At 66.7% G+C, this 55344-nt stretch carries 55 protein-coding genes (2 of these 55 cut by a window edge); 39 read left to right on the top strand and 16 right to left on the bottom strand.

The features are described 5' to 3' along the window. Window positions 1–327, bottom strand: partial view of an MFS transporter gene (locus AAG895_RS18830; RefSeq protein ID WP_345793495.1) — the 5' portion only. The gene continues 1212 nt to the left of window position 1, outside the view; 327 of the gene's 1539 nt are visible here — the first part of the coding sequence; the start codon lies at window positions 325–327; its stop codon lies off the left edge, out of view. A gap of 202 nt (window positions 328–529) precedes the next feature. On the opposite strand from AAG895_RS18830, the gene AAG895_RS18825 reads away from it, so the two are divergent. Continuing rightward, window positions 530–847, top strand: coding sequence for a hypothetical protein (locus AAG895_RS18825; RefSeq protein WP_345793494.1), 318 nt, complete (start codon window positions 530–532; stop codon window positions 845–847). Window positions 848–851: 4 nt separating this feature from the next. Here AAG895_RS18825 and AAG895_RS18820 read toward each other — a convergent pair whose 3' ends face one another. From AAG895_RS18820 to AAG895_RS18810, 3 genes are all read right to left on the bottom strand, one after another. Next, window positions 852–2576, bottom strand: coding sequence for a hypothetical protein (locus AAG895_RS18820; RefSeq protein WP_345793493.1), 1725 nt, complete (start codon window positions 2574–2576; stop codon window positions 852–854). Window positions 2577–2678: 102 nt separating this feature from the next. Then, complete coding sequence (gene metW / locus AAG895_RS18815; RefSeq protein ID WP_345793492.1) at window positions 2679–3269, bottom strand: methionine biosynthesis protein MetW; 591 nt, start codon at window positions 3267–3269, stop codon at window positions 2679–2681. A gap of 83 nt (window positions 3270–3352) precedes the next feature. Beyond that, window positions 3353–4480: a homoserine O-acetyltransferase gene (locus AAG895_RS18810; RefSeq protein ID WP_345793491.1), complete on the bottom strand. Its 1128-nt coding sequence runs from the start codon at window positions 4478–4480 to the stop codon at window positions 3353–3355. Between the two features lie 196 nt (window positions 4481–4676). Between AAG895_RS18810 and thiS the strand changes: the two genes are divergently transcribed. The 9 genes from thiS to AAG895_RS18765 all read left to right on the top strand — a co-directional run bounded on the left by thiS (window position 4677) and on the right by AAG895_RS18765 (window position 13233). Continuing rightward, complete coding sequence (thiS, locus tag AAG895_RS18805; protein ID WP_345793490.1) at window positions 4677–4880, top strand: sulfur carrier protein ThiS; 204 nt, start codon at window positions 4677–4679, stop codon at window positions 4878–4880. Between the two features lie 209 nt (window positions 4881–5089). Further along, a complete protein-coding gene (locus AAG895_RS18800) occupies window positions 5090–5875 on the top strand; it encodes a thiazole synthase (protein ID WP_345793489.1) in 786 nt (261 codons plus the stop codon). Continuing rightward, window positions 5872–6606: a tRNA (guanosine(46)-N7)-methyltransferase TrmB gene (gene trmB, locus AAG895_RS18795; RefSeq protein WP_345793488.1), complete on the top strand. Its 735-nt coding sequence runs from the start codon at window positions 5872–5874 to the stop codon at window positions 6604–6606. Before AAG895_RS18800 ends, trmB begins: the two co-directional genes overlap by 4 nt. Before the next feature lie 29 nt (window positions 6607–6635). Next, window positions 6636–8477 (top strand): signal peptide peptidase SppA, encoded by a 1842-nt coding sequence (gene sppA, locus AAG895_RS18790; RefSeq protein ID WP_345793487.1) that lies wholly within the window; start codon window positions 6636–6638, stop codon window positions 8475–8477. Window positions 8478–8553: 76 nt separating this feature from the next. Then, window positions 8554–9186, top strand: coding sequence for a YbhB/YbcL family Raf kinase inhibitor-like protein (locus AAG895_RS18785; RefSeq protein WP_345793486.1), 633 nt, complete (start codon window positions 8554–8556; stop codon window positions 9184–9186). Window positions 9187–9397: 211 nt separating this feature from the next. Further along, a complete protein-coding gene (locus AAG895_RS18780; protein WP_345793485.1) occupies window positions 9398–10333 on the top strand; it encodes a cobyrinic acid a,c-diamide synthase in 936 nt (311 codons plus the stop codon). Between the two features lie 16 nt (window positions 10334–10349). Next, window positions 10350–11585 carry a toxic anion resistance protein gene (locus tag AAG895_RS18775; RefSeq protein ID WP_345793484.1) on the top strand — a complete coding sequence of 412 codons (1236 nt, stop codon included), beginning with the start codon at window positions 10350–10352 and terminating at the stop codon, window positions 11583–11585. A gap of 21 nt (window positions 11586–11606) precedes the next feature. Next, window positions 11607–12410, top strand: coding sequence for an alpha/beta hydrolase (locus tag AAG895_RS18770; RefSeq protein ID WP_345793483.1), 804 nt, complete (start codon window positions 11607–11609; stop codon window positions 12408–12410). Between the two features lie 142 nt (window positions 12411–12552). Then, window positions 12553–13233 (top strand): SDR family oxidoreductase, encoded by a 681-nt coding sequence (locus AAG895_RS18765; RefSeq protein WP_345793482.1) that lies wholly within the window; start codon window positions 12553–12555, stop codon window positions 13231–13233. 21 nt (window positions 13234–13254) lie between these two features. Here the strand turns inward: AAG895_RS18765 and AAG895_RS18760 are convergent, their stop codons facing one another. After that, a complete protein-coding gene (locus AAG895_RS18760; RefSeq protein WP_345793481.1) occupies window positions 13255–13905 on the bottom strand; it encodes a hypothetical protein in 651 nt (216 codons plus the stop codon). Window positions 13906–14300: 395 nt separating this feature from the next. Here AAG895_RS18760 and AAG895_RS18755 point away from each other — a divergent pair, with 395 nt between their 5' ends. The 6 genes from AAG895_RS18755 to AAG895_RS18730 all read left to right on the top strand — a co-directional run bounded on the left by AAG895_RS18755 (window position 14301) and on the right by AAG895_RS18730 (window position 17781). Continuing rightward, window positions 14301–14633 (top strand): hypothetical protein, encoded by a 333-nt coding sequence (locus AAG895_RS18755; RefSeq protein WP_004355814.1) that lies wholly within the window; start codon window positions 14301–14303, stop codon window positions 14631–14633. Further along, on the top strand, window positions 14623–14904 hold the full coding sequence (locus AAG895_RS18750) for a helix-turn-helix domain-containing protein (protein WP_004355815.1): 282 nt from the start codon (window positions 14623–14625) through the stop codon (window positions 14902–14904). Before AAG895_RS18755 ends, AAG895_RS18750 begins: the two co-directional genes overlap by 11 nt. Before the next feature lie 127 nt (window positions 14905–15031). After that, window positions 15032–15574: an META domain-containing protein gene (locus AAG895_RS18745; protein WP_345793480.1), complete on the top strand. Its 543-nt coding sequence runs from the start codon at window positions 15032–15034 to the stop codon at window positions 15572–15574. Continuing rightward, a complete protein-coding gene (locus tag AAG895_RS18740; protein WP_345793479.1) occupies window positions 15571–16314 on the top strand; it encodes a hypothetical protein in 744 nt (247 codons plus the stop codon). Before AAG895_RS18745 ends, AAG895_RS18740 begins: the two co-directional genes overlap by 4 nt. A gap of 292 nt (window positions 16315–16606) precedes the next feature. Then, on the top strand, window positions 16607–16927 hold the full coding sequence (locus AAG895_RS18735; protein ID WP_345793478.1) for a hypothetical protein: 321 nt from the start codon (window positions 16607–16609) through the stop codon (window positions 16925–16927). 20 nt (window positions 16928–16947) lie between these two features. Then, window positions 16948–17781, top strand: coding sequence for an SDR family oxidoreductase (locus AAG895_RS18730; protein WP_345793477.1), 834 nt, complete (start codon window positions 16948–16950; stop codon window positions 17779–17781). A 149-nt stretch (window positions 17782–17930) separates the two neighbouring features. On the opposite strand, the gene AAG895_RS18725 is transcribed toward AAG895_RS18730, so the two are convergent. From AAG895_RS18725 to AAG895_RS18685, 9 genes are all read right to left on the bottom strand, one after another. Then, window positions 17931–18680, bottom strand: a complete 750-nt coding sequence (locus tag AAG895_RS18725) for a dimethylsulfonioproprionate lyase family protein (RefSeq protein ID WP_345793476.1) — start codon at window positions 18678–18680, stop codon at window positions 17931–17933. Window positions 18681–18878: 198 nt separating this feature from the next. Then, a complete protein-coding gene (locus AAG895_RS18720; protein WP_345793475.1) occupies window positions 18879–19862 on the bottom strand; it encodes an MDR family oxidoreductase in 984 nt (327 codons plus the stop codon). 49 nt (window positions 19863–19911) lie between these two features. After that, entirely contained in the window at window positions 19912–20550 is a 639-nt protein-coding gene (locus AAG895_RS18715; RefSeq protein WP_345793474.1) for a TetR/AcrR family transcriptional regulator, read from the bottom strand. Between the two features lie 105 nt (window positions 20551–20655). After that, the gene (locus tag AAG895_RS18710; protein ID WP_345793473.1) at window positions 20656–21150 is read right to left on the bottom strand and encodes an OmpA family protein; all 495 of its coding nucleotides are present in this window, start codon (window positions 21148–21150) and stop codon (window positions 20656–20658) included. 176 nt (window positions 21151–21326) lie between these two features. Continuing rightward, window positions 21327–22550: a radical SAM family heme chaperone HemW gene (gene hemW, locus AAG895_RS18705; RefSeq protein WP_345793472.1), complete on the bottom strand. Its 1224-nt coding sequence runs from the start codon at window positions 22548–22550 to the stop codon at window positions 21327–21329. A gap of 135 nt (window positions 22551–22685) precedes the next feature. Then, entirely contained in the window at window positions 22686–23291 is a 606-nt protein-coding gene (gene rdgB, locus AAG895_RS18700; protein ID WP_345793471.1) for an RdgB/HAM1 family non-canonical purine NTP pyrophosphatase, read from the bottom strand. 25 nt (window positions 23292–23316) lie between these two features. Continuing rightward, window positions 23317–24048: a ribonuclease PH gene (gene rph / locus AAG895_RS18695; RefSeq protein WP_345793470.1), complete on the bottom strand. Its 732-nt coding sequence runs from the start codon at window positions 24046–24048 to the stop codon at window positions 23317–23319. A gap of 9 nt (window positions 24049–24057) precedes the next feature. Further along, window positions 24058–24981: a PP2C family serine/threonine-protein phosphatase gene (locus tag AAG895_RS18690; protein ID WP_345793469.1), complete on the bottom strand. Its 924-nt coding sequence runs from the start codon at window positions 24979–24981 to the stop codon at window positions 24058–24060. Window positions 24982–24992: 11 nt separating this feature from the next. Further along, window positions 24993–25940 carry a serine/threonine-protein kinase gene (locus AAG895_RS18685; protein ID WP_345793468.1) on the bottom strand — a complete coding sequence of 316 codons (948 nt, stop codon included), beginning with the start codon at window positions 25938–25940 and terminating at the stop codon, window positions 24993–24995. Between the two features lie 94 nt (window positions 25941–26034). Between AAG895_RS18685 and AAG895_RS18680 the strand changes: the two genes are divergently transcribed. The 8 genes from AAG895_RS18680 to AAG895_RS18645 all read left to right on the top strand — a co-directional run bounded on the left by AAG895_RS18680 (window position 26035) and on the right by AAG895_RS18645 (window position 33535). Further along, window positions 26035–26901, top strand: coding sequence for a YicC/YloC family endoribonuclease (locus AAG895_RS18680; protein ID WP_345793467.1), 867 nt, complete (start codon window positions 26035–26037; stop codon window positions 26899–26901). 174 nt (window positions 26902–27075) lie between these two features. Next, complete coding sequence (locus tag AAG895_RS18675) at window positions 27076–28335, top strand: integrase arm-type DNA-binding domain-containing protein (protein WP_345793466.1); 1260 nt, start codon at window positions 27076–27078, stop codon at window positions 28333–28335. Between the two features lie 555 nt (window positions 28336–28890). Then, entirely contained in the window at window positions 28891–29118 is a 228-nt protein-coding gene (locus tag AAG895_RS18670) for an AlpA family phage regulatory protein (protein WP_345793465.1), read from the top strand. Between the two features lie 9 nt (window positions 29119–29127). Continuing rightward, window positions 29128–29481, top strand: a complete 354-nt coding sequence (locus AAG895_RS18665; RefSeq protein ID WP_345793464.1) for a hypothetical protein — start codon at window positions 29128–29130, stop codon at window positions 29479–29481. Further along, window positions 29481–29669: a hypothetical protein gene (locus AAG895_RS18660; RefSeq protein ID WP_345793463.1), complete on the top strand. Its 189-nt coding sequence runs from the start codon at window positions 29481–29483 to the stop codon at window positions 29667–29669. The genes AAG895_RS18665 and AAG895_RS18660 overlap by 1 nt, the downstream gene beginning before the upstream one ends. After that, a complete protein-coding gene (locus AAG895_RS18655) occupies window positions 29669–32248 on the top strand; it encodes a DUF3987 domain-containing protein (protein WP_345793462.1) in 2580 nt (859 codons plus the stop codon). Before AAG895_RS18660 ends, AAG895_RS18655 begins: the two co-directional genes overlap by 1 nt. 385 nt (window positions 32249–32633) lie before the next feature. After that, entirely contained in the window at window positions 32634–32810 is a 177-nt protein-coding gene (locus tag AAG895_RS18650; RefSeq protein WP_345793461.1) for a hypothetical protein, read from the top strand. A 167-nt stretch (window positions 32811–32977) separates the two neighbouring features. Next, window positions 32978–33535 carry a hypothetical protein gene (locus AAG895_RS18645; protein ID WP_345793460.1) on the top strand — a complete coding sequence of 186 codons (558 nt, stop codon included), beginning with the start codon at window positions 32978–32980 and terminating at the stop codon, window positions 33533–33535. A gap of 127 nt (window positions 33536–33662) precedes the next feature. On the opposite strand, the gene AAG895_RS18640 is transcribed toward AAG895_RS18645, so the two are convergent. After that, the gene (locus AAG895_RS18640) at window positions 33663–34445 is read right to left on the bottom strand and encodes a hypothetical protein (RefSeq protein WP_324523861.1); all 783 of its coding nucleotides are present in this window, start codon (window positions 34443–34445) and stop codon (window positions 33663–33665) included. Window positions 34446–34863: 418 nt separating this feature from the next. Between AAG895_RS18640 and AAG895_RS18635 the strand changes: the two genes are divergently transcribed. From AAG895_RS18635 to AAG895_RS18600, 8 genes are all read left to right on the top strand, one after another. Continuing rightward, window positions 34864–38238 carry a site-specific DNA-methyltransferase gene (locus tag AAG895_RS18635; protein ID WP_345793459.1) on the top strand — a complete coding sequence of 1125 codons (3375 nt, stop codon included), beginning with the start codon at window positions 34864–34866 and terminating at the stop codon, window positions 38236–38238. Between the two features lie 11 nt (window positions 38239–38249). Continuing rightward, entirely contained in the window at window positions 38250–41123 is a 2874-nt protein-coding gene (locus tag AAG895_RS18630; RefSeq protein ID WP_345793458.1) for a DEAD/DEAH box helicase family protein, read from the top strand. 65 nt (window positions 41124–41188) lie between these two features. After that, window positions 41189–41404 carry a hypothetical protein gene (locus AAG895_RS18625; RefSeq protein ID WP_159688288.1) on the top strand — a complete coding sequence of 72 codons (216 nt, stop codon included), beginning with the start codon at window positions 41189–41191 and terminating at the stop codon, window positions 41402–41404. 463 nt (window positions 41405–41867) lie between these two features. Further along, window positions 41868–42482: a guanylate kinase gene (gene gmk / locus AAG895_RS18620; protein ID WP_345793457.1), complete on the top strand. Its 615-nt coding sequence runs from the start codon at window positions 41868–41870 to the stop codon at window positions 42480–42482. 2 nt (window positions 42483–42484) lie between these two features. Beyond that, window positions 42485–42700: a DNA-directed RNA polymerase subunit omega gene (gene rpoZ / locus AAG895_RS18615; RefSeq protein ID WP_297362858.1), complete on the top strand. Its 216-nt coding sequence runs from the start codon at window positions 42485–42487 to the stop codon at window positions 42698–42700. 17 nt (window positions 42701–42717) lie between these two features. Next, a complete protein-coding gene (locus tag AAG895_RS18610) occupies window positions 42718–44925 on the top strand; it encodes a bifunctional (p)ppGpp synthetase/guanosine-3',5'-bis(diphosphate) 3'-pyrophosphohydrolase (protein WP_345793456.1) in 2208 nt (735 codons plus the stop codon). Window positions 44926–44999: 74 nt separating this feature from the next. Next, complete coding sequence (locus AAG895_RS18605; RefSeq protein ID WP_345795340.1) at window positions 45000–45188, top strand: DUF3460 family protein; 189 nt, start codon at window positions 45000–45002, stop codon at window positions 45186–45188. Between the two features lie 56 nt (window positions 45189–45244). Next, window positions 45245–46681: an exonuclease domain-containing protein gene (locus AAG895_RS18600; protein ID WP_345793455.1), complete on the top strand. Its 1437-nt coding sequence runs from the start codon at window positions 45245–45247 to the stop codon at window positions 46679–46681. A gap of 43 nt (window positions 46682–46724) precedes the next feature. On the opposite strand, the gene AAG895_RS18595 is transcribed toward AAG895_RS18600, so the two are convergent. Beyond that, window positions 46725–47423 (bottom strand): Crp/Fnr family transcriptional regulator, encoded by a 699-nt coding sequence (locus AAG895_RS18595; protein WP_345793454.1) that lies wholly within the window; start codon window positions 47421–47423, stop codon window positions 46725–46727. A 255-nt stretch (window positions 47424–47678) separates the two neighbouring features. Between AAG895_RS18595 and AAG895_RS18590 the strand changes: the two genes are divergently transcribed. The 7 genes from AAG895_RS18590 to napH all read left to right on the top strand — a co-directional run. Then, the gene (locus AAG895_RS18590) at window positions 47679–49589 is read left to right on the top strand and encodes a HAMP domain-containing protein (RefSeq protein WP_345793453.1); all 1911 of its coding nucleotides are present in this window, start codon (window positions 47679–47681) and stop codon (window positions 49587–49589) included. Then, window positions 49586–50230 carry a two-component system response regulator NarL gene (narL, locus tag AAG895_RS18585; RefSeq protein ID WP_345793452.1) on the top strand — a complete coding sequence of 215 codons (645 nt, stop codon included), beginning with the start codon at window positions 49586–49588 and terminating at the stop codon, window positions 50228–50230. Before AAG895_RS18590 ends, narL begins: the two co-directional genes overlap by 4 nt. Window positions 50231–50376: 146 nt before the next feature. Further along, the gene (napF, locus tag AAG895_RS18580) at window positions 50377–50913 is read left to right on the top strand and encodes a ferredoxin-type protein NapF (RefSeq protein ID WP_345793451.1); all 537 of its coding nucleotides are present in this window, start codon (window positions 50377–50379) and stop codon (window positions 50911–50913) included. Next, complete coding sequence (locus AAG895_RS18575) at window positions 50910–51164, top strand: chaperone NapD (protein WP_345793450.1); 255 nt, start codon at window positions 50910–50912, stop codon at window positions 51162–51164. The genes napF and AAG895_RS18575 overlap by 4 nt, the downstream gene beginning before the upstream one ends. A gap of 1 nt (window position 51165) precedes the next feature. Continuing rightward, entirely contained in the window at window positions 51166–53712 is a 2547-nt protein-coding gene (gene napA / locus AAG895_RS18570; RefSeq protein ID WP_345793449.1) for a nitrate reductase catalytic subunit NapA, read from the top strand. 74 nt (window positions 53713–53786) lie between these two features. After that, window positions 53787–54662 carry a ferredoxin-type protein NapG gene (gene napG / locus AAG895_RS18565; protein WP_345793448.1) on the top strand — a complete coding sequence of 292 codons (876 nt, stop codon included), beginning with the start codon at window positions 53787–53789 and terminating at the stop codon, window positions 54660–54662. Then, a protein-coding gene (gene napH / locus AAG895_RS18560; protein WP_345793447.1) for a quinol dehydrogenase ferredoxin subunit NapH crosses the window boundary here: on the top strand, window positions 54659–55344 show its 5' portion. It continues 259 nt past the right edge of the window; 686 of the gene's 945 nt are visible here — the first part of the coding sequence; its start codon is at window positions 54659–54661; its stop codon lies off the right edge, out of view. The genes napG and napH overlap by 4 nt, the downstream gene beginning before the upstream one ends.

Genomic DNA, 55344 nt, shown 5'->3' with positions numbered 1-55344 from the left:
CGCGGTGGGCGACAGGCTCGCCATCCACCACAGCAGCGCCGCCAGTGCGAGCTGGGTGAGCGCCAGCCAGCCGCGGCGGCGGCCCAGCCAGGGCGGCTCGAAGCGGTCCATCAGCGGCGCCCACAGGAACTTGAAGGTGTAGGGCACGCCCACCAGGCCGAAGAAGCCGATGGTCGCCAGATCCACGCCGTCGACCGTCAGCCACGCCTGCATCGCCTGGCCGGTCAGCGCCAGCGGCAGACCCGAGGCGAAGCCGAGCACCAGGATGGCCGACAGGCGCCAGGCGCGTGCGGCGGAGGTCGGGGCGGACGAAGTGGTGGGGGACAAAGGTGCGGACAACGGACGGGCAGCGGGGTGGGTGGGGCGACGGGCGTGGCGATCGAAGGCGGGGCGTTGCGGGGCCGCGCATTATCGCAGATCATCCGCGGCCCTCTGGTTTACACAATTCGATACTTTGCTTGCGTCCGGCCGTCTCTGCGCCAACAATGCCGGCAAAGCCAAAATCCCCGATTCGAGGAGGTAGTTTTCCATGTCCTACACCGTGACCGTGGTATTCGGCGGTGAGCGCGAGTATGAGTTCTCTCTGCACGACGCCGAGGTGGTGTCGACCACCAAGGATCAGGCGCGCAGCTGGTTCGCCAAGGAGTTCGAGGATCTCGAATGCACGCCTTCCAACCCGATGGGCAAGGTGCTCGTGCTCGACATGGTGCTCAACGTCGCCAAGTACGGCGGCGAGGGGCGTTTCGAGCAGGGCGGTGAATGGGCGAAGAAGTTCGCGCTCATGACCGCCGCCGCGCTCGACCGCCCGGCCGTGCGCGTGGATGTCGCGTCTTTCGTCGTCGGCTAGGACTTCAGCCCTGCACCGGCCGTGACGGGCCGAGCGCGCCGGCGAGGGCCGCTGTCAACCGTGCCACCGTCGCCTCGCCCTGGTCTTCCAGCAGCCGCAGGCGCGGCTCCGACGCATGGCGGTTGGGCGAGTCGGGCCGGGCTGCCTGCCACAGCGACGCGACGGTCTCCTCGATGAAGCCGCGGGGCGCATCGGCATCGACCAGCACCAGCACGCGCTCGAGCGGGACATGGTCGAGCAGCTGCTGCAGCTCGTAGCGGCAGCCCTGGTTGTGCGGCGCGAACCCGCGCAAGTCCATCAGCACCACGTCGGCAGCCTGCGCCAGGCGCAGCATGGTCGGACGCCAGGTGTCGTCGTGGCAGAAGAACTCGTTCACCCGATGGCGTCCGTCAGGGTCGGGTCCGAGCGCGCGCGCCGCGAATCGCCGCGCCAGGTCGGGCTCGTCGCGCACGAACTGACGCGATAGCCGGCCGCCGACGAAGTCGAGGAATTCATGCGGCTCGACCGCGGTGGTGACGAGGTCGGGGCCGGCGATCATGTCGATGCTGCCGATGCGCAGCCAGCGCTTGCCGAGCCCGTCGAACAGGCGTTCGCTGCGCGCCCCGAGGGCGAACACGCGCAGCAGCAGCAGGCTGGGCGCGGCACCCTGCGCGCGGCCGAGCCCCGCGAGGCGGAAACCCACCGTGGTGACCAGCTTCCAGGCCGCGAAAGCGATGGCTCCGCTCGTGAGCCAGGCGAGACCCTCGAAGGCGAAGCTCAGCGTCTGCACCACGGCGAACAGCAGCCACAGGGCGTCCAGCGTCAGCATCTGGTCGCTGCTGCGCCGGGTGACATGGCGTCGGCCCAGCCACTTCAGCGCCTGCCAGCCGATCACCGCGGCGAGCAGCGCACCGGCCAGCATCAGCCCCCAGAAGATCTGCGCCCCACCAAGGCCGAGCAGGCTGCCGAGTTCGACGATCCGGCGCAGCGTCGCCTCGCTCTGTCCGGCCAGCCCGACCGCCAGTTGCGAGCCGGCGACCGCCACCACCATGAAGGCAAGCACCAGCGGCCCGACCGCGCGGATGCGGCGATGCAGGAAGGCGAGCAGCAGCAGGGTGGCGGGCAGGTTGGTGATCGCCCAGAACTGCGCGAGTTCGAGCGCGGACAGGGTCGGGTTGCGCGCCAGGCCCCAGCCCGAGAAGGCGAACAGCATCGCCAGGTAGGCCAGGCCGACCGCCAGGCGCTGACGCGTCGTCGTCGCCGCCAGCAAGCCCACGGCGAGCGCGGTGGGCCAGGCGTAGCAGGACAGCAGCCACAGGAAGCGCGCGAGCACGAAGCCGCCGTCGGCCCAGCTGAAGTGCATCCACGCGCCGCTGAGCACCACGGCATAGGCGAGGCCGGCGGCCACCTGGATCAGGACCGCCGCGCGCAGCGAGCGCGCCATCGTGCCAAGCAGTGGGGCTGGACCGGCGGCGATGTCGCTCGGTGACAGTCGCTCGAGGCGCAGCGGCGCGGGCTGGGGCATCGGCGCGCCACGAAGGGGCGCAGGTGGGGCAGGGGGCGTGCGCTCGGCTGCCCGCCCTTCGCCCGGCCCGGATGCTGCGGCCGTGCGCGCCATCGAGCGCAGCACCGCGCGCCGGTAAAGGGCGAGCAGGGCCAGGCACACCGGCAGGGTCAGGACCGCCGCGACCAGGATCAGGCCGGGCAGTGCGCCGGTGGCGATCAGCACCGCTTCGTTGCCAGCGGCCATCGCCGCGTCCTCCGCGAGCCGGCGAACGCCCGCTGCGTCCGCCCCTCTCACAATATAGGCGCAGGTCCGAGGCGCGGTCGATCCCGGCGCCCGGTCGCGTCCTCAGCCGTTGCGGCCGAGCCGGTACACCGCCACGCTGGCGAGGAAGTTGGGCTCGTCGAGCATCAGCTTGCCTTCGTCGAAGGCAAGCCGCTCGCGCACCGCGATGCCGTTCATCTCGCACAGCGCGTCGAAGTCGGCAATGGTGAAGAAGCGCACGTTGGGCGTGTTGTACCACTGGTGCGGCAGGCTCTCCGACACCGGCATGCGGCCGTTGAGGATGCTCTGGCGGTGGCGCCAGTAGCCGAAGTTGGGGAAGCTCACCACGGCCTCGCGGCCCACGCGCAGCATCTCGGCGAGGATGCCCTGGGTGTTGTGCATGGCCTGCAGCGACAGGCTCATGATGACGTGGTCGAAGAAGCCGTCCTCCAGGCCGACCAGGCCCTTCTCCAGGTCCATCTGGATCACGTTGATGCCGTTCTCCACGCTGGCCTGCAGCTTGTCGGGGTCGTTCTCGACGCCGTAGCCCTGCACCTGGCGCACGTCCATCAGGTGGCGCAGCAGGGCGCCGTCGCCGCAGCCGAGGTCGAGCACCTTCTCGCCGGGCTCGATCCACTGGGTGATCACTTCATAGTCGTAGCGGTAGGAGGTCATATCAGTATGCGCCGAGCCGTCTCAAGCGTACTGACGCCCCCTCGGGGGGCAGCGAACGCAGTGAGCGTGGGGGTTGTGTCATTTCATACCTCGATGCGGTCGAACCAGGCCGACAGCAGCTTGTGGTAGCGCGGCTCGTCGAGCAGGAAGGAGTCGTGGCCAGCCGGGCAGTCGATCTCCGCGTAGCTGACGTTGCGGCGGTTGTGCAGCAGGGCGTAGACGATCTCGCGCGAGCGCTCGGGCGAGAAGCGCCAGTCGGTGGTGAAGGACACCACCAGGAAGTCGGCCGTGGCGCGCGCCAGCGCGGCCGGCAGGTTGCCGCCGTACTCGAAGGCGGGGTCGAAGTAGTCGAGCGCCTTGGTGGTCAGCAGGTAGGTGTTGGCGTCGAAGTAGCCGGCGAACTTGTCGCCCTGGTAGCGCAGGTAGGACTCGATCTCGAACTCGACGTCGTAGCTGTAGGTGTTGCGGCCGTGGCGCAGGCTGCGGCCGAATTTCTCCGCCATCGAGTCGTCGGACAGGTAGGTGATGTGGCCGACCATGCGCGCCAGCTTGAGGCCGCGCGCCGGCACCACACCGTGTTCGTAGTAGTGGCCGCCGTGGAACTCGGGGTCGGTGAGGATGGCCTGGCGGGCGACCTCGTTGAAGGCGATGTTCTGCGCGGTGAGCTTGGGTGCGGCGGCGATCACCGCGACCTGGCCGACGCGCTCCGGATACTGCAGCGCCCACGACATCGCCTGCATGCCGCCGAGCGAACCGCCGACGATCGCGGCGAAGCGCCGGATGCCGAGGCGGTCGGCCAGGCGCGCCTGCGATTCGACCCAGTCCTCGACGGTGACGAAGGGGAAGTCGGCGCCCCACAGCTTGCCGGTGGCGGGGTTGATCTGGTTGGGGCCAGAGGAGCCGTAGCAGCCGCCGAGGTTGTTCACCCCGATGACGAAGAACCTGCGGGTATCGAGCGGCTTGCCCGGGCCCACCAGGTTGTCCCACCAGCCGACGTTGTGCGGGGCGTCGGCGTAGGTGCCGGCGACGTGGTGCGAGCCCGACAGCGCGTGGCACACCAGCACTGCGTTGCTGCGATCGGCGTTGAGCGTGCCGTAGGTTTCGAAGACGAGGTGGTAGGCGTCCAGCGTGCCGCCACTGCGCAACGGCAGCGGTTCGGTGAACTCGGCCCGCTGCGGCGCGACCACGCCGACCGATTGGGGTGCGATCATTTTCGTCATGTGCAAAACAAAAAACCCAGCCGGCTGCAAACGCGGACTGGGTGCCCTCGCTTTAGCCGTATTTGTTGAGCGCCCGCAAGCTGTTGATCAAATCGGCGCTAGGTGGCTGGAAGTTAGCGCCGGGCCGGCGAAAAGTCAAACCCGCCGGCGTGATACCATTTTTCGCTTCCCGACACCCCCGAACGCCATGATCCAGGTCATTCTCAATGGCCAGCCCGAGACGCTGGCATCCGATCTCACCGTGCATGCGCTGCTCGAGGCGCGCGGCCTCGCCGGCAAGCGCCTGGCGGTCGAACGCAACGGCGAGATCGTGCCCAAGGCCCGCCACGCCGAGGTGAAACTCGCCGACGGCGACACGCTCGAAATCGTCGTCGCAGTCGGAGGCGGTTGATACTTCTGCTTGGAGGCAGGTCCCGTGCGCGCGGTTTCTGTGGGAGCAGTTTCTGTGGGAGCGGGCTTGCCCGCGAATGCAGCGCCTCAGCCTGCGATGTTCGCGGGCAAGCCCGCTCCCACAGGGCGTCGCTCCCAAAGCGCGCTGTCTCCCATTGATCTGCGCCCGGCCATATTCACTCTTCAGACAAACCCTCACAGGTCCCCAACATGAACGACCCCCTGGTCATCGCCGGCAAGGCCTATCACTCCCGACTGCTCGTCGGCACCGGCAAGTACAAGGACTTCGCCGAGACCCGCGAAGCCATCGACGCCAGCGGCGCCGAGATCGTCACCGTCGCCATCCGCCGCACCAACATCGGCCAGAACCCGGGCGAACCCAACCTGCTCGACGTGCTGCCGCCGGAAAGATTCACCATCCTGCCCAATACCGCCGGCTGCTACACCGCCGACGACGCGGTGCGCACGCTGCGCCTGGCGCGCGAGCTGCTCGATGGGCACGCGCTGGTCAAGCTCGAGGTGCTCGGCGACCCGAAGAACCTGTTCCCCAACATGCCCGAGACGCTCAAGGCCGCCGAGACGCTGGTGAAGGACGGCTTCGACGTCATGGTCTACTGCGCCGACGACCCCATCCAGGCGAAGATGCTCGAAGACATCGGCTGCTGCGCGATCATGCCGCTGGCCTCGCTGATCGGCTCCGGCATGGGCATCCTCAACCCGTGGAATCTGCGCCTGATCATCGACAACGCCAAGGTGCCGGTGGTGGTCGATGCGGGCGTCGGGACGGCCTCCGACGCCGCCATCGCCATGGAGCTCGGCTGCGCTGCGGTGCTCATGAACACCGCGATCGCCGGCGCCGCCAGGCCGGTGCTGATGGCGAGCGCGATGAAGAAGGCGGTCGAGGCCGGGCGCGAGGCCTTCCTCGCCGGGCGTATGCCGCGCAAGTTCTACTCGGCCGACCCGAGCTCGCCGACGCAGGGGCTGATCGGTTCATGAGCGAGACGCAGAACGCGCAGGTCGAGATCATCGGCCGCGACAGCCCGGAACACCGCTTCTCCAGCCGCAGCATCCGCAGCTTCGTGCTGCGCCAGGGCCGCATGTCCGAGGCCCAGCAGCGCTACCTCGACGACATGCTGCCGAAGATCGGCATCGACTACCGCGTTGCGCCGCTCGACCTCGACGCCGCCTTCGGCCGTAAGGCGCCGAAGATCCTCGAGATCGGTTTCGGCATGGGCGAGACCACGGCGAAGATCGCCACGGCGATGCCCGACCACGACTTCCTCGGCATCGAGGTGCACACGCCGGGCGTCGGCGCGCTGTGCAAGCTGATCGCCGAGGGCAATCTGACCAACCTGCGGATCATGCAGCACGACGCCGTCGAGGTCATGCGCGACATGATCGCCGACGGCGCGCTCGCCGGCGTGCATCTGTTCTTCCCCGACCCGTGGCGCAAGAAGCGCCACTTCAAGCGGCGCATCGTGCAGGCGGATTTCGTCGCCCTGGTGGCGCAGAAGCTCGCCCCCGGCGGCTACCTTCACTGCGCCACCGACTGGGAAGACTACGCGCACTGGATGCTGGAAATCCTGTCCGCCGAGCCGGCGCTGCAGAACACTGCCGACGGTTTCGCGCCGCGTCCCGACTATCGGCCGCTGACGAAATTCGAAAACCGTGGTCTGAAGCTGGGTCATGGCGTGTGGGACCTGGTGTTCCGCCGCCGTCCCGCATGAAAACGCTCTTCTGACGAGGAAACCGCGGCGTGATACGAGGCCTGTTCCGCTTCATCTACAACGTGCTGCGCATGTTCGTGCGCCTGCTCGACCTGGTCGTGCGCGGTGCCTTCTATGCGCTGCTGATCTTCGGGCTGGGCGTGCTGGTGGCGTTCTTCTTCCACCCCGAGCCCGAGGTGCCGCAGGGCTCCGCGCTGGTGCTGCGGCCGGTGGGGACGATCGTCGAGCAGGCCGAGCTCGAGCCGCCGCTTGCCCTGCTGCGCGCGGGCGGTGCGCCTGCGGGGCAGATGCGACTGGCCGACCTGGTCGAAGCGGTGCGCAGCGCGCGCGACGACGCGCGCATCAGCGCGCTGGTGATCGAGACCGATGAGCTGGTCGGCGGCGGCCTGTCCAAGCTCGCCGAGCTGCGTGCCGCGATCGCCGACTTCAAGGCCTCGGGCAAGCCCGTGCTCGCACGCGGCGAACGCTTCACCCAGTCGCAGTACTACCTCGCCTCGGTCGCCGACGAGCTGCATGTGTCGCCGGACGGCTTCGTGCTGCTGCGCGGCCTGGCGCGCTACGGCAGCTACTTCAAGGACGCGCTCGACAAGCTCGGGGTCAAGGTCCATGTGTTCCGCGTCGGCGAGTACAAGTCGTTCTCCGAGCCCTTCACCCGCACCGACATGTCGGACGAGGACCGCGAATCCACGCGCGATCTCCTCGACGGCCTGTGGCGGATCATGCGCGACGACATCGCCGTAAGCCGCAAGCTCACGCCGGAAGCGGTCGACGCCCATGTGAACGACATTGCCGGTGCGCTGGCCCGCGCGGGCGGAGACGCGGCCAAGGCCGCGCTCGATGCCGGGCTGGTGGACCGCTTCAGCACCCGCGACGAATGGCGCCAGCGCCTGCTCGAGGCGGTCGGCCAGAGCGCCGAGGGCGAGGAGCCGCGCCGCATCGAGGTCGGGCAGTACCTTGCCGTGGTCGAGGCGCAGAAGAGCGCCGCGCCCGCCAGCGTGGCGGTGATCGTCGCCCAGGGCACCATCGTCGATGGCGCGGAGCCCGCTGGCGTGGTCGCCGGCGACACCTTCGCACGCCTGATCCGCGAGGCGCGCGAGAACGACAGCATCAAGGCGGTGGTGCTGCGCATCGACAGCCCCGGCGGCAGCGCCTGGGCCTCCGAGCTGATCCGCCGCGAGCTCGAGCTCACCCGGCAGGCAGGCAAGCCGGTGGTCGCCTCGATGAGCTCGGTTGCGGCCTCGGGGGGATACTGGATCGCCTCCGGTGCCGACGAGATCTGGGCCGCGCCGGCGACGCTCACCGGCTCGATCGGCATCTTCGGCCTGTTCCCGGAGTTCTCCGAACCGCTGCGCCGGCTGGGCATCGGCGTCGATGGCGTGACCACGGCACCGCTTGCCGGCGCGCTCGATCCGCGCCGCCCGCTCGATCCCGCCGCGGCCGAGGCCATGCAGCTCAGCATCGAACACGGCTACCGGCGCTTCCTCGAGGTCGTCGCCAAGGCGCGCAACATGAGCACGGCCGAGGTCGATGCCGTGGCCCGCGGTCGCGTGTGGACAGGCGAGGCGGCCAGCGGGCTGGGCCTGGTCGACAAGCTCGGCGGCCTGCAGGAGGCGGTCGCGGCCGCGGCAGCACGCGCCGGGCTCACCGACTACCAGCTGATATGGCCGGCGGCGGTGGAGTCCTTCGAGCAGCGCCTGCTGCGCCGGCTGCTGCGTGCGGGCGAGGATTTCGGGCTCGATCTGGCCGGGACCGGTGTGGCGAGGGGGCCGCTGGCCGGCCTGGTGGGCGAGGTGCAGCGTTCCACCGCCGACCTGTTGCGCTGGAACGATCCGCGCCACCTGTATCTGCACTGCCTGTGCGAGACGCCCTGAGCGCGCGCAGGCCGTGGCCAACCGAGCACCGCAGCACGACGACCCAGTGTTCACTTCAACTTGCGAGGAGAATGCCTTGAAACTCACCAGCCAGAGCTTCGCCGACGGCGCCCGCATCCCGGGCGAATTCGCCTTCTGCATACCGGCCGCCGAAGGCCACGTCTGCCTCGGCGCCAACCGCAACCCGCAGCTGGCGTGGTCCGACGCGCCCGCCGGCACGAAGTCCTTCGCGCTCATCTGCCATGACCCGGACGTGCCGAGCCGGGGCGACGATGTGAACCAGGAAGGCCGCACGGTGCCGGCCAGCCTGCCGCGGGTGGATTTCTTCCACTGGGTGGTGGTGGACCTGCCCGCCGAGCTGCGCGCGATCGACGCCGGCCACTTCTCCGGCGAGGTCACCCCCGGCGGCAAGCCCGGCCCGGAGACCGCGCTCGGTGCCCGCCACGGCGTCAATGACTACACCGCCTGGTTCGCCGGCGACGATGCGATGAAGGGTGACTACCACGGCTACGACGGCCCCTGCCCGCCGTGGAACGACGAGATCATCCACCACTACGTGTTCACGCTGTATGCGCTGGATGTGCCGCGCTGCGCCGTGGAAGGCCGCTTCACCGGGCAGGACGTGCGGGCCGCGATCGCCGGCCACGTGCTCGCCGAGGCCCGGCTCACCGGCACCTACACGCTCAACCCGGCGCTCGGCGCCACCTAAGCGGCATGCGGGAATGGGACTGCGGGTGTGAAGGGATTGACGCAGCGCCTGCTTGAGCAGCCCCCGTGGGAGCGGGCTTGCCCGCGAATGGCGGATGCCTCTTGTGGCGCGGCTGCATTCGCGGGCAAGCCCGCTCCCACGGGGACCTGCGGCGCGGGGAATCGGGGACTGTCCCCTATTTCCCGCGCCGACAACGCACGCTGAGGCCTCGATGTTCGACTTCCTGCAAGGGCTCGCTTTCGGACTGCTGGTGTCGTTCATGCCCTGGTTCATGGCCGGGCTGTACGACCCGCGGCTGGTCGTGCCCGAGGAGGTGGCCTCGCGCTGGCAGGTGATCCTGCGCTATGCGGTGGCGATGCCCGCGGTGGCGATGCTGCTCTTCCTCACCTCGCTGTGGGGCGGCTTCGGCGCCAGCCTCGGCGGCTGGCTGGCCGGGCTGGCCGCGGTGCCGGTGGAGCTCTTCATCGAAAGACGCTGGCGGCGCTGGCGGGCCGCGCGCGCCGGACGCGATCGCGCCGCCGCCCGCGAACGCCAGCGCCACGACGTCGCCAACGCGCGCCGCGAGCGTGACCTCCTGACCCTGGACCCGGACTTCGCCCCCACCGGCGCCGACACCGTGGTCATGCAGCTGTGGGAGGTCAAGCGCGAGTTGGTCGAACTGCGTCGGCCCGACCTTGCCGTGCAGGCCGACCGCCTGTTCACCCGCTACCACCGCGCGCTCGACGTGCTCGACGACAAGTTCGACGTGCGCGAAGTCACCTACGAGCGCGCCCGCGGCCTGGTCGGCGAGGTCGGCCGCGAGGCCACCGCCGGGCTGGGGGCGATGGTCGAGCTGGTGCACGGCAGCGCTGGCCTGGACGCCGACTTCGTGCGCGAACGGCTCGAGCGCGAGGCCGCGCGCCTCAACCCCACCGAGCGCGAGGCGCTGCGCCGCCGCCTGGCGATCGCCGACGAGACCGAGCGCCGGCTGGCCGAGATCGCCGCCGGCAACGAGGCCGCGCTCACCGCGCTCGACGACGTCGCGGTCGCCGTCGCCCGCATCGACACCGGCCGCGGCCAGGGTGCCGCCGCCGGCAACATGGAGCAGGCGCTGCAGGAACTGCGCCGTTTCGCCGAGCGCGCCGGTCTGTACGGCCGCCAGCCGTGATCCGAGGAGTTTCGCGATGAGTCTGCCGCTGCTGTCCCTTCTTCATCCGCTGTTGCAGGCACCCGTGGGCGAGCAGGGCGGCGGTGGCCAGCCCCCGGGCGGGGGAGCGCGCACGGGCCTTTCATTGCCCCCGATCGAGGACATCGCGCGCGAGGCGGTTCCGCCCCAGCCCGCGGAGGCGCCCGAAGATCCCGAGCTCGCCGCCACCGCCGACGCCTTCGTGCGCGACGCGCTCGCCGCCGGCGAAGCCGAGCTCCACCGCCAGCGCGAGGCGGTCGACACCATGGGCATCGAGCTGCAGCGCCAGGCCGCCTGGCGCAGCGAGATGCTGCAGGCGCCGATCCGCAAGCTCGCCCATCAGGGCGACGAGGGCGGTCCGGTGGCGCAGGCGCTGATCGCGCTGCGCGACAAGATGCAGGACCTCGACCCCGCGCGCCAGAAGCTGAGCGGCGAGGGCCTGTCGCGCGCGCTGTCCTTCATCCCCGGCGTCGGCAAGCCGATGCAGCGCTACTTCCAGAAGTACGAGAAGGCGCAGGACGCGCTCGACGCCATCATCGGCGACCTGCAGGGCGGCGCCGACATGCTGCGCCGCGACAACCTCACCCTCGCCGACGACCAGCAGTCGCTGCGCGCCATCCTCGCCCAGCTCGAACGCCAGGTCGAACTCGGGCGCATGATCGACCGGCGGCTGGCCCGCGAGGCCGCCTCCGCCAGCCTGCCCGCGCCGCGGCGCGCCTTCGTCGAGGAGGAGCTCCTCTTCCCGCTGCGCCAGCGCATCGTCGACCTGCAGCAACAGGTGGCGGTGAGCCAGCAGGGCGTGCTCGCGCTCGAGGTCGTCATCCGCAACAACCGCGAGCTGATCCGCGGCGTGGACCGCGCCATCAACGTCACGGTGTCGGCGCTCAACGTCGCGGTCACCGTGGCGCTCGGTCTGGCCAACCAGCGCCTGGTGCTCGACCGCGTCGCCGCGCTCAACGACACGACCTCGGCACTCATCGCCGGCACCGCCCAGGCGCTGCGCACGCAGGGCGTGGACATCCAGAAGCGTGCCGCCTCGACCATGCTCGACATGGGCCAGCTGGAGCAGGCCTTCGCCGACGTGATCGGCGCCATTGACGACCTGTCGCGCTACCGCCGCGAGGCCCTGCCCAGGCTCGACGCCCAGATCGACCGCCTCGCCGCGCTCGCGCAGCAGGGCGGCGAGGCGATCCGCCGCATGGACGAAGGCAATCGCGCCGAGCCTCCGCCCTGACTACCCTCCGAATCTCCTGAAATGAGCACGAGACACCAACACACCACGAGCCAGGACACCGCGGTCGATGGCCAGCACGGCCGTCTGTTCGTCCGCACCTGGTCGCCCGAGGTGCCCTCGCACCTGGCACCCATCGTGCTGCTGCACGACTCGCTCGGCAGCGTCGAGCTGTGGCGCGGGTTTCCCGCGGCGCTGTGCAAGGCCACCGGCCGCCAGGTGGTCGCCTACGACCGCCTCGGCTTCGGCAAGTCCGACGCGCATCCGGGCACGCTGGCCCTGGACTTCATCGCCCGCGAGGCCGAAGGCGACTTCGCCGCCGTGCTCCGCCAGCTCGGCATCGCGCGCTTCATCGTCTTCGGCCACAGCGTGGGCGGTGGCATGGCGGTGAATTGCGCCGCGCACCACGGCGCGGCCTGCGTCGCCCTGATCACCGAATCCGCCCAGGCCTTCGTCGAGGACCGCACCGTCGAGGGGCTCGAGGATGCACGCGAACTGTTCAAGGACCCCGGCCAGGTCGATCGGCTCAAGCGCTACCACGGCGACAAGGCGCGCTGGGTGCTCGACGCCTGGATCGAATCCTGGCTGGCCCCGGCGTTTGCGAGCTGGTCCCTGCGCTCCGTGCTGCCGCAGGTCGCGTGTCCGACGCTGGTCATTCACGGCATCGACGACGAATACGGCTCGTCCGCGCATCCCAGGCTGATCGCCGAACTCGGCGGCGGCACGGCGCGGCTGGCGCTCATGCCCGATACGCGGCATGTGCCGCATCGCGAGCGTGAGGCCGAAGTCATCGCCATGGTCAGAGCCTTCGTCAGCACGCTGCCCTGAGCCGGAAGCCCGACCCGCCAGCGTGTCCGCCGCTTCGCCACCGCGCGCGCCGCGATCGCCAGCCGAGGGCGCGCCCGCTTGCTATAAGTAAGGGAACGCAGCCTGCATTCGCGCGCGCTGCAAACATGCGAGGGAACGGATCATGGAAAACGCACTGGCCGGCAAGCGCGTCCTCATCACCCAGGCGACCGCCTTCATGGGCCCCGTGCTGTGCGAGGTCTTCGCGGAGCAGGGCGCAGAGGTGATCGCCAGCGCCGATGAGCTCGTCGAGGCCGATGCCGCCGAGCGCATCGTCCACGCGGCCGGGCGCATCGACGTCCTCGTCGCCAACCTCGCCATCACGGCCCCATCGACCGCGGCGCTCGAGGTCGCCGAGGCCGAATGGCGCGACGTCTTCGCCGCGCTGGTCGACCCGCTGCCGCGCCTGGTCCGCGCCGTCGCGCCCGCCATGGTCGAGCGCCGCGCCGGCAAGATCCTGGTGATGGGCAGCGCGTCGGCCCTGCGCGGCATGAAGCGCGCCTCCACCTACAGCGCCGCGCGCGGCGCGCAACTGGCCTATGTGCAGGCCATCGGCGTGGAGCTGGCGGCGCACAACGTGCAGGTCAATGCGGTCGCGCAGAACTTCGTCGACAACCCGACCTACTTCCCGCCCGAGGTGCAGGCCAACCCGCGCTTCCAGGAGCGGCTGGCGCGCGAAGTGCCGCTGGGCCGGCTGGTGTCGGCGCGCGAGGATGCGCTGTTTGCCGCCTACCTGTGCAGCAGCGCGGCGGACTGCTTCGTTGGCCAGGTGTTTCCGGTCTGTGGCGGCTGGGTGGGGCGGTAGGCGAGGCCTCGCGCCGCTGCGCTAAACCGCTGCGCCGCCGGGCGGCCAGTCGGGCAAGGCGGTGGGCAGCAGCCCGCGCAGGCCCTGGGTGAGCGTGCCCGCGCGCTCGAGTTCGTGCGCCACGCGCTCGACCACGGCCCATACATCCGGCCGCCGCAAGGTGAGCACCGTCAGCGCGGCCGCGTGGTCGAACGCATCGCGCGCCGGCAGCAGCCAGGACAGATCCTCGGCCTGCCGCACTTCATCGAACTCGCCCGCCGGGCACAGGCGCACCGCCTCGCCCGTGAAGATCTGCTCGGCCGCCGGCCCGGCCATCAGGCCCACCATCTGCGCGCGGATCTCGCGCTGCAGCCGCGCGCTGAAGCCTTCCACCTGCGCCCGCCCCTCGGGGCGCTGCAACAACTGCGGGTGGCCCCGGCCGTCCGGGTGCAGGCAGCCCTCGTTCATCAGCCAGCGCAGGAATTGCCGCGGCAGCACCAGGTCCGCCTTCTCGCACAGTCCCCACAGGCCGGTGCACATGCGTCCGTTGCGGATGTCGGTGCGCCAGGCCTCGGCGCCTTCGTCCGCCACTTCCAGCCGATAGACCGACACGCCGCCCAGCGCGAACGCCACCGCGTGGCCGGCTTCGTGGATGCAGGTGGCGCGGCGCTGGGCGGGGGTCAGTGTGGTCATGCTTGCGGTCCGTGCGGGATGCCTGGGCGCCGCCATGGAATCGCGGCGGCGGGGCGAAGCTTTGCACATTGCACCGGTGCCCGGAATCAGGGGCGCGCCGAGTGGGACAAGTTAAGTGCGCTATGTTCGGGCGTTCAACCAACGGTAGTGGGTGGGGGCGTTCAACGCGAACTCACACATTCGGCAATCAGGAGACATAGCGGCTGAGAAATTTCCTCCAACGCGAACGGCGGGTAACCGATCTGGGACTGGTCATCGGCCTTCGACAAGTACTCGGTCTGCGCTGATCGCCATTTTGCACGGCCCACTGTCTTCACTCTGGGCATCCGGATTCCAGTTGTGGCCGGCACTTCCTCTCGACAAATCCGCCTTCACCGCTTGCGCAATATACGTCATTGACGTACATTGCGCGGGTGAGAACAGTTGCTGAAACCGCTATCTTCCAACGCTATGCCAGCGAAGTCTGGTCGGAAGTCGAGCGCGTTGAGTTCATCAACTGGATCGCGGCCAATCCAGAAGCCGGTGACGTCATCCGGGGAAGTGGCGGCTGCCGTAAGGTGCGTTGGACATCTGCGGGACAAGGAAAACGCGGCGGTGCCAGGGTCATCTACTTCAACGCGAACACCGAGACCATTTGGTTGTTGATCGTCTACAAGAAAGCCAAGTTCGACAATCTCCCCACGTCCTTCTTGGCGGAGTTGAAGCAAGGAGTCGAAGATGCCCTCTGAGATCGAAAAGTTCCAGCAGGATTTGCTTGAGTCCGTCAAGCAAATGAGACGTGGCGAGGCCGTGCGCACCACGCGTGTCGAGTTGCCCGAAGCAGCTCAGGCTCGCGCAAAGACGGGTTTGTCTCAGCAAGCCTTTGCGGAGCTCCTTGGCGTGTCCTCCAGAACGCTCCAGGAGTGGGAGCAGGGTCGTCGCTCGCCCACGGGTGCCGCCAAGACGCTGCTCCGTGTTGCCGTTGCTCACCCCGAAGTCTTGCAAGAATTGCGTATTTGAATCAATGCAGATCGGGTAGTTTCAAAAGTCCACATGGGCGGCAGCTTGACGACCTGCATGCTGCCGTCGCGCTTGAGAATGTCATCAGGCGGCTCCGGGTCGGATACAGACGGCTAGGAGTGAGTCAATGAAAGACCGGGCCCCTGACGCCCGCAGATGCCGCTCTGCGCCGGAATTGAAAAGTCGGCGCTGGGGTTACGGCCGCCATATGCGCATCGGACGGTCAGCCCTCGCGATACTCCTCCTTGCCGGCTGCGCCTCATCGGGGCCACAGCCGCTCGGCCTCGGCCTGGGCGGAACTGCATGGCAACTGGTGGCGATCCAGTCGATGGACGACACCCAAGGCACGACGAAGATCAACGCGCCCGAGCGGTTCACCTTGCAGTTTGGCTCCGATGGGCAAGCCAACCTGCGACTGGATTGCAACCGCGGCATGGGGCGTTACGATGCTACGGCGGCAAGCGACGGTCGTTCCGGGTCAATCCAGTTCGGCCCCATCGCCGCCACCCGCGCGCGCTGCCCGCCACCGCACCTGGACGAGCGCGTTGCGCGCGACTTGCCCCATGTGCGTGGCTACTTGCTCAAGGACGGCAAGCTGTTTCTGTCATTGATGGCCGATGGCGGCATCTACGAGTGGGCGCCCATTACAAGTAAGGAAACGATCCGATGATCCGCTTTCTTCTGCTGTTGCTGATGGCGTTTGCCTCCGCGACGGCCGTAGCCACCGATGCCGACCGCACCGTCAGCGCCGTGCAGTTTCCCAAGGGCAAGAGCAGTATCGTGATTACCGGCAGCATCGAGGGGCGCCGTTACATCGACTATCGGTTACGTGCCGGCGCCGGGCAGACCTTGAACGTGAGCCTGACGGGCAGCAACGGTGCCAATTATTTCAACCTTCTGCCGCCGGGATCCAATGACGCGGCGATGGCCATCGGCGAGTTGAACGGCAACCGTTTCTCGGGCCTGCTGCCGGATGACGGGCTCTACACGATCCGCGTGTTCCTGATGCGCTCGGCGGCCCGGCGCAACGAGACCAGCAATTTCAAGCTCTCGGTCGCCATTACGGGCAAGCCGCTGAAGCCTGTTTCGGCCAAGGTGGATGCGGTCATTCCCGGCACGCCCTTCCATGCACGCACGACGGCGCCCTGCGAACCCGCCTACTCAGCTGCGCGCGAATGCGAGGTATGGGTGATCAGGCGCGGGTATGACGGCACGGCCACCGTGGAGTTGCGCTGGACCAACGACAGCAAGCAGCCCGCGAAACTCCGCATCCTGTTCATCAAGGGCGAACCGGTGGCGGCGGATGTGTCACCACCAATGACCTTTACCCGCAATGAGCGCGGCTGGCAGGTGATCTTCAACGGCGATGTGCGCTTTGAGGTCCCGGAACCGTTGGTGTTTGGGGGATAGCCCCTGCGAGTTTCACATCAATAACTGCGAGAAGCCAACCTTCCACCAGATTGCTGACCGATGTTGTCTAGATCTGGGCCGGTCACCCAGTTCGAGAACTTTCACTTGATCGTGACGTGGAGCTACTGCTTGATACCGATCACGGCCTGGCCTCTAGGTGCCGATCACGCGTTGGCTCCATTGTGTCGATCATCAACTGGCTCCAATGTGCCGGTCGGTGACACCGCGTCCCTGAGCCGTGTCAGCGACGCAGCGGCCGCGCCGGGTGGGCGCAAACCGGGGTGCTGTGGCGATGCCTGATCAGCAGACGACCGACAAGCGACGGCCCGATCCGCTCGCGCGCTTTCTCTTTGCCCTCATCAGCCTGACGGTCGTGGCCCTGGGGGTGCTGGCGGTCGTCACGGCGTACGCGCCGGCGCGTTCGACGCGCTTCGGCATGGCCGGGCCGCTGTTCGACGGCGATGCGGTGCACTTTGGCGTGACGATGATCTTCGTCGGGCTCGCGCCGCTCGGGTTCTTCGCCAGGACCGCGCGGGGCGCGGGCTGGTGGGCGGGGGGCTGCATGGCGCTGGCCCTGCTCACCCTGTTCGTCGGCCTGAGGCTGGTGCCCTGAGCCTGCGGCGCCGGACCGTCTTGATCAGCGTCAACGAGAATTGCTTTCGTTTCAAACACGCTTCCACGACCCCGGGCTCGGGATCATTTCAGGAGCGAGACATGGCAAGAAAGCTTGAAGGCAAGGTCGCAGTCGTCACCGGCGCCAGCAGCGGGATCGGAAAATCGATCGTCGAGAAATACGTGGAAGAGGGCGCCCGGGTCGTCGCGTTTGCGCGCAATCTCGACAGCCTGAAGGCGCTGGAGGCGAGCTTTTCCGGCGAGGTCAAGGCGGTGGCGGGCGATGTGACGAAGCCCGAAGACCTGAAGCGCCTGGTCGATGAAGCCGTCCGCGCCCATGGCGGCGTGGATGTCGTCGTCCCGAACGCCGGTATTGCGCGCGTCGTGTCTTTCGAGGACAGCACCGCCGAAGCCTTCAACACCCAGTTCTCGGTCAATCTCTTCGGCGCGGCGGAAACCGCGCGCCTGTTCGTGCCCCACATCCGCAAGGGCGGATCGATCCAGTTCATCACCACCTTCCTCACCCAGGTCGGCTTTCCCGGTCTGGCCATCTACAGTGCCAGCAAGGCGGCGCTGAAGTCCCTCTCCCAGACCCTGGCCGCAGAGCTCGCACCCCAGGGCATCCGGGTCAATTCCATCGCACCGGGCCCGATCGGCACGCCGCTGTGGGGAACGGTCGGACTGCCGCCCGAGGTCCTGGGTGCGGTCGCGGAGAAGATCAATTCCCGGCTCATGCCCGGCGCATTCGGTCAGCCGGAGGATATTGCCGAGCTTTCGGTGTTCCTGGCCTCGGATGCTGCAAAGAACATCTTCGGGCAGGAGATCGTCGTGGATGGTGGCTATACCGTCGGGTGAAGGCGTCGTGATTTCCCGCATTTGACCCGCCCGCCGTTAGCGGCTTTTCCCGGCTGCCCGGCGGAGCGGGCGAGTGAAAGACCTGAGCCTGCAATTCGCGCGCGGTTGGGCGGTTTTGTATTCTCGGTACCGCCCAACCGTCAGCTGAATCAGGGTTTCCAGTCGCGCAGTTCGCATACCGCCGTGTCGTCGGGTTGCATGACCTTGCCTCCGCCTGGTGACTTGCAGAGCCGCGTCGACTGTTCGTTGTCCTGCGCAGTGGAGCGTGCCCACACCGTGACCAGTCCCGAGTTCTCGATCGTCTGATTGCAGCCTTCCTTCGCGTGGAAGGCGTGAATCGCGTTGCGCTCGAAGTAGGTCAGCCACTCGTGGCTCGGGTCCTGGTTGGCGAACCATTTCTTCCAGCGTCCATCCGAGCCGTCGATGTTCACCGTCCATCCATCGGCGCGACGCTCGTGGTCGAACTCGTGGCTGTCCCAGTGCATGACCATGTACTTGTTCTGGTCGATGCACTGAGGCTTGGTCAGTGTCATGTAGATTTCCTGCGGGTGGTGATAGTGGAAGGGGTACGAGGTATTGAACAGCTGCACCGTCATGCCGATCTCTGCCCCAACCGTCTCGCCATCGATCTGCTTGATGCGCAGGTTGCCCCACGGTCCCATCAGCTCGGCGTAGAGATAGCCGCCGCGGAAGCGGTCGGCGCCGGCATCCGGGTTCTCCGCATAGAACGGGATCCAGCCGACCGAGGACCACAGCGTCGGCAGCCCCTTGATGCTCACGTCGCGGCTCCAGTGCACGCTGGTATCGGTGCGGGACGTCACGGCGACGAAGTTCTCATTGAGCTCCAGGCCTGCTGCGCCGATCTCGCCGCCCAGCTTGCGGTAGTAGTCCGTCAGCAAGGGCCGGTCGCCGCGTCATACGTTTGAATCGTCGCCTCTGCGGAATCCTTGCACTCGCCCGTCGGGGTTTCCAAGGCCCGCAAGTACTGACCGAGATATGTCAGTGATTCTTCCCAGAACTGGTCGACCAGGCGCTGCTCCTCCGGTGAAATGGGTGATCGGCCGCGCGAGACGGCCGGTCACCCTGGCTCACCTGGTTCAGCGATTGACGTCCACGATCACGCGGCCGCGGATCTCGCCATTGATCAGCTTCGATGCCGCGGGGATCGCGTCGGCCAACGAAATCTCGGTGCTGATCGTCTCGAGCTTGGAGATGTCGAGGTCGGCGCCGAGGCGGCGCCAGGCCTCGAGGCGCTCGGCACGCGGGCACATCACGCTGTCGATGCCGGCGAGCGTGACGCCGCGCAGAATGAAGGGCGCAACCGTGGCCGGGAAGTCCATTCCGCCGGCAAGCCCGCAAGCGGTGACGACGCCCCGGTACTTGGTGGTGGCGCAGACGTTCGCGAGGGTATGGCTGCCGACGACATCGACCGCCCCCGCCCAGCGTTCCTTGCCAAGCGGCTTGCCCGGCGCCGCGAACTCCGCGCGACCGAGCACTTCGGAGGCGCCCAGGCGCTTGAGGTAGTCGGCCTCCTCGGTGCGACCGCTGACCGCGACGACGGTGTAGCCGAGCTTCGCCAGCACCGCGATCGCCACGCTGCCGACCCCGCCTGCGGCGCCGGTGACGAGGATCTCGCCGTGGGCTGGGGTCACGCCATGGCGCTCCAGCGCGAGCACGCAGAGCATGGCGGTGTAGCCGGCGGTGCCGATCGCCATCGCCTGCTGGGGAGAGAACCGCTCGGGCAGCGGCACCAGCCAGTCGCCCTTGAGGCGCGCCTTCTGTGCGAGTCCGCCCCAATGCACTTCGCCGACGCCCCAGCCATTGAGGACCACCTGGTCGCCGGGCTTGTAGTCGGGGTGGCTGCTCGATTCGACGGCGCCCACGAGGTCGATGCCCGGAACCATCGGGAAGCGGCGAACCACGGGCCCCTTGCCGGTTATTGCAAGGCCGTCCTTGTAGTTGAGCGTCGAGTGGCTGACGCGAACCGTGACGTCGCCATCGGGCAACTGTGCCTCGTTGATGTCCTTGATGGCGGCACGGTAACCGGCGTCGTCCTTCTCAATCAGAATGCCCTTGAACATGCTTCGCTCCTCCTGTTTTAGACTGATCGTCTACTAAAAATGAAAAAAATTAGGCCTTCTTCAGCCCGGCGAAAAAACCGCGGGCAAAGAGCTCGAGGGCTTTGTCACTGCGTTCGAGCTTCGCCCGCAACACCGCACCCTCCCAACCGATCCAGAAAAAGACGGCCGCCTGCTCGCAGTCCACGGAACGGGGAATCTCCCCCTGCTGCTGTGCTGCTTCGAGGCAGCGCGCGAAGCGCTGCTCCCAGTCGTGAAACACCGCGTTGAGACGCGCCCGATAACTTTCCGGTAACGCGGCCATCTCCTGACCGAGGTTGCCGATCAGGCAGCCGCGGCGGAAATCGTGTCGCTTCATGCCTGCCCGCGCGTCTTCGACGAAGGCCCACAGGCGATCGAGTGGCCGCATCGACGCATCACCGAAGTGGCGCTCCAGCTTGTGGGCAAAGTAGCGCGCGTACCGCTCGATCAACTCTGCCCCGAAGGCTTCCTTGCTGTCGAAGTAGTGATAGAACGAGCCCTTCGGCACGCCCACCCGCTTGAGCACCTCGTCGATTCCCGTGGACGAAAAGCCCTTCTCGGTCAGCGCCTCGAGCCCGGCACGCACCAGCAGTTCCCGCGTTTCCAGGGACTGTTCGGGCCGCTTGGGGGGGCGGCCGCGTCGGCGGACTGGGGTTTGCTGTGCTTCCATGGGTCAATATTAGACCGCTCGTCTAATTAAATGCAAGCACTTCTTCGCCCAGCGAGGATCCCGATCAGGATGAAGGCTCCCGGAGCCCGGGCCGGTGCTGCGAACTTACTGCACCCGCACCTCGACCCGACGCGCTTCGGCGGCGTCGGCGCCGCCCAGGGTGACGGCCGGGCGGCGCATCAGCACGCGCTCGGCGGACACGCCGGCGGCGACCAGCGCCTGGCGCACCGACAGCGCGCGGTTCTTCGCGACCTCGGCGTTGACGGCCGCGCCGCCGGTTTCATCGTGATAGCCGGACAGCAGCGCGCTGGCCTGCGGCGCGGCGACGAGGGCGGCGACCACGGTGGCGATCTGATCAGGCGCTGTGGCTGGCAGCGTGCTCTGGCCGAGCTCGAAGTGGATCTTCACCAGCGGTTCGCCGACTTCGGCGATCTCCACGAAGGCCACCTCGCCGGCGCCGGGTGCCGCGACCGCCGGTGCCGCCTGCCGGGTGCCCATCTGGTAACTGGCCAGGCCGATGACCAAGGCGATGACCAGCGCGATGATGCCGAACACCACACCCATCACGACGTTGAGCTCGCTGTCTTCCTGATCGAACATGTGCTGAATTCTCCGGTAGCGAAGCGACCCGAGGGTTCGGGCCGCTTGGCCGGGATTCTATCGGAATGCGCTTGCAGCGGTATCCGGCGCTGCACGAGGGCAAGGCCGGGGAGACTCGACCGCTGGCTGAGCGCGGCAGCCGTGCTTCATCCCCATGGTCGTGAGGGCCGCAGCCCTCAATCCCGCAGGAACACCTGCAGCAACTCGTTCAGGAAGCGCCGCCCGCGCAGCGTCGGCCGCAGCTGGCCCTCGGCGGTCTCCAGCAGTCCGCGTTCGCGCGCCTGCGCCAGCTCGTCGGTGATGGCCTCGAGCGGCACGCCGGTGCGCGCCGCGAACAGCTTCGCCGGCACGCCTTCGGTGAGCCGCAGGGCGTTCATCATGAACTCGAACGGCAGCTCGGCCACCGACACCTCGCGCGTCTCCTGGATGAAATCCCCGCGCGCCGCGCCTTCGAGGTAGCGCCCCGGGTGCTTGTGGCGCATCTCGCGGCGGATGCCTTCATGGCTGGAGAGCTTGCCGTGGGCGCCGGGGCCGATGCCCAGGTAGTCGCCGAAGGTCCAGTAGTTGAGGTTGTGCCGGCTCTGCTCGTGCGGGCGGGCGAAGGCGGAGGTTTCGTAGTGGGCGAAGCCGGCTGCGGCCAGGCGGGTCTCGATGGCTTCCTGCATGTCGGCGGCGGTGTCGTCGTCGGGCAGCGGCGGCGGGTTGTGGGCTAAGGGGGTGTTGGGTTCGAGCGTGAGGTGGTAGCAGGACAGGTGCTGCACGCCGAAGCCGATCGCGCTCTCCAGGTCGGCGAGCGCCATGTCCAGGCTCTGGCCGGGCAGGGCGTACATGAGGTCGAGGTTCACGCGCTCGAAGTGGCCGCGCGCGGCGTCGATCGCGCGCCTCGCCTCGTCGCCGCCGTGGATGCGGCCGATCTTCGCCAGCATGGCGTCGTCGAAGCTCTGGATGCCGAGCGAAAGGCGATTGACGCCGGCGGCGTGGTAGTCGCGGAAGCGCCCCGCCTCGACCGTGCCCGGGTTGGCCTCGAGCGTGATCTCGGCGAGCGGGTCGAGCGGCAGCAGCATGCGGATGCCGGTGAGCAGGCCGTCGAGTGTTTGCGCCGACATCAGGCTGGGCGTGCCGCCGCCGATGAACACGCTGTGCACCCGCCTGCCCCAGACCTGGGGCAGGGCGTGCTGCAGGTCGGCGAGCACCGCGGCTAGCCAGGCCTGCTCCGGGATGCCGCCGTCGCGCGGGGCGTGGGAGTTGAAGTCGCAATAGGGGCACTTCTTAACGCACCACGGGAAATGCACGTACACCGACAGCGACGGCGGGGCTTCGAGCTGCGGACGTTCGGGCAGCGGCAGGGCGCGCGTGGGGCTGGTGGCGGGGGTGAGCGGGATGATGCGGCGGGTGGTCACGGCGGGTGGCGGTCCGGTGCGGGCTGCTCGTGTGGCAGCGGCGGTGGAAGTAGCCGTGGGAGCGGGCTTGCCAGCGAATAGAGCGCTACAGCCGGCAGCATTCGCGGGCAAGCCCGCTCCCACAGGGCGGCGGCGTCAGAGCGGATGTGCGGCAAGCCGGTCGAGCAGGTGGCGCATGGCGGCGCCGCGGTGGCTGAGGGTGTTCTTGAGCGCCGGATCGAGTTCGGCGGCGGTCTGCTCGAGCTCGGGCAGCCAGAACAGCGGGTCGTAGCCGAAGCCACCCTCGCCGCGCGCGGCAGGGAGGATCTCGCCGTGCCATTCGCCATCGGCGATCAGCGGGCGGGGGTCTTCGGCGTGGCGCACCAGCACCACTGCCGAATAGAAATAGGCGCGGCGCTGGGCGGGCTCGGTCAGGTGGGCGAGCTTTTCCAGCAGCAGGGCGTTGTTGCGCGCATCCGACTTGGGCTCGCCGGCGAAGCGGGCGGAGATGACGCCGGGTGCGCCGCCGAGCGCCTCGACGCACAGGCCGGAGTCGTCGGCCACCGCCGGCAGGCCGGTGGCGGCCGCGGCGTGGCGGGCCTTGGCGAGCGCGTTCTCGACGAAGGTCGGATGCGGCTCCTCGGCCTCGCCGACGCCGAACACGGATTGCGGGATGACCTCGATGCCGAGCGGGGCGAGCAGGGCCTGCATCTCGGCGGCCTTCTTGGCGTTGTTGCTGGCGAGGACGAGTCGGGTGCTCATGCTGGATTCTCCTGGCGCGCCGGGCTCAGGCCGAGAGGATGGCCGAGCGCACCGCGGCGCGTTGCAGTTCGAACAGCTGGCGGGCGCCGAGTTCGGCGAGGTCGATGAGCGCATTGAGCTCGGCGCGCGAGAAGGCCGCGCCCTCGGCCGTGCCCTGGACCTCGATCAGGCCGCCGCCCTCGGTCATTACCACGTTCATGTCGGTGTCGCAGTCGGAGTCCTCGGCGTAGTCGAGGTCGAGCACCGGCACGCCCTGGTGGATGCCCACCGACACCGCGGCGACGAATTCGCGCATTGGGTTGTGGGCGAGCTTGCCGGCGGTGACCAGGCCGACGAGCGCGTCATGCACCGCGACGCAGGCGCCGGTGATGGCGGCGGTGCGGGTGCCGCCATCGGCCTGCAGCACGTCGCAGTCGACGACGATCTGGCGCTCGCCGAGTGCGCCGAGGTCCACCACCGCGCGCAGGCTGCGCCCGATCAGGCGCTGGATCTCCTGGGTGCGGCCGCTCTGCTTGCCCTTGGCCGCCTCGCGCGCGCTGCGGGTGTGGGTGGCGCGTGGCAGCATGCCGTACTCGGCGGTGACCCAGCCCTGGCCCTTGCCGCGCAGGAAGCCGGGCACGGACTCCTCGACGCTGGCGGTGCACAGCACGCGGGTGGCGCCGAATTCGACCAGCACCGAGCCCTCGGCGTGGCAGGTGAAGCCGCGGATGAGGCGGACGGCGCGGAGTTGGTCGGGCTGGCGCTGGCTGGGTCGCATGGGGTGGTCCTATCGTTTCTGGTCGAATTTGCGGATGGTTTCGTTGATTTCGCGGATGGCGCGCTCGATCTCGTCTTCGTCGAGGTCCTTCGTTGGCCCCGGGCCCATGCTCGACATGTCGAGCCGGGTGGTGAAGTCGTCGAGTTCCATCGTGTGCGTGGAGATCGATTCGGCGCTCGCCGGGCCGGCATTGTCCTCGTCATGCCAGCACATCGCCACCATCGACAGATTGTCGGCGGTCGCGCCGGCGCGACGCTCGGCTTCCTCGAGCAGGCGGGGTACGCCCTGGCTCAGCGGCGCGGCGGTCAGGTTGCCGAGCAGGCAGTCGTCGCTGACCGGTCCCCACACCCCATCGCTGCACAGCGCGAGGATGTCGCCGTCGCGCAGCGGGGTGCGCGGCGAGTGCTCGATCTGCGGGGCGTGGTTGCCGCCAAGGCAGGAATAGAGCCGGTTGCGGCCGGGGTGGTTGGCCGCGTCCTCGGCGTCGAGCAGGCCCTGGTCGATGAGCAGCTGCGTGCGCGAGTGGTCGCGCGTGTGCGTGACGATGCGTCCACGCCGCAGCAGGTAGAGCCGCGAATCGCCCGCATGGGCCCAGAAGGCGGCGCCGTCCTGGACCACGCAGGCGACCAGGGTGGTGCGCGGCGCCTCGGGCAGCATGCGGTCGAGCGCATCGTCGAGGATGGCGTGGTGGGCGCTCGCCAGGACGCGCGACAGGAACAGCCCGGGGTCGGGCAGCCGCGGCTGCGCCTCGCGCTGGAAGGCCTGGGTGAGATGCTGGGCGGCGATCTGCGCGGCGAGCTCGCCATGGAGATGGCCGCCCATGCCATCGGCGACCAGCATCAGCAGCGCCTCGCGCGAGTAGCAGTGGGCGATCCGGTCCTGGTTGCTGCGGCGGCGGCCGGTCCGGCTTTCCTGGTAGATGGTGAAGCGCATGGGGGGCTCTTTCAGCTGCGGCCGATGAAGGACTTGAGCCGATTGCCCAGGTCCGCAAACCAGTTTTCGGGGCGGTCGGCGCCACCGTGGCGGTGAATCAGCGCCTTCTGCACGGTATAGACGCTTTGCGGGCGAGCGAGCGGATCGAGTTGCAGGCACCAGTCGATGAGCTCGAGCAGCTGGGGGTCGTAGCGCCCGGCCTGGGTCTTCGCCACCGGCTGCAGGGTGTCGGTCTTGACGCGCTCGTCGGCGCGCGGCGGGGCGCTGCCGGTGACGCAGGCATGGAGGCTGGCGCCCACGCTGTAGATGTCGCTCCATGGCCCGAGCAGCTCGCGCTTGTCGTACTGCTCGGGCGCCGCGTAGCCCGGCGTGTACATGGGCTTGAGCACCGGCTGGTCGGAGAGCAGCGTCTGGCGCGCGGCGCCGAAGTCGAGCAGCACCGGGGTGCCGTCGTTGCGCAGGTAGATGTTCGCGGGCTTGATGTCGAGGTGCAGCAGCTTGTGCGCGTGCACCTCGCGCAGACCGTTGAGCATGCGCGCGAACACCGAGCGGATCAGCATCTCCTTGACCTCGCTGCGGTGCTTCTGGATGTATTCGTGCAGGGTGCGGCCGCGCTCGAACTGCATGACCATGTACACCGTGCCGTTGGCGCGAAAGAAGTTGAGCACGCGCACCACGTTCGGATGCATGAGCTTGGCGAGCGCGCGCCCCTCCTCGAAGAAGCACTTCATGCCGTAGCGGAAGGCGAGCCGATGCTCGTCGGAGACCTGTGGCTCGGTCTGGCCTTCCTTGCGCAGCGCGAGCGAGTTGGGCAGGTATTCCTTGATCGCCACCGGGGTGTCGTGGGCGTCGAAGGCGAGATAGACGATCGAGAAACCGCCCAGCGACAGCTGGCGCTCGATGCGGTACTGATCGAGCTGAAAGCCCTGTGGCAGCGCGCAGTTGGCTTGAGACGGCATCTTCGGGGGCGCTAGAATCGCGACTTTCGCGGTTTTTCTTTCCTGATCGGACCCCGCAGTCTAATCGATGGCAGCGGGTTCCCGGAGCGCCTCAATGGTCCAAAGCATGACAGGTTTCGCGGTGCAGACGCGAGACTTGGGGAGTGTCAGCCTTCACCTCGAGCTGCGCAGCGTCAATTCGCGCTATCTCGACCTGGGTTTCCGCATCGTCGATGACCTGCGCGCGGCGGAGCCGGCGATCCGCGAGCGCATCTCGGCGCGGCTGGGCCGCGGCAAGGTCGAGTGCCGCCTCAACCTGCAGACCGGCCACGCCGCGCCGCGCAGCCTCGCGCTCAACGCCACGCTGCTCGACCAGCTTGCCGACGCGCAGGCCGGCCTGCGCGCCCGTTTCCCCGACGCCGCGCCCTTGTCGGTGAGCGAGCTGCTGCGCTGGCCCGGCATGCTCGCCGACGACAGCCTCGGCTTCGACGAGATGCTGCCGGCGATCGTCGCCCTCACCGAGGCCGCGCTCGACGAGCTCGTCGCCACCCGCCGCCGCGAGGGCGAGAAGCTCGCCGACATGATCCGCGAGCGCGTGGCGCGCATGCGCGAGCTGGTCGCCCAGGCCCTGCCGCGCATGCCGGCGGTGGTGATCGAGTACCAGGAGCGCCTCAGCGCCAAGCTGCGCGACGCCGCTGCCAGCCTGGACGAGGACCGCATCCGCCAGGAGGTGGCGCTCTACGCCCAGCGCATCGATGTGGACGAGGAGCTGACGCGCCTGATCACGCACCTCGACGAGGTCGAGCGCATCCTCAAGGCCGGCGGCGCGGCCGGCAAGCGGCTCGATTTCCTGATGCAGGAGCTCAACCGCGAGGCCAACACCCTGGCCTCCAAGTCGCCCGCGACCGACATCACCGCCATTGCCATGGAGATGAAGGTGCTCATCGAGCAGATGCGCGAACAGGTGCAGAATATTGAGTAGCATTCCCCGCGGAATCACTCTGCATCACGCCCACGACAGAACCCGCTAACCACGCGGGTTTTTTTATGTCTGTTCGTGTCATCGGGTATCATCAAGGCACGCCGATCACGTGCACCCAAGCGTGCACCCTGATGGTTATCGCGGCGGATATTTGGGTGCACATGGGGTGATGACATGGGGAAGCTGTCTGATATTCAAATCCGCAACTGGATCAAGGCGGATGAACGCTTCGAGCAACGCGGCGACGGAGACGGTCTTTATCTGCGTTTCCGTGCTGCCGATAAATCGCCGGTCTGGCTGTTCCGGTATCGCTTCGGCGGGAAACCGCGTGTGATGCAGATCGGACGCTACGTCACCATGTCCCTGGCCGATGCGCGTCAAGAGGCCAAGAGGATGTCGGCGCGGGTGCTACTTGGTCATGACGTAGCGGCGGAGAAGCAGGACAGGAAGGCGGAGGCTGTAGCCAAGATCGAGGCGGAGGCGAACGCCATCACCGTGGCGAAGCTGGCCGATGACTACTTCGAACGCATGATCGTGGGGCGGTGGAAGCACCCCAACATCGTGCGCAGCCGAATCGAGAAGGACATCAAGCCGCGCATCGGCCACATGAAGGTGGAGGATGTCCGTCCCGCTGATGTTGATGGCGTTCTTCAGGCTGTCGTCAAACGTGGCGCTCCGACGATTGCCAATGACGTGCTGCGGTGGATGCGGCGCATGTTCGACTTCGCCATCAAGCGCCACATCATCCTGCACAACCCTGCGGGCGCGTTCGATTTGTCCGACGCGGGCGGCAAAGAGCTTGCGCGCGAACGTGCGCTATCCCGGTCTGAACTGGTGCGGTTCTTCGAGGCCATGCGTGAGGCCAAGGGCTTCAGCGTGGAAAACGAACTCACGATCAAGCTGCTGCTGGCGCTGGCGGTGCGCAAGCAAGAACTGACGGCGGCGCTGTGGAGTGAGTTCGATCTAGGCAAGGGCGTGTGGAGCCTGCCAGCCGAGCGCACCAAGACCAACAAGGCTATCCGCATACCGCTACCTGCCGTGGCGGTGGAATGGTTGTCGACGCTACACCGGCTGGCCTGTGGCTCGGATTACGTGCTGCCTGCGCGGAAAGCACAAACCCGGATGCTGCCGCACATCAACGAGAGCACGGTCAATGTTGCACTGGCCAAGGTCAAGCATGGGCTGGAACCCTTCACCGTCCATGATCTGCGACGCACGGCGCGCACGTGCATGGGCGAATTGGGCGTGCCTTCCCACATTGCGGAGATGTGTTTGAACCACGTCATCAAGGGCGTGGAGGGCCGGTATGACCGATACGACTACTTCGAGGAACGCAAGGCCGCGATGGATAAGTGGGCGGCGCTGCTGGTGCAGCTAGAAGGCGGTGGCGCTGATGTCGCGGAGATCAAGGAGCGCAAGGGCGGTGTCGCGTGATTCGCACGGCACCAACTGTCGAGCGAATACATCCAGAAGCCCGTCGCCGACAACTCTACGATGCAACCTGATGACGCGCCGTGACGTGAATGGACACGAAAACCTTCGGCGGTCGCGACCATACCACCGTGCCGCAAGCTGCTGATACGCTGTGATCTTGCAACGAACTGAGCGATGCGGCATGAGTTAAAACAAAACAGCGCATCTGTCAATTACAAATTTTGGAACGACCTGTGGATAAGTCATTTTGGCAGCAATACAATGTGCGACAGGTTGCTATCCAGTGATGGCACCTGAGAAGGAAAGCCCGATGAGAGCTACCAACTCTCACCGGGCCTGTTTGAAGCAGCAAACGCAGCAACTCCCTAGTTACAACGTCATAAACAACGCTTCGACCCCGCAGAAGGGGGGTGACAAGGCCGCTACCAACGACCCGTCACCATCCGATTATTGACGCTGAGGACTTCTAAATCAAGCGAAGTCCTGCCGTATCACGACGCGTCACTACCAGAACCTTTCTGCGGAGCCGGGGCTTTCCTGTAAGGAACGCCAATCATGGCTCAACGAGCAAACATCACCGCAGCACTGGAAAACTTCAAAGCCGCACCCGACGAAGCCTTCGTGCGTCAGCCTGTTGTAGAAGTGCTGTTCGCGTGTTCGTCGGCAACCGTCTGGCGTCGCATCAAGTCCGGTCTGATCCCTGCACCTGTGAAGCTGTCCGAACGTTCGACCGCGTGGCGCGTGGGCGATCTGCGCGCGGCTCTCGCCAGCCTGTCGCAGTGAGGTGCAGCTATGTCCAACATTCAACATCGCCACCAGGGCGAGGACGCTGCACACCCTGACGCCACAAAAGAAAACGCCACGGCGGGCAACCGTGGCGCAGCAGACAGGGCAAATCAGACTGGCCCGCATTTTACCTGTGAAACATCGCGTGAAACAGATCGCGAACGTGGCCTGTTCCTGCCGCTGCTGTGGGCTGAACTTGCTCGTGAGGTGAAGCCTGCGAAGTTTCGCGGCAAGACCAAGCGCAAGTCACGCGCCGATGCGATCAACGCCAAGCGCAACCAGGGCGCCATCGATTCCGCGCTTGTAGGTCTGCTGGCGCTGGCGACCGTGGCGGGCGTGCTGCTGCTCGGAGGTGCGTGATGACCGACGAAATCATCCTGTACGCACACCCGGACGGCATGGGCGCTATCGAGTACGGCGGCGGCGTCCTGATCGTTGCCAACGACATGGACGCGACCGTGACCCGCGTGCTGATCGGGCCTGTGGGCCTGCGTGATCTGGCGGCGCGCCTGCTCAGACTGGCAGACCTGATCGATGGGGGCGCGTGATGAACTACGACACCATCACCGACACCGACCGCATCAACAGCGCACTGACCTACGTCGACGCGACCGACCGCGACGTGTGGTTGCGCATGGGCATGGCGGTGAAGTCTGAGCTCGGCGAACACGGCTTCGACACCTGGGACACCTGGGGCCAGTCATCCGACAGCTACAACGCGACCGACTCCAAAACCGTGTGGCGCAGCATCCGGCCTGACGGCAAGGTGGGCATCGGTTCCCTGTTCCACGAGGCCAAGCAACGCGGCTGGCAGGATGACGGCAGGCGGCACACCCTGACCGCTGCCGAGATCGAGGAACGCCGACGTGCTGCCGCTGAACGTGCCGCTGCTGATGCTGCCGAGATCGAGCGCGAGCGTGCCGAGACTGCAACGAAGGCGGCTGCGATCCTGAAGGCCGCGACCGCAGCAACGAGCGACAACCCCTATCTGGCACGCAAGCAGGCATCCACGACGGTGACCCTGCGCGAGATCGGCGCGGGCGCGGCGGCGGCGATCCTGGGCTACACGCCGAAGTCATCGGGAGAACTGCTGGAAGGCCGCTTGCTGGTCGTGCCGGTCAAGCAAGGTGATGCGCTCTCGACCGCGGAACTGATCGACGGCGAGGGCCGCAAAACGGCGCTGTCCGGGCGTGGCAGTAAGGCCGGTGGATACTGGGCAACACGCAAACCGGATGACGGCACCGACGTGCTGTTGATTGGCGAGGGTGTGGCGACAACGCTATCGGCTTCGGAGGCAACCGGGCACGTCGGCATTGCGGCGCTGTCGTCGGGCAACCTGATGGCGGTGGCGCGCGCCATGCGTGACCGCTACCAGGGCGCGGAGCTGGTGCTGCTGGCCGACTTGGTGAAGTCGTCGGGCCTGCCTGATCCCCATGCGGTAGAGGCGGCGCGTGCCGTCGACGGCAAGCTGGCGATTCCAGACTTCGGGCCGCAGCGCGATCCGGGCGACAAGGACATGAATGACTTGTTCGTGAGGTGCGGCGCGGAGGCTGTGCAGAAGGCGGTGGTCAGCGCCAGCAAGCCGGTAGGGGCTGAGGGCCAAGACGGCGCTGACAACCCGGCTGACGCCGATCCTAACGTCTGGTCTGATCCGCTACCGTTGTCGGCCAAGATCGAGCCTGAGCCATACCCACTCGACGCGCTGCCGCTGGCAATCCGTGCAGCGGTGGTGGAAGTCCAGGGCTTCGTGCAGGCACCTGTGCCGATGGTGGCAACATCGGCGCTGACGGCTGTTTCACTGGCAGTTCAAGCGCACTTCGACGTCAAGCGACTCGAAAAGCTGCATGGGCCTGTCGGCATCTACGCGCTCATCCTTGGCGACTCTGGCGAGCGCAAGTCCACTACGGACGGTTTCTTCACGCGGGCGATCCGAGACTTCGAGGCGGCGCAAGCTGAAGCCGCCAAGCCTGCTTTGGCAGACTACAAGGCGGCAACCGAAGCCTGGGAGGCCAAGCGCGGCGGTATCAAGGAAAAAATCCGCGAACTGGCAAAGGGCGCCAAGCCGACCGGAGAAATGGAGTCGGCATTGCGTGACCTTGAGCGCGACAAGCCGCAGCGCCCCCGCGTGCCGAGCATGATCTACACGGACATTACGCAAGAGGAATTGGGCTACCGGCTGGCGAATGAATGGCCGTCGGCAAGCATCATGTCGTCAGAGGCTGGCGCAGTATTTGGCGCGCACGGCATGAGCAAGGATTCGGCCATGCGTTTCTTGTCGACCATGAATCTGCTATGGGACGGCGCTTCCATTGGATCGAGCCGCCGAACGGTGGAGTCGTGGAAGGTGCGCAGCGCACGCCTGACGGTGGCGCTGATGGTGCAAGAGCCGACGATACGCGAGTTCTTCACGCGATCCGGCACGCTGGCACGCGGCACAGGCTTTCTCGCGCGCTTCCTTGTGGCGTGGCCTGAATCGACGCAAGGCACGCGGATGATTGATGCGGATGCGCCTGATGGGCCTGCATCCTGGCCACACCTTGCTGCCTTCCACCAGCGCATCACGGACATCTTGCAAATGCCTGTGCCGATGGATGACGACGGCGGGCTGACCCCGGCCATGTTGACGATGACCCCTGAAGCAAAGGCGGCATGGGTGATGTTCTTCAATGCTATCGAGAGCGAGCTTGGACACGGCGGCGAGCTTTACGACGTGCGCGATGTTGCCAGCAAGACCGCAGACAACGCGGTACGGCTGGCGGCGCTGTTCCAAGTGTTCCAGGGTGGCGGTGGCGCCATCGGTCTGGATGCGCTCAATGGTGCTGGTCAGATAGCGGCATGGCATCTGTCCGAAGCACGCCGGTTCTTCGGTGAGCTGGCGCTGCCGCCTGAACTGGCCGATGCGGCGCGGCTGGATACGTGGCTGATCGAGCATTGCCAGCAAGAGCGCACGCGCATGGTCAGCAAACGCTACGCACGGCAGTACGGGCCGCTGCGCGATGGCGCAAGACTCGACGCGGCAATCAAGGAGCTTTGCGAGCTTGAGCGTGTGCAAGTGCTGAAGGACGGCAAGAGCCTGACCATCCAACTGAACCCGGCGCTGATGGAGGTCAGTCATGAAGCTGTCTGACCTGATCCGAAAGGGGGTTTCCGGGGCAGTTGCTACAGCTACAGTTGCTACACCCGCTACGCAACGGGGTAGCAAGGCACCAACCGTAGCAAACGTAGCAACTGTAGCAGTAGCAAACCCGCCTGACCGGGTAATGGGGGGCAATCCAACCGTAGCAACTGTAGCAACTGTAGCCGTAGCAAATCCCCCGCAAGGGGGTGTTGCCGCCAACGACCCGACCGCAGCGCCAGCAAGTCATTGGCTGATCCATTTTGCCGACCGTGACCCGCTGGAATCGTGGTTCTCGCCAGCCGTCACGCACGGTGAAGTCCTGGCGGCACACCCGGCTGCACTGGCGGCGGAGCCTATCCCCGAGCGCGATATCAGGAAGCCGACGACCAGCACGATGACGACCGCCAGTTGCAAGACCTGCCGACACCGCAAGAGGCCGGGCCTGTCGGCGGGCTACTGCGGCGGTGGGCGTGACGATCTTCCTGGCGCGTATGGGCTGCATCACCCGCTGCGCAAGCTGCCTGCCGACGAGGGCGAGAGCTGCGCCAGCTACCTGCCGCACGAGGGCTGACACGATGCGGGAAAACGTACATCGTGAAAACCGGCTGCATCCCAATACTGGCGCGGGATACGGGCGTTTCTGGGCTGCTTTTATTTGGTCAAGCTGCCTGATGATTTCGGTAAATCTGCGGGGGCACCATGGGCGGAAGTGGTAGCGGGCGGCGCGGTGGACGTGATGTGACTGCGCACTATCGGCGGCTCGACGTGCGCGAGCTGCATCGTGCTGGCGTGCTGGTGCCTGGGTGGCGTGGCGGCTGGAACTGGTATCGCAACGGACAAAAGCGGGCGAACGTAAATATCGAGGTGGGCGACGCATCTATCCAGTTGCGCTACCGTGCGACTGACCGGGGCGAATGGAAGGACTACGACTACACGGTGCGGCTCAGTCGCAGCAGTTGCCACTATGGCGGCGAACGTCCGTGGTTCCTCTGCCCATGCTGTGGGCGGCGCGTGGCGATCCTTTACGGCGGTGCGGTGTTCGCCTGCCGGACGTGCTACGGGCTGGCCTATGAGGTGCAGCGGGAGGATGAGACGGACCGCCTGGCCAGACGGGCGGACGCCATCCGGGATCGGCTAGGCTGGGAGGCCGGCATCCTGAACCCCGATGGATGGAAGCCGAAAGGGATGCACTGGCGCACCTTCTGGCGGCTGAAGGCAGAGCATGACCGGCTGAAGGGCGGCGCGCTGGGCGCGTGGGCGAAGCGGCTGGGCATTCTGGACAGCACCGGGCGCTGATTTGGCGGTGCGGTATCCAAGGCGGTATCCGCGGCAAGAGCCTGGACCTTTGCGCGCACGCGTAGCGATGGGCGCACCCTCTGAACAAGGGGACTCCAGTGGTGCAAGGGGCGCAACCTATTGGGCCTCAAGAGGCTTCATCCAGCGTCCACTGCAACTGGCCTACTGCGTCTTCCACTGCTGGGCGAATATCCTGTTCCAGCACCAACGCTCGGATGTCTTTCTCGAACCGGTCACGCAGCGCTGCCAGCAAAAGGCCATCTTCGTCCTCGTGTAGCAACTCCATGTAGCGCTCCAGCAGCGCATGGCTGATGTTGGCAATGTCGTCGTCACCCCCCGCCAGCAATTCATCCACGTATTCCGACAGGAAGTCACTGGTTTCGCCCGCCTCAGAGAGGGCTTCGCCGATCAGGCCGCCCAGGCTGATTTCCATGGAAACGACATCGCCACGAGCAGGCCCGATGAAGTCGAGATTGCGCCCCGATGCTGCTTGCCCGACGCGCTCCAGCACGGCGGCGGCGATGTCGTCGCGGCTGATGCCTCCGATGTTTTCTGGATCATTGGCGTCGCCTGCGTCGTTTCGGGTGTAGATGCTCAGAAACAGCAGGGTGTGCTTAGGAAGCTCTTCCAATGCGCCCGCAATCACTGTGTCCAGCACTTCGTCAAAGTTTCTGCTGGTAGAGCCAAAGCCAAAGTCATCATCGTCATAGGGGCCTTCCTGCAACTGCCAGCAGTACTCGTCCCATAGATGGCGGGCAGCCACGTCGCCAAACAGACCAACGGCATCCATATCGCTTAGCGATGCGATGGTGGTCTGCACTAGTCTTTCAAGCGCTGGCTTGGCAATGGAACAGGCCGCAGCAACGAGGCGTTCATAGTTGGCAATGTCAATTTCGATCTTGTCTGACATGTCTCTTTCCTTGCGCGCTCCAGCATAGGGTTTTCTGCCCACAATGGCGGCCGCCTTGCCCCCGGTTGGACTGGTTCCGTTAGAGAGCCCGTCCTGATTTTCGTGCAAACGGTGTTTGTTGCGTTCGAGGGATACGCTCCCCGAGCTGGATGGTATCTGCGAGCGCACAGGCAAGACGAAGTGCCAAGTGATTGAGGCGGCGATTCTGCACTTCGAGGGTTACGCTGTAACCGGTGCTGAGTGTCCGCACCATGCACCAGCAACGAGAACCGGGCATGTGCCGGTTTTCTTCGTGGGCGGTGGATTCGAGATTTGGACGCGCGCGCGTGCACATGCGCCTGCTTCAGCAACTTCAGATCAATGGGCACTGGGGCGTGCCTGGGCTGCCGTTGATTGGAAGGCCGTCCTTGCATGACAGATGCAGCACTCGCAAGCCATAATCGACCGCAAACCGCCGCTGGTGGCCTGCGAACAAGAAGATCAGGGAGTGCTTTCCGTGTCCAGCCTGCAAGATCGCGTCACTCGCGCGATGCTTTCCATCGTCCCGTCCGATGGTTCCACGATCGGCAATACCGCCCTTCGCCGCGAGATCGAAAAGAGGTTGCAGTCCGAGGGGCTGGCGATGGGCGACGATGACTACTGGCAGGCGCACAGCGCCCTGGTTGCCGACGGCGCGCTGGTGAAAGGGCAAGGGCGCGGCGGCTCGGTGCGGCGCGCGCAGGCGGGCGGGAATGTCGAATCCAGCGCGTCGGGCGGTCTCGCGGACGATGCCGGCGGCTTTGCCCTGCAGGTGCAGCAGACCCCGGAACTGCGCAGCACACCAACGCCGCCGAAAGCCCCGGCCGCTGCGACGCGCCCGACAGCGCCGGTCACGCGCAATGCAGCCGGCGAGGCGGCGCAGATCATCTCCTACCGCCACGCCGACAAGCGCAAGAACAACCCCGAGGTCGGCATGGTGACGCCGGCCACGGACCCGGAGGCGGGCAAGACGCGCTGGGCTTACGATCCGCACCTCGACCCGGCGCTGCAGTTCGATCCCGCGCGCGCCAACATCGAGAAGCTGATCGACGACGCGCTGGCGTCGGGCGACACCGACCGCATGCGCGAGGCCCTGGAAGAGCTCAAGCGCTTGCAGTCGCCCTACCTGAACTGGGCGGGCAAAGCCGAGCGCACCAGCTTCGAGATCGACACCGTCAGCCTGCACGTCCATGAACGTATCGACCCAGCGAGCATCCTGTCTGCGGTGCGAAAGGCGATGAAGGGCGAGGGCAAGGCCAAGGGCGCAGAGAAGGCCATCCAGCCCGGCCTGTTCGACGCCCCCTTCGAGAACCTGCCGCTGCGCGACGCGATCGACTTCTACCGCCATGAACGCGGCTGGGCGAACCGGCTGGTCGCGGGCGACAGCCTGCTGGTGATGAACAGCCTGCTGCAGAAGGAGAGCATGGCCGGCCGGGTGCAGATGATCTACATCGACCCGCCCTACGGCATCAAGTACGGCAGCAACTTCCAGCCTTTCGTCGGCAAACGCGACGTGAAGGACCGCAACGACTCGGATCTCACGCAGGAACCCGAGATGATCAAGGCGTTTCGGGATACCTGGGAGCTGGGCATCCACTCGTACCTGACCTATCTGCGCGACCGGCTGCTGCTGGCGCGGGAACTGCTGCACGAGTCGGGCAGCGTGTTCGTGCAGATCTCGGATGAGAACCTGCATCACGTGCGTGAGATCATGGATGAGGTGTTTGGAGCCGAGAATGCCGTTGGGTTGATCACTTTTAAGAAAACTACTGGTGCGGGGAGCCCTTCCGGCGGCACGCAGGTGTTGGCCCGAGTTGCTGACTATTTGGTTTGGTATGCGAAGGCCGCAAGTCGGGTTAAGTACCGTCAGATCTATAGGGAAAAGGAAATAGACGGCGCAGGCGGTTCTGGCTATTCGATGGTGCAAGACTTATCCGGTTCGAGGCGTCGGATCCGCACTGACGAGGCCCCATCCACGGGTGTGTTCACTCCGGATAATCTGACCTCCCAGAGCTCTGGAGGTCCTCAAGTATTTGAATGGCATTTCGAAGGTTCGCTTTTCTCTCCTCAGAAGGCTGGATGGAAGACGACTCAAGCGGGAATGAGAAGACTGCACAGAGGTGGACGGTTGTATGCCGCTGGGAACACTCTGCGTTATGTCAGGTTCTTCAATGATTTCGCTGCATTCCCGATCAACGGACTCTGGGATGACACCACGACCGCAGGGTTTGGCGATCCTAAGAGCTATGTTGTTCAAACGAACAGCAAAGTCATTGAGCGCTGTATGCTCATGACAACCGACCCCGGCGACCTAGTTCTCGACCCGACCTGTGGCTCGGGCACCACGGCTTACGTCGCCGAAAAATGGGGCCGCCGCTGGATCACCTGCGACACCTCGCGCGTGGCCGTCACGCTGGCCAAGCAGCGCCTGATGACCGCCAGCTTCGACTACTTCGAGCTGAAGTATCCGCATGAGGGTCTGAAAGGCGGCTTCATCTACAAGACGGTCCCGCACGTCACGCTGAAGTCGATCGCCAACAACCCGGACATCGACAGCATCTACGAGCGCATGCACCCGGCGATCGACACCGCGCTGGCGCGTCTCAACGATGCACTGCATCGCGCGCCGCCGGCGCTGCCCTTCGCGATCACCGAAGGCGGGCGCAAGGGCACGGCCATCGACTTCGCCAAGGGCGTATCCCTGCAGGAATGGGAGGTGCCATTCGACTTCCCGGAGGGCTGGCCCGCCACCGCTCGGGAAGCCTTTGATGCCTTCCACGCCGCCCGTCAGGCCATGCAGCGCCAGATGGACGACTCGATCGCCGCGCACGCCGATCAGGAGGTGCTCTACGACCAGCCCGCGATCGCCAAAAACAAGCTGCGCATCACCGGCCCCTTCACCGTCGAGGCGGTGCCCTTCCCGAGCGTGAAGTCGCTGGACGAGGCGAGCGGCCCGGAAGAGGCGGACGCCAGCATTGCGCGCACCGGCGAATCCGGTCGCCAGCACCAGTGGCGCGACGAGTTGCTGAAGACCGGCATCCGCGGCAAGGGCGGCCAGATGCTGAAGTTCGCCGACCTGGAGGCACTGCCCTTCGACGCCGACATGGCGAACCTGCATGCCGTCGGCCACCTCGACAGCGGCGAGCGCGTGGTGGTGAGCTTCGGCCCGGAGCACGCCGCGCTGGAACAGCGTCAGGTCGCCAATGCGCTCAACGAGGCCGGCAACCTGTTCCCGCTGCCGAAGATGATCGTGTTCTGCGCCTTCACCTTCGACCCGGAGGCCGCCAAGGACATCGACGCGCTCAAGGGCATCACCGCGCTGAAAGCGCAGATGAATACCGATCTGCTGACCGAAGACTTGAAGAAGGCGCGTGCCAGCAACCAGAGCTTCTGGCTGATGGGCCAGCCCGAGGTCGAGGTGCGTACGCTCAAGGACGGTCGGTTCGAGGTCGAGGTCCATGGCTTCGACTATTTCGACACCGTAAAGGGCGAGCTCGTGTCCGGCGGCAAGCGCAACATCGCCATGTGGGCGCTCGACACCGACTACGACGAGCGCAGCCTCTTCCCGCGTCAGGTGTTCTTCCCGATGGCCGGCAAGGGCGAAGGGTGGGAAAAGCTGAAGAAGAACATTCGCGCCGAGCTCGACGAGGCTCGCCTGGGCAAATTTCACGGCACGGTCAGCCTGCCGTTCGAGGCGGGCGACAACCACAAGGTGGCGGTGAAGATCGTCGATGACCGGGGTATCGAGTCGCTGAAAGTGATCGGGCTGCAGTGATGGGCGACACGATGAGCAAACCGCGGTCCCTGATCATCAGCTCGCCTTTCGAGGCACCGACCCACCACTGGCGGCGCAAGAGCGACAGCAGCCTTGAGCTGATGGAAGGCCGGCGACCGGCCGGCTACGAGATCTTCGACACCCGCAACAACACGCTGCGCAGCGTGGAGCTCGAACTCGTCAATCGCATCCGCGAGCGGGTTGATGCTTGGCGCGAGGCCGGCTATCCGGGCGTGACTTCGGTGACGCGGCAGTTGCTTGCGCACTGGCAGGACGAGGAGATCAGCCGGCAGTACGCCTTCTACTTCTGTCAGCTCGAAGCGATCGAGACGCTGATCTGGCACGTCGAGGCACCGGCCGACTACAAGCAGGGCATCGCCATTCCCGGCGACGGCGGCGCGTGGGAGCGCGTCTGCAACAAGATGGCCACCGGCAGCGGCAAGACCACGGTGATGGCCATGCTCATCACGTGGCAGGTGCTCAATGCGCTGACCTATCCGAAACGCACCAAGGACTTTTCGCGGGCGGTCTTCATCGTCGCGCCAGGTCTGACGGTCAAGGAGCGGCTGCAGGTGCTGCTGCCGGGACATCCGGAGAACTACTACGACGCCTTCGCGCTGTGCCCGAATGAAGCCCTGCGGCAGAAACTTAATCAGGTCGAGATCCTGATCGAGAACTGGCATAGCCTGATGCCGCTGAAGGAGCAGGACCGCTCGGTGGTGAAAAAGGGCGCGGAGAGTGACGAAGCCTATGTGCGCCGAGTGCTCGGCAAGCTCGCAGGCTACAAGGACATCATCGTCATCAACGACGAGGCCCACCACGCCTACCGCAAGCCGGCCGAGAGCAAGGTCAGCAAGAAGGAGGCGGAGGCGCTCGGCATCGACCTGGAAGAGGCCACGCGCTGGGTCGAGGGACTGGACCGCATTCACAAGATGTGCCGCATCAGCCGGTGCTTTGATCTGTCGGCGACGCCGTTCGCACCGACCGGCAAGACCAGCACTGAGGCTGCGCTGTTCGAGTGGGTGATCTCGGACTTCGGGCTCTACGATGCGATCGAGGCCGGGCTGGTGAAAACGCCGCGCGTGGTGATCCGCGACAACGCGCTGCCGAATGCGCAGACGTACCGCAGCAAGCTGTATCACCTGTACCGCGAGCCCGAGGTCGCTGAAGACTTGAACCGTCGGGGTGCCGAGCCGCACGAGGCATTGCCGCAGATCGTCCAGGAAGCCTATACGCTGCTGGGGGCCGACTGGCGCGAGACGCTGAAGGCGTGGCAGACGAACAACCACACCTCGCCGCCAGTGATGCTGACGGTGTGCAATCGCACCGAGACCGCGGCGCGGATCGAGCATTACTTCCGCTCGGGCGATGCGTACTGGCCCGAGCTCCATGTGCCGAGTCGAACCCTGCGCGTAGACTCCAAGGTGCTCGACAAGGCGGAGATTGGTGAAACCGCCAGCAGCGACAAGGCTTACGAGGCGGTGCTGCGCGAGATCGTCGAGGCGGCCAACATCCCGGTGACACGCAAGGCGGAGCTCCTGGAGTTGAAGAAGGAAGAGCTGCTGCGCGCGATCATCGACAACGTCGGCAAACGCGGCAGCGCGGGCCAGGATCTGCAGAACGTGATCTCGGTGGCGATGCTCTCAGAGGGCTGGGACGCCAAGAACGTGACCCACATCATGGGCCTGCGGGCCTTCACCAGTCAGCTACTGTGCGAGCAGGTGATCGGCCGCGGCCTGCGTCGGGTGTCCTACGACACCGAGGCGGTGGTCTGCCCGGACGGCAAGGAACGGATGCTGTTCAAGGCCGAGTACGTCAACGTGTTCGGTGTTCCGCTGTCGGTGTTCGAGGATGTGGGTGCGGGAGGCGATGCGCCGCCGCCGCCGCGAAACAGCACCCAAGTCGAGGCTGTCCAGGAGCGCGCCGAACTGGAGATCAGTTGGCCCAATGTGCTGCGGGTCGATGTGGTTGTGCACTCCACGCTGCGTGTCAATTGGTCGAAGATGACGGTGCTCAAGCTCGATCCTGCCAAGATCCACGTCAGCGCGGACATGGCTCCCGCCTTGGGCGGTGCGGCCGACCTCAGCAAGGCGGTGTCCATTGACCTGGAGAAGCTGCCCGAAGAGTTCCGGCTGCAGCGCGTGTTGTTCGTGGCGGCGCGCAAGGCATTTGCCGAAATGCGGCACGGCTTCACCGGCAGCCGCGAATATCTCGTTCAGCAACTGGTGCGACTGGTCGAACAGTTCTTCCAGTCCGACCGGCTCGACATCCCGTCGCTGTTCCATCAGGAGCCGCTGCGCAAGCGCATCCTGTTCGCGCTCTCGATCGACACCATCGTCCAGCATGTGGTCGATCATTTCCGGCAGGAGAACGCCGAGCGGCTGGAACCCGTGTTCGATAGCGAGTTCCCGATCGGCTCGACGCGCAACATGCGCACTTGGTACACGACAAAGCCTTGCGTCGAGACGACCAAGTCGCAGATCAGCCACGCAGTCTCGGACAGCACTTGGGAAGCCTACACGGTCAATGTGCTCGAACAGCGGGCTGACGTGGCGGCCTACGCCAAGAACGACCACTTGGGCTTCCAGATCTACTACCTGTGGCGCGGCAGCCGGCGGCGCTTCGTGCCCGATTTCCTGATCGAGCTCGCCAACGGCAAGCGACTGGTGCTGGAGATCAAGGGCGAGGACTCGGACCAGAACAGGGTCAAGCGCATGGCGCTCGATGCCTGGGTGCGGGCGGTGAATGCCCGCGGTGGCTTCGGGACGTGGTGCTGGGATGTGGTGAAGGCCGAACCGTCGAAGGTCGATGACGTGCTGGCGCATCACGCAGGACATGCGCGCGCGTCGGAACCGATTGGTGAGGGGGTATTGGTCCCTGCGTGATCCGGATTGCGGTTACAGCGTAACCATTCTAGAGTTACGGTTACGCTGTAACCGACGAGGACAACATGGGCATGACCAACGCCGAGAAGCAACGCCGCTACCGCGAGCGCGCGCTGAAAGACCCGGACGGGCTGCTGCTCACGCGGCTGCAAGTGATGCTGTCCCCGACTGCTGACGCAACGCTCAAACGTATCTGCGAGCGCACCGGCCAGACCAAGCGCCAAGTGATCGAGGCCGCGATTCTGCACTTCGATGGTTACGCTGTAACCGATGCGGGGTGATCCTCGATCAGCACCAGTAACCGACCCGGCCGTGTGCCGGTTTTTTTGTTCGGCAGTGCCTGACTATCACCCGCATCTGATGTGTGGCACCTGGGCCGATCTGGTGGGCCTGGGCGATGGAATCGAGAGATGTACGCGCGCGGGGCTGGCGTCAAGGTACTTCCTGGCGATCTTCCGGCGCGGGTAATTCGAACCGCGAACGTCGGCAGGTTTCGGCGGGCCTGGGGCTGTTTCTTCGACTGGGTTCTGCGCCAGCAAGAGGCGGGTTCTTTACTTGGGCGCCGCTGCGTACAATTCAGCCTCAAGGCACAAGAGGCCGGAAAATGTGCACCCAAGAGTGCACCCAAAAATACAGCCGAACGCAGACCATCAGTAACGGCAAGGTTTCTAGGCTGTATTCAACATATAGGTGCAGAACCTGGAATAACGGCTCCACGCCAAGGCACCCACAGGAACGCAGGCCATGCCCGGAACACTTTTCATCGTCACCGCGCCCTCGGGCGCCGGCAAGACCACCCTGGTGCGCGGCCTGCTGCAGCGCGATGCGCGGGTGCAGCTGTCGATCTCCTACACCACGCGCGCGCCGCGCCCCGGCGAGCAGGACGGGCGCGAATACCACTTCGTCGACGTGCCGACCTTCCGCGCGCTGCGCGACCGCGGCGAGTTCCTCGAATGGGCGGAAGTGCACGGCAACTACTACGCCACCTCGAAGGTCTGGCTCAAGGCGCAGATCGATGCAGGGCGCGACACCCTGCTCGAAATCGACTGGCAGGGCGCGCAGCAGGTGAGGAAGCACTTCCCCGGCGCGGTCGGCGTCTTCATCCTGCCGCCGTCGATGGAGGAACTCGAAGCCCGTCTGCGTGGCCGAAACACCGACAGCGACGACGTGATCAGCCGCCGCCTGCTCGGTGCCCGCGGGGAAATGCGCCATGTCGCCGAATTCGACTACGTTATAATCAACGACGAAATCGATGCCGCGCTCGACGACCTCGTTGCCGTCGTGCGCGCTGCGCGTTTGCGCTACGCCAACCAGCATCAGCGGCATCCCGAATATTTCGCCTTTCTCGAACAGGATTGAACATGGCCCGCATCACCGTCGAAGACTGCCTGAAAAGGATTCCGAACCGCTTCCAGCTCACCCTGGCGGCAACCTATCGTGCCCGCCAGCTCACTGCCGGCGGCACGCCGCAGATCGAACTCGAGCCCGGCGACAACGACAAGCCCACCGTGATCGCGCTGCGTGAAGTGGCGGCGGGCAAGGTCGGTCTCGAGATGCTCAATCGCGGCCAGGCCTGACCACGCCGGGGGGTCGCATGAAGACCGCAGAAGCGGGCCCAGCCCCCCAGCCTTACCGGCCGCCCCCCTCGAGCGTGCTCTCGCTCGATTTCCAGCAGCTCAAGACCAAGCTCGAGACCTACCTCAAGGCCGAGGACGTGGGTCGCGTCGAGGCGGCCTACCATTTCTCGGCCGACGCCCACGCCGGGCAGTTCCGCGTCAGCGGCGAACCCTACGTCAGCCACCCGGTTGCGGTGTGTTCCCTGGTCGCCGACTGGCATCTCGACCCCCAGGCGCTGATCGCTGCGCTCCTCCACGACGTGATGGAGGACACCCACATCACCAAGGCGGAGATCGCCGAGCGCTTCGGCAAGGTCTCCGCCGAACTCGTCGACGGCCTCTCCAAGCTCGACAAGATCGAGTTCCGCTCGCAGGAAGAGGCGCAGGCGGAGAACTTCCGCAAGATGCTGCTGGCGATGGCGAGCGACCTGCGCGTCATCCTCATCAAGCTCGCCGACCGCCTGCACAACATGCGCACGCTGGACCACATGCGTCCGGCCAAGCGCCGCCGCATCGCCAACGAGACGCTCGAGATCTACGCGCCGATCGCCAACCGGCTCGGCCTCAACGATCTGTTCCGTGAGCTGCAGGAACTCTCCTTCCGCAACAAGTACCCGCTGCGCTTCGAGGTGCTGTCCAAGGCCATCCGCTCGGCGCGCGGCAATCGCCGCGAGGTGGTCGGCAAGATCCTCGCCAGCATCGAGGAGCGTCTGCCGCAGTGGGGCATCGTCGCGGAGGTGCAGGGCCGCGAGAAGCACCTCTACGGCATCTACCGCAAGATGGTCGAGAAGCACCTGTCGTTCTCGCAGGTGCTCGACATCTACGGCTTCCGCGTCATCGTCAAGGACGTGCCGAGCTGCTACCTCGCGCTCGGTGCCCTGCACTCGATGTACAAGCCGGTGCCGGGCAAGTTCAAGGACTACCTGGCGATCCCCAAGGCCAACGGCTACCAGAGTCTGCACACCACCCTGATCGGCCCCTTCGGCATGCCGGTCGAGGTCCAGATCCGTACCCGCGAGATGCACCACATCGCCGAGACCGGCGTGGCCTCGCACTGGCTGTACAAGGAAGACGAGCGCACGCTCACCGAGCTGCAGCAAAAGACGCACTCCTGGCTGCAGTCGCTGCTCGAGCTGCAATCCACCTCGGGCGAGGCCACCGAGTTCCTCGAGCACGTCAAGATCGATCTCTTCCCCGGCGAGGTCTATGTGTTCTCGCCGATGGGCAAGATCTTCTCGATGCCCAAGGGCTCGACGCCGGTGGACTTCGCCTATGCGGTGCACACCGACGTCGGCAACCGCTGCGTGGCCTGCCGCATCAACGGCGACCTGATGCCGCTGCGCAGCGAGCTGCGCAATGGCGACCAGGTCGAGATCATCACCGCCGCCCACGCCAACCCCAACCCGGCGTGGCTGTCCTACGCCCGCACCGGCAAGGCGCGCTCGCAGATCCGCCACTTCCTCAAGAACGCGCAGCAGGACGAATCCGTCGCGCTCGGCGAGCGCCTGCTCAACCAGGCCCTGCGTCCGCACGGACTCACCCTGGGGCAGATCTCGTCCTTCGCCTGGGACCGCTTCCTGCGCGACCGTGGGGTGCGCAACAAGAAGGACGTGTTCTCCGACCTCGGCCTCGGCAAGCGCCTGCCGGTGATCGTCGCCCGCCGCCTGGCCGAGGCGCAGGACCTCGAATCCGGCCGCCCCGACGTGGTCAAGCCCAAGCCTGCGGGCGCGATCACCATCCGCGGCTCCGAGGGCGTGGCGGTGCAGCTCGCGCGCTGCTGCCACCCGATTCCGGGCGACCCGATCATCGGCACCCTGCGCAAGGGCCAGGGGCTGGAGGTGCACACCCACGACTGCCCCAACGTCGCCAAGCTGCGCAGTGACCGTGGGCGCTGGGTGGACGTGGAATGGGAGCACGTGGTCGACGATCGCCTGTTCGACGTCGGCATCCGCGTCCTCAGCCGCAATGCGCGTGGCGTCCTCGCACGCGTGGCGAGCGCGATCGCCGAGGAGGACTGCAACATCCAGAGCGTATCGATGGAGAGCGAGCAGGGCGACTACACCGCCCTCAGCTTCACCGTGCAGGTGCATGACCGCATGCATCTGGCGCGCGTCATGCGTGCGGTGCGCCGGGTGCAGGAGGTCGTGCGCATCGGCCGCGTCAAGGGTGACGGCCGCGTAGGGTGAACGCCGCCGGCGCTGATAGAATGCCGGCCGAACGCGGCACCTGGGCCGCCGTACCACCTCACGAGGGCTCCGACATGGCGATGTACGAATCCGATCACACCAAGTTCATGCGCGAATGGATGGAAAGGCATCCCGAACAGCGCGACGAGCAGAAGAAGGGCCGCAGCCTGTGGTGGGACAAGCCGCAGAACGTCGACGAGCAGCAGCGCCTCGCTGCCGTGCAGGTTCCGGTCAAGCCCTACTACTACGACGCCAACCACTGAATCCCGGCACGTAGCGCACACTTGTTGCGATTGATCACCGCCCGCGGCAGGCCCGGATGAGCCTGCCGCACCGTCTTGCGATCATCGATGTCGAGAGCACCGGAGCTCATCCGGTGCGCGACCGCATCACCGAGATCGCCATCCTGCGCGTCGAGGCGGGCGAGGTGGTGGCGCGCTGGGAGAGCCTGGTCGCGCCGGGCCAGTCGATTCCGCCGCTGATCGAGCAGGTCACCGGCATCACCGACGCGATGGTGGCCGACGCGCCACCCTTCGAGGCGGTCGCCGACACCGTCGCCGCGCTGCTCGAGGGCTGTGTCTTCGTCGCCCACAGCGCGCGCTTCGACTATGCGTTCATCAAGAACGCCTTCACCCGCATCGGGCGCACCTTCGAGGCGCCGGTGCTGTGCACCGTCAAGCTGTCGCGCGCGCTGTTCCCCGAGCATCATCGTCACGGCCTGGACGCGCTCATCGAGCGTCACCAGCTCGTGTGCGAGGCGCGCCACCGGGCGATGGGCGACGTCGAGGTGCTGTGGCAGTTCGTGCGCCAGGTGGAGGCGGGCTTCCCGCCCGAGGCGCTGGCGCGCGCCGCCGAGCGCGCGATGAAGGCGCCGGTGCTGCCGCCGGGGCTGCCCGAGGGTGTGCTCGAAGCGGTGCCCGACGTGCCCGGGTTGTATCTGTTCCATGCGACCGAGGCGCCACCCGCCAACGGGCGGCGCGATCAGCCATTGTTCGTCGGGCGGGCGCAGAGCCTGCGCGCACGCGTGCGGGAGCACTTTGCACCCAACGTGCGCAAGGGGCGTGACGCCGAGCTGGTGGCCCGGGTGAAGCGCGTCGAGTGGATCGAGACCGCCGGCGAGCTCGATACCTCGCTGCAGGAGCTCGAACTGCTGCGCGCGTTCCGGCCGCCCTACAACCGCGCGCAGGAGCCGGCGGAGGAGGCGTTCGCGCTGCGCCTGCTCGCCAACCGGCGGCGGCCGCCGATCTACGACAAGGTGCCGATTGCCGGTACCGATCCCGCTGACTGGGCGGGCCTGTATGGGGTGTTCCGAAACCGCCGCGAGGCGGACAACCTGCTGCGCGAGCTGGCCATGCTGTACCGGCTGTGTCCGCGCCGCCTCGGCCTGGAGGGCGGCAGCGGGCCGTGTACGGCACATGCGACGCGGCGCTGTGCCGGGGTGTGCGCCGGCAGGGAGTCGATCGCCGAGCACGATGCACGCCTGGCGGGTGGGCTGGCCGGCGTCGGCACCAGACCCTGGCCGTGGGCGGGCGCGGTGCATGTCGTCGAGCATCAGCCGGCGAGCGGTCGCCGCCGGCATCATGTCTTCGACCGTTGGTGCTTCCTGGGGAGCGCAGCCGACGAGGCCTCGGCTGCGACGCTCGCCGCCACTGCCCCGCGTGCCTTCGACGTCGATATCTGGAGGCTGTTCTGCCGCTGGCTCGCCGTACCCGCTCACCTCGAGCAGCTGGCGGCCTTGTCCGCACGCGAGATCTGAAGCGCGCGCGTCGCGGCGATCCGCGGCGACCTGCAGCTGCGCGTCAGTGCGCCGCGCAGCTGCGCAGTTCGGAGAGCTTGCTGAGCACCATGCCGCGCCGGCCGCGCGGCTGGATCATGCCTTCACGGGTGAGCTGGGAAAGGATGCGCGACAGGGTCTCGGGGGTGAGGTTGAGCTGGGCGGCGATGGTCTGCTTGTCGATGTCGAGACGGATCTCGCAGCGCTCGGCATCGTCGGGCGCCAGTCGGGTCAGGTAGTGCGCCACGCGCTGCGTGCCGCTGAGCTGGAATTGCACCTGCATCGTCGACATCAGGTCGTAGCTGGCGGTGGCGAGGCGCATCGACATCGACACCGAGAATGGCGTCGAGCTCACCATCGCCTCGCGCAGCAGGGCGATCGGCACGAAGAGCAGCTCGCTCGGGCCCATCGCCTGGGCGTTGAAGAGGTGTGGCCGGTTGAGCAGCGCCGCCTCCTCGCCGAAGAAGGTGCCGGGCTCGGCCAGGCGTACGATCTTCTCGCCGCCGGACGGGGACAGCACGAAGCACTTGATGCGCCCGCCGAGCACGAGGTGGATGCCGCGCGGACAGCCTTCCTGCTGCACGAGAAGCTCCCCGCGAGCGGCATGGATCGGCCGGGCACCCGCCTGGATGCGCACACGCTCGGCGGCCTCGAGCATGTTGAAGGGCGCGAAACGGGCCAGAAGATCCGATGTGTCGATCACTGGGGTGCCTGGGCTGCTCATGCGACTCTCCTGCTGACGCCATGTGCGGCGAACGGACTGTAGACTAGTCGCTCGTTTGATTCGCGCACGCTGCGGCGCACCGTGCGCGGAGACCGGGGAGGCGCATGAATACCTCCAAAGAGGTATCTGGGAACTTTCCCAACTAATTGATTTTGAAAATCAAATGAATAATGCCACCCTATTTCGGGGTGAAACGGGCGTGGAAGGGGTATGTCCACGTCGTCGGTCCGGCAAGCGGCCGACAGGAGGCTGACGATGCAAATCGCGATTCCCAGGCCGGTCGTCCGGCGCTCGATCATGCTGCTGGTTGCAGTCGCCATGCTGGCGCTCACCCTGATCAGCCTCGCGGGCATGAGCGCCTCGATGCTGGTGGTCGAGAGCACCCGCGGCAGCGCCAGCGTGATCAACATCGCCGGCAGCCTGCGCCGCTACACCCAGCGGGTGGCCAACCTGATCGCGGTCGATGCGCTCAGCGGCAGCTTCGAGACCGCGCGCGTGGCGGCAGCGGTCGAGGATTTCGAGACCCAGCTCGAGCACCCTGCGCTGCTGCGATTCGTCGAGCGCGCACCGGGTGAATTGTTCGCCGCCACCTACCGCGGTGTGAGCGCATCGTGGTACCAGAGCCTGAAACCGCGCATCGAGGCGCTCGACAGGCCGTCGGCACCGGCGGCGGAGGTCGAACTGCTGCTGAGCGAGGTCGATGCCTTCGTCGAGCAGCTGAACTCCCTGGTGGCCGTGCTCGAGCACGACACCGAGGCGCGCATCCATGACCTGCGCTTCATTCTCGGGGTCGCAATCGCCGTCACCGTGCTGGTCGTGAGCATCGCGCTCTTCATGCTCTATCGCGCCGTGTTGCGGCCGTTGCGGGGCCTGCTCGAAGCGGCCCGGCGGATCGCCGGCGGCGATTTCGGCGTGCGCGTCGACTACACCGGCGACGACGAGTTCGGCCGCGTCGGGCGCGCCTTCAATCTGATGGCGGACGAACTCGCCAAGTACTATCACTCGCTCGAGCAGCGCGTCGCCGACAAGACCGCCGAGCTGCAGCGCAGCAATCGTTCGCTCGAGCTGCTCTACCATGCCATCGCCCGCCTGTACCAGTCGCCGACGGCGGTCGACGCCTACGAGGCGACGCTGCGCGACATCGATCGCGTGGCCGGCCTGGAGGGTAGCTTCGTCTGCCTCGAGCCGCGCCACGGCGGCGCGGCAACGGTGATCGCCTCCTCGGTCGGCCCCTGTCCCGACCGCAGCGCGCGCGGCGAGGAGGCCTGCCAGGCCTGTCGCGAGGCCTCGCACGGCCATGGCGTGGCGCTGCACAACCCGGCGCTGCTGCGCTTTCCCCTGCGCGACCGCGAGCACCACTACGGCATGCTGCGCCTCGCGCTGCCCGACGGCGTGCGTCTGGAGGACTGGCAGCGCCAGCTCGTCGAGGCGCTCTCGCGCCACATGGGCATGGCGCTCGGCGCGGCGCGGCGCAGCGAGCAGGAGCGCCTGCTGGCGCTTCAGGAAGAGCGTTCGGTGATCGCCCGCGAGCTGCACGATTCGCTGGCGCAGGCGCTGTCCTACATGAAGATCCAGGTCAGCCTGTTGCAGCCGGTGCTCGCCGACCCGGCGCGCAGCGCCCAGGCCGCACCCATCCTCGCCGACCTGCGCGAGGGCATCAACGCCGCCTACCGCCAGTTGCGCGAGCTGCTCGTGTCCTTCCGCCTCGGCCTGTCGGCCGACCTTCCCACCCTCATCCAGGATGCAGTGCGCGAGTACGGTACGCGCGGCGGCGTCGACATCGCGCTCGAGGTCGAGCTCGGTCACTGCCTGCTCAGTCCCAATCAGGAGGTGCATGTGCTGCAGATCGTGCGCGAGGCGCTGTCGAACATGGTCCGCCATTCGGGCGCACGCCATGCGCGCGTCGCCCTGTGCGGTACGGAGGATGGCCAGGTGCGGCTGACCGTCGAGGATGACGGCGCCGGGATCGGCGAGCCGCCGGTCGACGAGCGCAACCACCATGGGCTCGCGATCATGCGCGAGCGCGCGCGCAGCATCGGCGGCGAGCTCGACATCGTCGCCATGGCGCACGGTGGCACCCGCGTCTGCCTGCGCTTCGCGGCGGCCCCGGGCATCGCCGTCGCAGTCACGGATGGCGCGGCGCAGGCCGGCGGGGGGCAGGCATGATGGAAACGCAACGTGTCCTCATCGTCGACGACCATCCGCTGTTTCGCCGCGGCCTGGTGCAGTTGCTGCAGATGATTCCCGGCTTCCTGCTGGTGGGCGAGGCCACCGGCGGCGTGGAGGGGCTGGCGATGGCGCGCGAGCTGCGGCCGGACCTCATCCTGCTCGACCTCAACATGCGCGACCTGAGCGGCCTTGAGGTGCTGCGCGGACTGCGCGCGGCGCGGCTCGACACGCGGGTGGTGATGGTCACGGTTTCGGATTCGGGCGAGGACGTGGTGGCCGCCCTGCGTGGTGGCGTCGATGGCTACCTGCTCAAGGACATGGAGCCGGAGGCGATGCTGGAGGCGCTGCAGGCGGTTGCCGCCGGGCGAGTGGTCATTCCGCAGCAGCTCAACCACCTGCTCGCCGCCGCCCTGCGCAGCGAGTCGCGGCCGCAGTCGACCGGGGCGGCCGGGCTCACCGAGCAGGAGACGCGCATCCTCGAGAAGATTGCCGAAGGCCTGTCCAACAAGCAGATCGGGCGCGAGCTCGACATCGCCGAGGGCACGGTCAAGGTCCACGTCAAGCACATCCTGCGCAAGCTCGACCTGCGCTCGCGCGTCGAGGCGGCGGTGTGGGCGGTGGAGCGCATGCGCACCTGACCGGTCCCGCTGCGCGGCGCCGGGGTGCTCGCCCATGACGCCTGATTTTTCGGGGAAATTGCGATCAGTTCGCAGGTTGACGCGAGTCAATAACTCGCCGTTTCAACTGGATTTAAATCCGGGTTGCGAACAACCCGGACAAGAAGTTGGCCTCCTCGAGCACCTCTCCAGTCGTTCCCTCGCGCAGAGGTTTCCTGCGCGGCAGGGTACGCGACGTGAAGCCCGCGCGGCGCCCGCCGTGGGCGGTGAATGAGCTTGCCTTCCTCGACCGCTGCACGCGTTGCGACCGCTGCATCGACGCCTGCCCGACCGGGATCCTGGTGCGCATGGACGGGGGCTTTCCTGGGGTCGATTTCACCCGCGGCGAGTGCACCTTCTGCGCCGACTGCGTGACGCACTGCGAGCCGCGCGCGCTCGTGCGTGCCGATGCGCAGGCGCTGCCGTGGGCGATCGTCGCGGAGATCGGCGCCAGCTGCCTCGCCACCACCGGCGTGGAATGCCGCGTCTGCGGCGAAACCTGTCCGGCGAGCGCGATCCGCTTCCGGCCCCAGCTCGGCGGCGTGGCGCGGCCGCAACTCGACGCCACGCAATGCACCGGCTGTGGCGCCTGCATCGCCCCCTGCCCGGCCCGGGCGATCGCGATGCAGTCGACGGACAACCTGCCCACGGAGAGGGAAACATGAACATTGCAAGTCTGGTCGTGCGGGCGTTTCCCGCGGACTTTCCCGAGGTGATCGATGCCTTGTCGCGCATTCCCGGCGTGGAGCTGCATGGCTCCTCGGCCGAGCAGGGCAACATCGTCATCACCATCGAGGACGGCGAGGGCTGGTCGGTCACCGACTCGATCCTGGCCGTCAATCTGGTGCCCAGGGTGCAGGGCCTGACGATCGCTTACGAATACACCGACGACGGTCTCGAATTACAGGAGGCATGAAATGAGCATGAATCGACGCGAATTCATCAAGAACAACGCGATTGCCGCCGCCGCTGCCACGGCGGGCATCAGCATTCCCGTTGTGACGCAGGCGCAGGGCGCTGCTTCTGCGGGTACCACCGTGCGCTGGGACAAGGCCGCCTGTCGCTTCTGCGGCACCGGCTGCTCGGTCCTTGTGGGGGTGCAGAACGGGCGCGTGGTGGCCTCGCAGGGCGACCCGGACTCGCCGGTCAACCGCGGCCTGAACTGCATCAAGGGCTACTTCCTGTCCAAGATCATGTACGGCGAGGACCGCCTGACCAAGCCGCTGCTGCGCATGCGCGGCGGCCAGTACGACAAGAACGGCGAGTTCACCCCGATCACCTGGGACCAGGCCTTCGACATCATGGCCGAGAAGTGGAAGGCCGCGCTCAAGGCGCACGGCCCGCGCTCGATCGGCATGTTCGGCTCCGGCCAGTGGACGATCTGGGAAGGCTATGCCGCCGCCAAGCTGCACAAGGCCGGCTTCCGCACCAACAACATCGACCCCAACGCCCGCCACTGCATGGCTTCGGCGGTGGCCGGCTTCATGCGCACCTTCGGCATGGACGAGCCGATGGGGTGCTATGACGACATCGAGAACGCCGACGCCTTCGTGCTGTGGGGCTCGAACATGGCCGAGATGCACCCCATCCTGTGGAGCCGCATCACCGACCGCCGCCTGACCCATTCGGGCTGTGAAGTGCACGTGCTGTCGACCTTCGAGCATCGCTCGTACGAGCTCGCCGACAACCCGATGATCTTCAAGCCGCAGACCGACCTGGCGATCCTCAACTACATCTGCCACCACATCATCTCGACCGGCGCGGTGAACAAGGACTTCGTCGCCAAGCACGTCAAGTTCAAGCGTGGCGAGACCGACATCGGCTACGGTCTGCGCGGCAATCATCCGCTCGAGGCCAAGGCCACCAACAACGGCTATCCCGGCGCCGACGGCAAGCCCAAGGGCAACCCGGGCAAGTCCGAGGACATGACGTTCGAGGAGTTCGCCGCCTACGTGTCCGAATACACGCTCGAGAAGACGTCGCAGCTTTCGGGCGTGCCCGAGACCCACCTCAAGCGCATGGCCGAGGTCTATGCCGACCCGAAGCGCAAGGTCACGTCGTTCTGGACCATGGGCTTCAACCAGCACACCCGCGGCACCTGGGTGAACAACATGATCTACAACGTCCACCTGCTGGTGGGCAAGATCGCCGAGCCGGGCAACAGCCCGTTCTCGCTCACCGGCCAGCCCTCGGCCTGCGGTACCGCGCGCGAGGTCGGCACCTTCGCCCACCGCCTGCCCGCGGACATGGTGGTGAACAATCCCAAGCACCGCGCGTTCGCCGAAAAGGTCTGGAAGCTGCCCGAAGGCACCATTCCCGACTGGATCGGGTTGCACGCCGTGGCCCAGAGCCGCGCGCTCAAGGACGGCACGCTCAAGTGCTACTGGACCACGACCACCAACAACATGCAGGCGGGTCCGAACGTCAATGACGAGATCTACCCGGGCTGGCGCAATCCCGAAGCCTTCGTCGTCGTCTCCGACGTCTATCCGACCGTGTCCGCGCTGTCGGCCGACCTCATCCTGCCGTGCGCGATGTGGGCCGAGAAGGAAGGCGCCTTCGGCAATGCCGAGCGCCGCAGCCAGTTCTGGCGTCAGCAGGTGAAGGCGCCGGGCGAGGCCAAGTCCGACCTGTGGCAGTACATCGAGTTCTCCAAGCGCTTCAAGGTCGAGGAGGTGTGGCCGGCCGAGCTGCTCGACAAGATGCCGGAGTACAAGGGCAAGACCCTCTACGACGTGCTCTATGCCAACGGCCAGGTCAACAAGTTTCCGCTCGAGGAGGTGGCCAAGGTCAACGAGCACGCGATTCCGGGCTACATGAACGACGAGTCGCAGGCGCTCGGCTACTACCTTCAGAAAGGCCTGTTCGAGGAGTACGCGACCTTCGGGCGTGGCAAGGCGCACGACCTCGCCGACTTCGATGCCTACCATCGTGCGCGCGGTTTCCGCTGGCCGGTGGTCGAGGGCAAGGAAACCCTGTGGCGCTACCGCGAAGGCTACGACCCCTACGTCCAGGCCGGGGAAGGCTGGAGCTTCTACGGACATCCCGACAAGAAGGCGATCGTCTTCGCGCTGCCCTATCAGGATCCGCCCGAGATGCCGGACGCCGAGTACGACATGTGGATGTGTACCGGGCGTGTCCTGGAGCACTGGCACACCGGCTCGATGACCCGTCGCGTGCCCGAGCTGCACCGTTCGGTTCCGGATGCGCAGGTCTTCATGCACCCGGAGGACGCGCAGAAGCGCGGCCTGCAGCGCGGCATGGCAGTCAAGGTGATCTCCAAGCGTGGCGAGGTGGTGGCGCGCCTCGAGACGCGTGGGCGCAACAAGCCGCCGGTCGGCCTGATCTTCATCCCCTTCTTCGACGAAGGGCGCCTGGTGAACAAGCTGATCCTGGACGCGACCTGCCCGATCTCCAAGGAAACCGACTTCAAGAAGTGCCCGGTGAAGGTGGTCAAGGCCTGATGATGGAGGCGTGAAACTGGGTTCCGCACGATCGACCGGGGGGCGGCGTGCGGAGCCGGTGATCCACGACACACATGAGCAAGCAAGTGGACAAGACTGAGCGCAGCGGGACGAAGGTTCCGACCTCGCGCCGCCGTTTCCTGAAGGAATCGGCCGGCGTGGCGGGCGGAGCCGGTCTGCTCGCGCTCGGCGTCGGGATGTACGCGGAGCAGGCGTCGGCGTTGCCGGCCACTGCCATCCGTCCTCCCGGCGCCCTCCCCGAAGCGGCGTTCCTGGCAGCCTGCGTGCGCTGCGGCCTGTGCGTGCGCGACTGTCCCTACAACACCCTGAAGCTGGCCGAGCTCGGCGACAGCGTGGCTACCGGCACGCCGTACTTCGAGGCGCGCAGGATCCCGTGCGAGATGTGCGAGGACATTCCCTGCGTGGTGGCCTGTCCGACCGGTGCGCTCGACCGTGCGCTCACCGACATCGAGCAGTCGCGCATGGGGCTGGCCGTGCTCATCGACCAGGAGAACTGCCTCAACTTCCTCGGCCTGCGCTGCGATGTCTGTTACCGCGTGTGCCCGGTCATCGACAAGGCGATCACGCTCGAGCGCATGCACAACCCGCGCTCGGACCGCCACGCCATGTTGCTGCCCACGGTGCATTCGGAGCACTGCACCGGCTGCGGCAAGTGCGAGCAGGCCTGCGTGCTTCCGGGCGAGTCGGCGATCAAGGTGCTGCCGATCAAGCTCGCTCAGGGCTCGAAGGCCGAGCACTACCTGCGCGGCTGGGAAGAGAAGGAAGCCGCGGGCCAGTCCCTCATCGGCGACCAGATCGAACTGCCCGTGCGTGGCCTGGAAGACAAGGCCTATGGTGACACCCGCGTGCGTCCCGGTGAGGAACCGCCGCGTGTGCCGGACTACGCCCCGGCGGCGCCGGGCGGGCTTGATTCGGGGTGGAAGCCATGAGCGCCCCGACGACCTCCGCAATCAACGGCGGCAAGCCAGAGCGCAAGGTGCCGCCCACCAGCGTACGTGGCGCCGCGATGCGTGGCGTGGTCGCGCGTCCCGGACAGGAAGCGATCGAGGCCAAGGGCTGGCTGCGTGCCCACAAGTGGCTGTTGCTGCGGCGTGCCTCGCAGCTCGGCATCCTGGCGCTCTTCCTCGTCGGGCCCGCGCTCGGCTGGTGGATCGTCAAGGGCAACCTGTCGTCCAGCCTCACCCTGGGCGTGCTGCCGCTCACCGACCCCTTCCTGATCGCGCAGCAGTTCGCGGCCGGGCAGTGGCCTTACCAGGAGGCCTTGCTGGGGGGGGGCATCGTGCTCGCCTTCTACGTGCTGTTCGGTGGTCGGCTGTTCTGCTCCTGGGTCTGTCCGGTGAACCTCGTGACCGATGCGGCTGCCTGGCTGCGGCGGCGTCTGGGGCTCAAGGGCGGCAAGGCGCCGGCAGCCAACACGCGTTACTGGCTCCTCGGTTTCGTGCTGGTGACTGCTGCGGCGACCGGTTCGCTGGCGTGGGAGTGGGTGAACCCGGTGTCGATGTTCCATCGCGGGCTGATCTTCGGCTTCGGCCTGGCCTGGGGCATCGTCGGCGGCGTCTTCTTCTACGACCTGCTGATCGCGCCGCGCGGCTGGTGTGGCCACCTGTGCCC

This window comes from Thauera sp. JM12B12, from assembly GCF_039614725.1.
Classification (GTDB): domain Bacteria; phylum Pseudomonadota; class Gammaproteobacteria; order Burkholderiales; family Rhodocyclaceae; genus Thauera.
The sequence above is the reverse complement of the archived record's forward strand: the minus strand, read 5'-3'. Positions and strand labels throughout refer to the sequence as shown.

What these genes read in the sequence shown, in the direction of transcription:
- AAG895_RS18595 (WP_345793454.1), bottom strand. Translation starts at nt 47,423, where the DNA reads ATGAGCAGCCCAGGCACCCCAGTGATCGACACATCGGATCTTCTGGCC.
- AAG895_RS18650 (WP_345793461.1), top strand. Translation starts at nt 32,634, where the DNA reads ATGACGACCGCCAGTTGCAAGACCTGCCGACACCGCAAGAGGCCGGGC.
- AAG895_RS18735 (WP_345793478.1), top strand. Translation starts at nt 16,607, where the DNA reads ATGCCTGATCAGCAGACGACCGACAAGCGACGGCCCGATCCGCTCGCG.
- AAG895_RS18675 (WP_345793466.1), top strand. Translation starts at nt 27,076, where the DNA reads ATGGGGAAGCTGTCTGATATTCAAATCCGCAACTGGATCAAGGCGGAT.
- AAG895_RS18625 (WP_159688288.1), top strand. Translation starts at nt 41,189, where the DNA reads ATGGGCATGACCAACGCCGAGAAGCAACGCCGCTACCGCGAGCGCGCG.
- AAG895_RS18670 (WP_345793465.1), top strand. Translation starts at nt 28,891, where the DNA reads ATGGCTCAACGAGCAAACATCACCGCAGCACTGGAAAACTTCAAAGCC.
- AAG895_RS18775 (WP_345793484.1), top strand. Translation starts at nt 10,350, where the DNA reads ATGAGTCTGCCGCTGCTGTCCCTTCTTCATCCGCTGTTGCAGGCACCC.
- AAG895_RS18780 (WP_345793485.1), top strand. Translation starts at nt 9,398, where the DNA reads ATGTTCGACTTCCTGCAAGGGCTCGCTTTCGGACTGCTGGTGTCGTTC.
- AAG895_RS18760 (WP_345793481.1), bottom strand. Translation starts at nt 13,905, where the DNA reads ATGACCACACTGACCCCCGCCCAGCGCCGCGCCACCTGCATCCACGAA.
- AAG895_RS18640 (WP_324523861.1), bottom strand. Translation starts at nt 34,445, where the DNA reads ATGTCAGACAAGATCGAAATTGACATTGCCAACTATGAACGCCTCGTT.
- AAG895_RS18590 (WP_345793453.1), top strand. Translation starts at nt 47,679, where the DNA reads ATGCAAATCGCGATTCCCAGGCCGGTCGTCCGGCGCTCGATCATGCTG.
- napG (WP_345793448.1), top strand. Translation starts at nt 53,787, where the DNA reads ATGAGCAAGCAAGTGGACAAGACTGAGCGCAGCGGGACGAAGGTTCCG.
- AAG895_RS18605 (WP_345795340.1), top strand. Translation starts at nt 45,000, where the DNA reads ATGGCGATGTACGAATCCGATCACACCAAGTTCATGCGCGAATGGATG.
- AAG895_RS18825 (WP_345793494.1), top strand. Translation starts at nt 530, where the DNA reads ATGTCCTACACCGTGACCGTGGTATTCGGCGGTGAGCGCGAGTATGAG.
- AAG895_RS18660 (WP_345793463.1), top strand. Translation starts at nt 29,481, where the DNA reads ATGACCGACGAAATCATCCTGTACGCACACCCGGACGGCATGGGCGCT.
- AAG895_RS18600 (WP_345793455.1), top strand. Translation starts at nt 45,245, where the DNA reads ATGAGCCTGCCGCACCGTCTTGCGATCATCGATGTCGAGAGCACCGGA.
- AAG895_RS18715 (WP_345793474.1), bottom strand. Translation starts at nt 20,550, where the DNA reads ATGGAAGCACAGCAAACCCCAGTCCGCCGACGCGGCCGCCCCCCCAAG.
- napA (WP_345793449.1), top strand. Translation starts at nt 51,166, where the DNA reads ATGAGCATGAATCGACGCGAATTCATCAAGAACAACGCGATTGCCGCC.
- AAG895_RS18575 (WP_345793450.1), top strand. Translation starts at nt 50,910, where the DNA reads ATGAACATTGCAAGTCTGGTCGTGCGGGCGTTTCCCGCGGACTTTCCC.
- gmk (WP_345793457.1), top strand. Translation starts at nt 41,868, where the DNA reads ATGCCCGGAACACTTTTCATCGTCACCGCGCCCTCGGGCGCCGGCAAG.
- AAG895_RS18690 (WP_345793469.1), bottom strand. Translation starts at nt 24,981, where the DNA reads ATGCGCTTCACCATCTACCAGGAAAGCCGGACCGGCCGCCGCCGCAGC.
- rdgB (WP_345793471.1), bottom strand. Translation starts at nt 23,291, where the DNA reads ATGAGCACCCGACTCGTCCTCGCCAGCAACAACGCCAAGAAGGCCGCC.
- AAG895_RS18810 (WP_345793491.1), bottom strand. Translation starts at nt 4,480, where the DNA reads ATGATCGCACCCCAATCGGTCGGCGTGGTCGCGCCGCAGCGGGCCGAG.
- trmB (WP_345793488.1), top strand. Translation starts at nt 5,872, where the DNA reads ATGAGCGAGACGCAGAACGCGCAGGTCGAGATCATCGGCCGCGACAGC.
- narL (WP_345793452.1), top strand. Translation starts at nt 49,586, where the DNA reads ATGATGGAAACGCAACGTGTCCTCATCGTCGACGACCATCCGCTGTTT.
- AAG895_RS18770 (WP_345793483.1), top strand. Translation starts at nt 11,607, where the DNA reads ATGAGCACGAGACACCAACACACCACGAGCCAGGACACCGCGGTCGAT.
- thiS (WP_345793490.1), top strand. Translation starts at nt 4,677, where the DNA reads ATGATCCAGGTCATTCTCAATGGCCAGCCCGAGACGCTGGCATCCGAT.
- AAG895_RS18630 (WP_345793458.1), top strand. Translation starts at nt 38,250, where the DNA reads ATGAGCAAACCGCGGTCCCTGATCATCAGCTCGCCTTTCGAGGCACCG.
- AAG895_RS18745 (WP_345793480.1), top strand. Translation starts at nt 15,032, where the DNA reads ATGAAAGACCGGGCCCCTGACGCCCGCAGATGCCGCTCTGCGCCGGAA.
- AAG895_RS18750 (WP_004355815.1), top strand. Translation starts at nt 14,623, where the DNA reads ATGCCCTCTGAGATCGAAAAGTTCCAGCAGGATTTGCTTGAGTCCGTC.
- AAG895_RS18655 (WP_345793462.1), top strand. Translation starts at nt 29,669, where the DNA reads ATGAACTACGACACCATCACCGACACCGACCGCATCAACAGCGCACTG.
- AAG895_RS18635 (WP_345793459.1), top strand. Translation starts at nt 34,864, where the DNA reads ATGCAGCACTCGCAAGCCATAATCGACCGCAAACCGCCGCTGGTGGCC.
- AAG895_RS18610 (WP_345793456.1), top strand. Translation starts at nt 42,718, where the DNA reads ATGAAGACCGCAGAAGCGGGCCCAGCCCCCCAGCCTTACCGGCCGCCC.
- AAG895_RS18740 (WP_345793479.1), top strand. Translation starts at nt 15,571, where the DNA reads ATGATCCGCTTTCTTCTGCTGTTGCTGATGGCGTTTGCCTCCGCGACG.
- AAG895_RS18680 (WP_345793467.1), top strand. Translation starts at nt 26,035, where the DNA reads ATGGTCCAAAGCATGACAGGTTTCGCGGTGCAGACGCGAGACTTGGGG.
- rpoZ (WP_297362858.1), top strand. Translation starts at nt 42,485, where the DNA reads ATGGCCCGCATCACCGTCGAAGACTGCCTGAAAAGGATTCCGAACCGC.
- AAG895_RS18685 (WP_345793468.1), bottom strand. Translation starts at nt 25,940, where the DNA reads ATGCCGTCTCAAGCCAACTGCGCGCTGCCACAGGGCTTTCAGCTCGAT.
- AAG895_RS18710 (WP_345793473.1), bottom strand. Translation starts at nt 21,150, where the DNA reads ATGTTCGATCAGGAAGACAGCGAGCTCAACGTCGTGATGGGTGTGGTG.
- AAG895_RS18820 (WP_345793493.1), bottom strand. Translation starts at nt 2,576, where the DNA reads ATGGCCGCTGGCAACGAAGCGGTGCTGATCGCCACCGGCGCACTGCCC.
- AAG895_RS18720 (WP_345793475.1), bottom strand. Translation starts at nt 19,862, where the DNA reads ATGTTCAAGGGCATTCTGATTGAGAAGGACGACGCCGGTTACCGTGCC.
- AAG895_RS18665 (WP_345793464.1), top strand. Translation starts at nt 29,128, where the DNA reads ATGTCCAACATTCAACATCGCCACCAGGGCGAGGACGCTGCACACCCT.
- AAG895_RS18800 (WP_345793489.1), top strand. Translation starts at nt 5,090, where the DNA reads ATGAACGACCCCCTGGTCATCGCCGGCAAGGCCTATCACTCCCGACTG.
- metW (WP_345793492.1), bottom strand. Translation starts at nt 3,269, where the DNA reads ATGACCTCCTACCGCTACGACTATGAAGTGATCACCCAGTGGATCGAG.
- rph (WP_345793470.1), bottom strand. Translation starts at nt 24,048, where the DNA reads ATGCGACCCAGCCAGCGCCAGCCCGACCAACTCCGCGCCGTCCGCCTC.
- AAG895_RS18765 (WP_345793482.1), top strand. Translation starts at nt 12,553, where the DNA reads ATGGAAAACGCACTGGCCGGCAAGCGCGTCCTCATCACCCAGGCGACC.